The sequence below is a fragment of the Azospirillum sp. genome (assembly GCF_050789165.1).
In genome coordinates, this window is sequence record NZ_JBOZRT010000069.1 from 1 (window position 1) to 45,075 (window position 45,075).

The 45,075-nt window shown below is 69.6% G+C and carries 35 protein-coding genes and 1 pseudogene; 17 read left to right on the top strand and 19 right to left on the bottom strand.

Annotated features, from left to right (window positions below):
- Together istA and istB are read left to right on the top strand one after the other, a co-directional pair.
- The coding region (gene istA, locus ACRWK7_RS16010; RefSeq protein WP_431857266.1) for an IS21 family transposase at window positions 1-1,205 on the top strand (1,205 nt) is incomplete at its 5' end.
- Window positions 1,192-1,923, top strand: coding sequence for an IS21-like element helper ATPase IstB (gene istB, locus ACRWK7_RS16015; RefSeq protein WP_431857267.1), 732 nt, complete (start codon window positions 1,192-1,194; stop codon window positions 1,921-1,923). The genes istA and istB, both read left to right, overlap by 14 nt.
- 180 nt (window positions 1,924-2,103) lie before the next feature.
- Here the strand turns inward: istB and ACRWK7_RS16020 are convergent.
- The 3 genes and pseudogenes from ACRWK7_RS16020 to ACRWK7_RS16030 all read right to left on the bottom strand — a co-directional run.
- Window positions 2,104-2,913 (bottom strand): annotated as a pseudogene (locus ACRWK7_RS16020) (IS5 family transposase); the annotation flags it as partial.
- Window positions 2,914-3,289: 376 nt separating this feature from the next.
- Window positions 3,290-3,934 carry a hypothetical protein gene (locus ACRWK7_RS16025; RefSeq protein ID WP_431857268.1) on the bottom strand — a complete coding sequence of 215 codons (645 nt, stop codon included), beginning with the start codon at window positions 3,932-3,934 and terminating at the stop codon, window positions 3,290-3,292.
- An 11-nt stretch (window positions 3,935-3,945) separates the two neighbouring features.
- Window positions 3,946-4,764, bottom strand: coding sequence for a helix-turn-helix domain-containing protein (locus tag ACRWK7_RS16030; RefSeq protein WP_431857269.1), 819 nt, complete (start codon window positions 4,762-4,764; stop codon window positions 3,946-3,948).
- Window positions 4,765-5,596: 832 nt separating this feature from the next.
- Between ACRWK7_RS16030 and ACRWK7_RS16035 the strand changes: the two genes are divergently transcribed.
- The 4 genes from ACRWK7_RS16035 (at window position 5,597) to ACRWK7_RS16050 (ending at window position 10,485) form a co-directional block, all read left to right on the top strand.
- Window positions 5,597-6,832: a plasmid replication protein gene (locus ACRWK7_RS16035; RefSeq protein ID WP_431857270.1), complete on the top strand. Its 1,236-nt coding sequence runs from the start codon at window positions 5,597-5,599 to the stop codon at window positions 6,830-6,832.
- Between the two features lie 341 nt (window positions 6,833-7,173).
- Entirely contained in the window at window positions 7,174-8,442 is a 1,269-nt protein-coding gene (locus ACRWK7_RS16040) for a helix-turn-helix domain-containing protein (protein WP_431857271.1), read from the top strand.
- Window positions 8,443-9,249: 807 nt separating this feature from the next.
- Window positions 9,250-9,672 carry an RNA-guided endonuclease InsQ/TnpB family protein gene (locus ACRWK7_RS16045; protein ID WP_431857272.1) on the top strand — a complete coding sequence of 141 codons (423 nt, stop codon included), beginning with the start codon at window positions 9,250-9,252 and terminating at the stop codon, window positions 9,670-9,672.
- Window positions 9,673-9,816: 144 nt separating this feature from the next.
- On the top strand, window positions 9,817-10,485 hold the full coding sequence (locus ACRWK7_RS16050; RefSeq protein WP_431857299.1) for a site-specific integrase: 669 nt from the start codon (window positions 9,817-9,819) through the stop codon (window positions 10,483-10,485).
- 27 nt (window positions 10,486-10,512) lie between these two features.
- Here the strand turns inward: ACRWK7_RS16050 and ACRWK7_RS16055 are convergent.
- From ACRWK7_RS16055 to ACRWK7_RS16065, 3 genes are all read right to left on the bottom strand, one after another.
- Window positions 10,513-11,684 (bottom strand): IS3 family transposase gene (locus tag ACRWK7_RS16055; RefSeq protein ID WP_431857273.1). Its coding sequence is split into 2 segments (ribosomal slippage): window positions 10,513-11,399 and window positions 11,399-11,684, totalling 1,173 coding nucleotides; the frame shifts between segments, so codons are not numbered across the junction.
- Between the two features lie 383 nt (window positions 11,685-12,067).
- Window positions 12,068-12,949, bottom strand: a complete 882-nt coding sequence (locus tag ACRWK7_RS16060; protein WP_431857274.1) for a ParB/RepB/Spo0J family partition protein — start codon at window positions 12,947-12,949, stop codon at window positions 12,068-12,070.
- A complete protein-coding gene (locus ACRWK7_RS16065; protein WP_431857275.1) occupies window positions 12,939-13,943 on the bottom strand; it encodes an AAA family ATPase in 1,005 nt (334 codons plus the stop codon). The genes ACRWK7_RS16060 and ACRWK7_RS16065 overlap by 11 nt, the downstream gene beginning before the upstream one ends.
- A 188-nt stretch (window positions 13,944-14,131) precedes the next feature.
- Here ACRWK7_RS16065 and ACRWK7_RS16070 point away from each other — a divergent pair, with 188 nt between their 5' ends.
- Together ACRWK7_RS16070 and ACRWK7_RS16075 are read left to right on the top strand one after the other, a co-directional pair.
- Window positions 14,132-14,326, top strand: coding sequence for a hypothetical protein (locus ACRWK7_RS16070; RefSeq protein ID WP_431857276.1), 195 nt, complete (start codon window positions 14,132-14,134; stop codon window positions 14,324-14,326).
- Between the two features lie 74 nt (window positions 14,327-14,400).
- Window positions 14,401-16,062 carry an FkbM family methyltransferase gene (locus tag ACRWK7_RS16075; RefSeq protein ID WP_431857277.1) on the top strand — a complete coding sequence of 554 codons (1,662 nt, stop codon included), beginning with the start codon at window positions 14,401-14,403 and terminating at the stop codon, window positions 16,060-16,062.
- Here the strand turns inward: ACRWK7_RS16075 and ACRWK7_RS16080 are convergent.
- On the bottom strand, window positions 16,020-16,925 hold the full coding sequence (locus ACRWK7_RS16080) for a hypothetical protein (protein ID WP_431857278.1): 906 nt from the start codon (window positions 16,923-16,925) through the stop codon (window positions 16,020-16,022). The two genes, ACRWK7_RS16075 and ACRWK7_RS16080, sit on opposite strands and share 43 nt — an antisense overlap.
- Window positions 16,926-17,148: 223 nt before the next feature.
- Between ACRWK7_RS16080 and ACRWK7_RS16085 the strand changes: the two genes are divergently transcribed.
- A complete protein-coding gene (locus ACRWK7_RS16085; protein ID WP_431857300.1) occupies window positions 17,149-17,874 on the top strand; it encodes an FkbM family methyltransferase in 726 nt (241 codons plus the stop codon).
- A gap of 10 nt (window positions 17,875-17,884) precedes the next feature.
- Here the strand turns inward: ACRWK7_RS16085 and ACRWK7_RS16090 are convergent, their stop codons facing one another.
- From ACRWK7_RS16090 to ACRWK7_RS16115, 6 genes are all read right to left on the bottom strand, one after another.
- Window positions 17,885-18,616: a class I SAM-dependent methyltransferase gene (locus tag ACRWK7_RS16090; RefSeq protein ID WP_431857279.1), complete on the bottom strand. Its 732-nt coding sequence runs from the start codon at window positions 18,614-18,616 to the stop codon at window positions 17,885-17,887.
- 11 nt (window positions 18,617-18,627) lie between these two features.
- Entirely contained in the window at window positions 18,628-19,446 is an 819-nt protein-coding gene (locus tag ACRWK7_RS16095) for a class I SAM-dependent methyltransferase (RefSeq protein ID WP_431857280.1), read from the bottom strand.
- Window positions 19,443-20,651 carry a glycosyltransferase gene (locus ACRWK7_RS16100; RefSeq protein ID WP_431857281.1) on the bottom strand — a complete coding sequence of 403 codons (1,209 nt, stop codon included), beginning with the start codon at window positions 20,649-20,651 and terminating at the stop codon, window positions 19,443-19,445. Before ACRWK7_RS16100 ends, ACRWK7_RS16095 begins: the two co-directional genes overlap by 4 nt.
- 9 nt (window positions 20,652-20,660) lie before the next feature.
- Window positions 20,661-22,166: a tetratricopeptide repeat protein gene (locus ACRWK7_RS16105; protein ID WP_431857282.1), complete on the bottom strand. Its 1,506-nt coding sequence runs from the start codon at window positions 22,164-22,166 to the stop codon at window positions 20,661-20,663.
- A gap of 99 nt (window positions 22,167-22,265) precedes the next feature.
- A complete protein-coding gene (locus tag ACRWK7_RS16110) occupies window positions 22,266-23,927 on the bottom strand; it encodes a hypothetical protein (protein ID WP_431857283.1) in 1,662 nt (553 codons plus the stop codon).
- Window position 23,928: 1 nt separating this feature from the next.
- The gene (locus tag ACRWK7_RS16115; RefSeq protein ID WP_431857284.1) at window positions 23,929-24,732 is read right to left on the bottom strand and encodes a class I SAM-dependent methyltransferase; all 804 of its coding nucleotides are present in this window, start codon (window positions 24,730-24,732) and stop codon (window positions 23,929-23,931) included.
- 185 nt (window positions 24,733-24,917) lie between these two features.
- On the opposite strand from ACRWK7_RS16115, the gene ACRWK7_RS16120 reads away from it, so the two are divergent.
- The 5 genes from ACRWK7_RS16120 (at window position 24,918) to ACRWK7_RS16140 (ending at window position 31,977) form a co-directional block, all read left to right on the top strand.
- The gene (locus ACRWK7_RS16120; protein WP_431857285.1) at window positions 24,918-26,618 is read left to right on the top strand and encodes a tetratricopeptide repeat protein; all 1,701 of its coding nucleotides are present in this window, start codon (window positions 24,918-24,920) and stop codon (window positions 26,616-26,618) included.
- 120 nt (window positions 26,619-26,738) lie between these two features.
- On the top strand, window positions 26,739-27,797 hold the full coding sequence (gene gmd / locus ACRWK7_RS16125) for a GDP-mannose 4,6-dehydratase (protein ID WP_431857301.1): 1,059 nt from the start codon (window positions 26,739-26,741) through the stop codon (window positions 27,795-27,797).
- Window positions 27,794-28,783 carry a GDP-mannose 4,6-dehydratase gene (locus ACRWK7_RS16130; RefSeq protein ID WP_431857287.1) on the top strand — a complete coding sequence of 330 codons (990 nt, stop codon included), beginning with the start codon at window positions 27,794-27,796 and terminating at the stop codon, window positions 28,781-28,783. Before gmd ends, ACRWK7_RS16130 begins: the two co-directional genes overlap by 4 nt.
- 133 nt (window positions 28,784-28,916) lie before the next feature.
- Window positions 28,917-30,413 carry a tetratricopeptide repeat protein gene (locus ACRWK7_RS16135; RefSeq protein WP_431857288.1) on the top strand — a complete coding sequence of 499 codons (1,497 nt, stop codon included), beginning with the start codon at window positions 28,917-28,919 and terminating at the stop codon, window positions 30,411-30,413.
- Window positions 30,414-30,543: 130 nt separating this feature from the next.
- On the top strand, window positions 30,544-31,977 hold the full coding sequence (locus tag ACRWK7_RS16140; protein WP_431857289.1) for a tetratricopeptide repeat protein: 1,434 nt from the start codon (window positions 30,544-30,546) through the stop codon (window positions 31,975-31,977).
- 19 nt (window positions 31,978-31,996) lie between these two features.
- Here the strand turns inward: ACRWK7_RS16140 and ACRWK7_RS16145 are convergent, their stop codons facing one another.
- Complete coding sequence (locus tag ACRWK7_RS16145; protein ID WP_431857290.1) at window positions 31,997-33,589, bottom strand: tetratricopeptide repeat protein; 1,593 nt, start codon at window positions 33,587-33,589, stop codon at window positions 31,997-31,999.
- Between the two features lie 34 nt (window positions 33,590-33,623).
- Window positions 33,624-34,946, bottom strand: a complete 1,323-nt coding sequence (locus ACRWK7_RS16150) for a hypothetical protein (RefSeq protein WP_431857291.1) — start codon at window positions 34,944-34,946, stop codon at window positions 33,624-33,626.
- 210 nt (window positions 34,947-35,156) lie between these two features.
- On the opposite strand from ACRWK7_RS16150, the gene ACRWK7_RS16155 reads away from it, so the two are divergent.
- Together ACRWK7_RS16155 and ACRWK7_RS16160 are read left to right on the top strand one after the other, a co-directional pair.
- Window positions 35,157-36,092, top strand: coding sequence for a lysylphosphatidylglycerol synthase domain-containing protein (locus ACRWK7_RS16155; protein WP_431857292.1), 936 nt, complete (start codon window positions 35,157-35,159; stop codon window positions 36,090-36,092).
- Between the two features lie 145 nt (window positions 36,093-36,237).
- Window positions 36,238-37,248, top strand: a complete 1,011-nt coding sequence (locus ACRWK7_RS16160) for a glycosyltransferase family 2 protein (RefSeq protein ID WP_431857293.1) — start codon at window positions 36,238-36,240, stop codon at window positions 37,246-37,248.
- Window positions 37,249-37,272: 24 nt separating this feature from the next.
- Here the strand turns inward: ACRWK7_RS16160 and ACRWK7_RS16165 are convergent, their stop codons facing one another.
- From ACRWK7_RS16165 to ACRWK7_RS16180, 4 genes are all read right to left on the bottom strand, one after another.
- Window positions 37,273-39,105 (bottom strand): tetratricopeptide repeat protein, encoded by a 1,833-nt coding sequence (locus ACRWK7_RS16165; protein WP_431857294.1) that lies wholly within the window; start codon window positions 39,103-39,105, stop codon window positions 37,273-37,275.
- A gap of 58 nt (window positions 39,106-39,163) precedes the next feature.
- Complete coding sequence (locus ACRWK7_RS16170) at window positions 39,164-42,028, bottom strand: tetratricopeptide repeat protein (protein ID WP_431857295.1); 2,865 nt, start codon at window positions 42,026-42,028, stop codon at window positions 39,164-39,166.
- Window positions 42,029-42,058: 30 nt separating this feature from the next.
- Window positions 42,059-42,445 carry a hypothetical protein gene (locus ACRWK7_RS16175; protein WP_431857296.1) on the bottom strand — a complete coding sequence of 129 codons (387 nt, stop codon included), beginning with the start codon at window positions 42,443-42,445 and terminating at the stop codon, window positions 42,059-42,061.
- A gap of 409 nt (window positions 42,446-42,854) precedes the next feature.
- Window positions 42,855-43,337 (bottom strand): hypothetical protein, encoded by a 483-nt coding sequence (locus ACRWK7_RS16180; RefSeq protein WP_431857297.1) that lies wholly within the window; start codon window positions 43,335-43,337, stop codon window positions 42,855-42,857.
- On the opposite strand from ACRWK7_RS16180, the gene ACRWK7_RS16185 reads away from it, so the two are divergent.
- Window positions 43,297-45,075, top strand: a 1,779-nt coding sequence (locus ACRWK7_RS16185) for a beta strand repeat-containing protein (protein WP_431857298.1), incomplete at its 3' end; no start/stop codon positions are given. The genes ACRWK7_RS16180 and ACRWK7_RS16185 overlap by 41 nt on opposite strands.

Consider the following 45,075-nt stretch of genomic DNA (forward strand, 5'->3'; position numbering starts at 1 on the left):
AACGCTTCAAGCAGCGCCAGCCGCCGGGCGGACCGGTGGACGCCTACGTGCCGCTGACCTTCGCTCCCGCCGAGGCGTACCAGTTCGACTGGGCGGAGGAGTGGATCATCCTGGACGGCGTGACGACCAAGGTGCAGGTGGCCCATGCCCGTCTGTGCCACAGCCGCATGCCGTTCGTGGCGGTCTACCCGCGCCAGACCCAGGAGATGGTGTTCGACGCCCACGCCCGTGCCGCGGCGTTCTACGGCGGCCTGTGCGAGCGCGGCATCTACGACAACATGAAGACGGCGGTCGACGCCGTGTTCGTCGGCAAGGAGCGCCGCTTCAACCGCCGCTTCGCCCAAATGTGTTCGCACTACCTGGTCGAGCCGGTGGCCTGCACCCCGGCTTCGGGCTGGGAGAAGGGCCAGGTCGAGAACCAGGTCGGCACCTTGCGCCAGCGCCTCTTCACACCGCGGCTGCGCGCCAAGACGCTGGAGGAGGTGAACGACCGTCTGCGCGATGAGGTGAGCGTCTGGGCCCAGCAGACGCCGCATCCCGAGGATAGGAGCCGGACGGTGTGGGAGGTGTTCCAAGCGGAGCGGCCGGCGCTGCTCACCGTGAGCGATCCCTTCGACGGCTTCCACGAGACCACGCTCAGCGCGTCGAAGACCTGCCTGATCCAGTTCGACCGCAACCGCTACAGCGTGGCCGCGGTCGCCGCCGGCAAGCCGGTGCAGGTGCGGGCCTACGCGACGCGGATCGTGGTGTGGTTCAACGGCGCAATCATCGCCGAGCATCCGCGGGCCTTCGGGCACGGCCACACGATCTACAATCCCCTACACTACCTGCCGGTCCTCGCCCGCAAGCCGGGAGCACTGCGCAACGGGGCGCCGTTCCGGGACTGGGAGTTGCCGCCAGCCCTGGCGAAGGTGCGGACCCGCTTGGGCCGCGGCGACGACGCCGACCGGCAGTTCGTTGGCGTGCTCGCCGCCATCCTCACCGACGGCCTGGAGGCGGTGGAGGCCGCCTGCCGCGAGGCGCTGGCGAGCGGCACGCACAGCCGGGACGTGATCCTGAACATCCTCGCCCGGCGCCACGACGTCACCCCGGCGCCGGCCATGGCGGTGCCGGCGGCGCTGACGCTGTCCATCGAGCCGACCGCCGACTGCGGGCGCTACGACCGCCTGCGCGCGGTGCGGGAGGGCTGCCATGGAACGGCATGAGTTGATGGCGATGATGGCCGAGCTCAGCTTGGCCGGCATGCGCGCCGCCTACGACGAGGTGATGAGCGACGGGCTGAAGCGGCAACGCACTGTTCAGCAGATCCTGGGTGATCTGCTGGCGGCGGAGTGGGCGGAGAAGCAGGCGCGCTCGATCCGTTATCAGCTCGGCGCCGCCAAGCTGCCCCTGGCCAAGTCGCTGGCCGAGTTTGATTTCACCGCCAGCCCCCTCAACGAGGGCTTGGTGCGCGACCTGCACGACGGCGGCTTTCTGCAGACCCAGCGCAACGCCGTGTTCATCGGGGGAACCGGCACCGGCAAGACGCACGTGTGCATCGCCATCACGGCCAACTGCGTGCGCCGCGGCGCACGCGCCCGGTTCTTCAATGTCATCGACCTGGTGAACCGGCTGGAGGCCGAGGCCCGGGCCGGGCAAGCCGGCAAGCTCGCCGACCAGCTGACCCGCGTTGATCTCGTGGTGCTGGACGAACTCGGCTACCTGCCCTTTTCCCAAAGTGGCGGCCAGCTGCTGTTCCACGCGCTCAGCAAGCTGTACGCCCAGACCTCGGTGCTGATCACCACGAACTTGAGCTTTGCCGAGTGGCCGTCGGTATTCGGCGGCGATGCCAAGATGACCACCGCTCTGCTCGACCGGCTCACACATCACTGCGATATCCTGGAGACCGGCAACGAGAGCTGGCGGTTTAAGACCCGCTCCTGAGCGTTGCCCAGGGGGGCCCACAGGTCCCTCCCACGCGCGCCGCTGCGTCAGCTATGAGGGCACTCCGCGGCGCGCGCGGGACCCTCCCGTGGACTCCCTGGACAACGAGTTCTGCAACCGGAAGCGTGGCTGGAAATTGGACGCCGATGCTGGCTGGATATTGCAAGCCGATTGACAAACTCGCCGGAGTAGCAGGCTTGCCATAGCGAGCTGTATCATGCCCTTGGAGACGTCGATCCGAGCCTCGTAATCTCGAACCAGTCGTCTCCAACGGGTCATCCATCCGAAGGTCCGTTCGACCACCCACCGCCGCGGAACGACCTTGAAGCCGGGATCGCTGTCGGTGCGGCGCACCACTTCGATGGTGAAGTCGAGGAAGGCGGCCTTGTCCATCAGCTTGGTCCGGTCATAGGCGCTGTCGGCGAACAGATGCTTCATCCACGGCCAGCGCTTGCGCAGCGCGTCCAGGATCTGCTGGGCACCGGCGGAATCGGAGAGGTCGGCGGTGGTCAGGTTGACCATCAGCAGGCGGCCATCGGTATCCACCGCGATGTGCCGCTTGCGCCCGCTGATCTTCTTGCCCGCATCGTAGCCCCGCTCGCGGGCGGCGGGCGCCTTCACCGTCTGGCTGTCCACCACGCCGGCGCTCGGACTGGCCTCGCGGCCGGCCCGCTCACGGTCGATCATCAACGCCACGTCGTGGAGCGTCTGGAACAGCAGCCGCCGCACGAGCCGCCGGAACCACCAGTACACCGTCTGCCAGGGCGGGAAATCCTTCGGCAACATCCGCCAACCGCACCCCGTCCGCGCCAGATAGCGCAACGCATTCAAGACCTCCCGAAGGCTCACATCCCTCGGGCGGCCGGTGCCCGCCGTCTTCGGCATCAGCGGTTCTATCAGGGACCATTCCTCATCGGTCAGGTCTGTCGTATACCGCTTCGTCTTCTTCTCGATCCTGGCCATCCGGCCGCGCGTCGCTTCGGTCCACATACGAAGCTTGAATCATAACACGCTCTCACCGCCAACCGTTTCCAAACGGGCTCTTACTGTCCGGATCCAGAATGGTGGTGAGCAGCCGATACAGGGGCTCGGCTCCAGGCAGGCCATCCACATGGTATTCGATGACGCGGACTGTGATGCCGTTGCGATCGAGCCGGCGATTACGAGCCTTGGCGTAGAGCCGGCTGAGGTAGGACCCATCAGGGAGCACCTGCAAACACGGCAAGATCCGACCACAGCGGCTACGCCAGAGTAAACGTGCAAAGCCGAGCTGAGCGAGCTGTGCCACCCTCCAGCCACTGACCCGCTGTCGATCGCAGCGGAGTAGACCGGCGGCCTCGGCCCGCCGAAGAGCACCTACGCCCCCTCAGACACCACGCCCCGGGGCACGATCCATCCGCTGGATAGCCTCGGCCGCGATCGCTTTTATCAGCCCAACACGCGCGCGGTCCTGCTGGCCGGCCCGCAGCACCACCGCCTGCAGCCGCTCGGCCAGAGCGCGCTCCTGTCGGCAGATGTCGTCACACATCGCCCGCATCTCGGCGATGGAGGGACGCCATTTCCTGGTCCGGCGCCACTGGCGCGCCGCGGCGTCGATGGCCCAGGCCGGGTATTCGCCGAGGTCGTCGGCCCAGTCCAGCGCCACTAGGCGTTCAACGTCGGGCGTCATCCCCTTGGCAGGAAAATGACTCAGCAATGCCAGCACGCGCGCAAGAAGGTGGTCGGTGCTTGCAGGTGCCAGCGCGGTTCCGGTCAGGTCGTCGAGCGCTCGCTGCGCCAGCGCCGCGTGCTGTGATGTGACGGTGGCCGGTGGCGACCAGGTCTCTGCCAACCCTTCGAAGCCATCATCGGAGAAGCGCGGTCGGCGTTCGACACGGCCGGCAGCCAGGACCTCCTGGAGCGGCGCCGGCAGGGCGGCAACCAGCGCGGCGTGCCGGTCCGGTCCGGGCAGGCTCGGGTCGAAGGTCACCGGGGGCCGGCAGCCAGGAAACGTGGCAATGTTGGTCGACATGCTGACCTCCGTTAGGTGCGGAACGGGGTGGCTCTGCGCTGGCGCAGTTCGGCGGCAGCCGCGGCCCAGGCGCCTAGGCGCTGCTCGGCGGCGGTTTCACGGGGGCGAGCTGGCGACGCAGCGGGAACGCCGGCCAGCGGCGCGCCGCGGCTTGTCGGCGCCTTGCCAGCCGCGGCGTCCTGCGTCAGCCAGGCACGCCACGCGGCGCCGATGTCCCTGTACCGGTAGCCGTGCGCTCGGCAGCGCAGAACGAAGCCATCGACATGCTGCGCCAGGTCGACGTGGCCGAACCGGGCCTGCGCCCAGGCTAGTTCCTCGGGGTTCGGCATCCACTCCGCAGGCACTGCCTGAACCGGCATATCGAGCATCGGCTCGCACCCGCTCGAAGCGTGCGAGTCTGGAATCTGTTCGAAATGGACCTGTTCCTGAGTCAGAAGCGGACAGGGGGCGTCCACCGCCGAGTCATCCCTGTTCATCGCCGCCGCAGCGGCAGGATCGGCCCGCGGTTCCGCCGCTGCGCCGTCGTGGGTGAAGCGCAGCCGGTACAGGCAGGACAGGCGGGCACCATCGCGGCCGCGGCGGTGCTCGATGGAGACCAGGCCGAGGTCGTCGAGGCGCTGGAGGATGCGGTTGATGGTCGGCCTGGACCGCTTCAACTTCGTTGCCAGGGTGGACTGGCTGGGCCAGCACACGCCATGTTCGTCGGCGAAGGTGGCCAGCGCCGACAGCACGGCGAAACCGTCGGCGTCGAGGTCGGGGTGATCCAGCCACCAAGCCGGGATGCGCCCCCAGCGTCTGCTGTCGAAATCGGTAGCGATAGTGGTCGTCATCGTGGTGCTCCCCAATCCATTGTGCCGGTCGGGCCGGCCCTCTTACCGGGTAGGATTCCTTGGGGTGGGGGGTGCGCAAAGCCGCGCATTGCTCCCACAGTCGCGCGCGATCCTCCCATAGGTAGGAGTAGCCCGCGCTTGTGTGGGAGAAGCGCGCGTACTTCTGGAATGATCGCGCGGCTGTATGGGAGGATCGCGCGGTCATGTAGGAGCAGCGCGCGCAGGGCCTGCGAATCGGGCGCGGGACGTAACCAGACGTCGTGCGACGGTGAGCTGATGGCCTTAGGAGCCCTGGAGACAGGTGGGAGGAACGCGCGCCTGGAAACAGGCATATGGGAGGAAAGCGCGCATATCCGGAGCCTTCGGTACTGGGAAACCTGTGGGAATAACGCGCAGATGGTTACAAGCATGTGGGAGGATTGCGCGGACTGGAAATGCTGGCATGTACCCCACCCGTTTCCGCCTTTCCGCCTGTAGGAGAAACGCGCGCTGGAAGCAGGACCGTTGAAAATGCCAGGAATGGTGCCGCCCCCGACAGTGTGGGAGAAACGCGCGGGTGATTGGACGCAGGCTGTAGAGATTGCCTTGGTCAGTGCCTGACGCCACGCTCCAGTCCGGTTCCCGATTCGCGCTTTTCCTGGCGCGCTGACTATGTGGGAGGATTGCGCGACTCGGGAGGCTACCAGTCTGCCGCGCGATTCTCCCATATGTGCGCGCGCTTCTCCCACAGTATCGCGCGCTCCTCCCACACTCCAGGAGGATGGAGTCGAGTGGAATCATTGGCGGAGCCGTCGGCGCGACCTATGCTTCGTCGAGTTTGAAGGGGGCGGCGATGGTGGCGAAGCGCGCGATGAAAGATATCGAGACACGGACGGCGACACAGATGGACGCCGAGATCGCGCTGCAACTGGTTCTGTTCCCGCCCCAGGACGATCCTGCCCTTCCTGACGCCGGCCCGCGGCACCGCCGCACGAATGCCGTCGGCCTCTACGACATTGCGCCCCGCTACGTATTCCGCAAGCCAGGTAAGGAGGGTGAGGTGCAGGCCCCCTCGCTGTCCGATACGCCGGTCGAGCGCGAGTTCAAGTTCGACGGGAAGGCGTACAACCTCACCCTTAAGCCGGCCCAACTCCGCTGGCGCCCAACCGTTCACCGGCGCAAGGGCGTCCTCAAGGACTCTTCCGCCAAGGGCGCGCGCAAGGATGACAAGTGGATTTACCTGTTCCCGAGTGAGCGCGAGCAGATCGTTGAGGAAGTTGTCCGCCGTATTGCCACCAGTCAGCGCCGCCTTTCGTTGAGCCGGGACGGTGAGGTGATGGCGACGTTCAGCCTCTATGAACTCCAGCGTGAACTCGCCGAGGTAGGCCACAGCCTGAACATCAACGAGATCAAGGACGCCCTGCAGATCCTGCGGGAGTCGGTCATTGAGATCAGTATGGCAGAGGGTGGCGGAGGCACGGTGCTGAACTCCTCGGTATTTCCGGTGCTGGCTTTCCGCAGCCGGGCCGGCTCCGGCGTTACAGGAAATACCGAGACTTACGTTACCTTCAACCCGTTGGTGGCGGCCTCCATCCGGGCGATGCGGTACCGTTCGATCTCGTACACTTGGCTCATGCGCCTGCGCTCGCCGGTGAGCCGCTGGCTCTACAAGCGTCTCTCGGTAGCGTACGAGGGTTCCGACAATCCGCAACCGATGTCGCTCAGCGCGTTGGCCATCCAGCGCGACAGCGGCATGCACGAGCGCTCACGGCTGCGCGACACGCTTACGGTGGTGCGCAAGGCCGTTCTGGCCCTGGAGGCGGAGGGCATCGTTACCGTGGAGATCGAGCGCGTCGAAGAGAACCGCGCGGTCGTGGACGAAATTTACACCCTCACGCCCTCGGCCAACCTGCTACGTGAGGTCGATGCTGCCGTCCGGCTGCAGGAGGTCCGCCAACAGATCCTGGAGGCCGTGGTTGACAGCCAGTCCACGGGCGACTTCGTGATGGTTGATCGAGTAGCCGCAACATCCGCGCGGCGCCAGGTAGAGTTCCTCGAACTGCCGGCTCCGGTCATCGAAAAGCCGTAAGTAAACGGGCCGCACACAGTTGTCAGCATCCCTCCGTGGTCCTATCATCCTGCGCCCCACACTGGTTCGAGGCGATGCGGCGGGAACCGGGCGAGAGCCTCAACCCGTCATCAAGACCGAACGAATGTGATTCTTGGATCACTGGCTGCGCGCGGTTCGCTTAGGGATCTTCCAAGCGCCCTTTCGCCACGCCTCTATACCGCCGAAACCGAGGTCCGCCTTCCCACTTCGAGTGGGTTCGACCAGTCAAAACCGGAGCGGTTGGACGAGGTGGACTGACATGCGGGCGGCGGTTCGACATATAGTTCCATGTCGCACCGATGCCGTAGCTTGAATGTTCCATGATCCCGCAGCGCACTTTACCCGATCTCCTATCCGCTGAGCGTGGACTGGGGCGTTTCGATGCCCTGCTGTCTGACACAGCACGGGCACGCCGGCACGCCTGCGACGCGACGCGACGCAGCGTGCTGGCCATGGCCGCTCTCGACGGTGAGCTGGTGGGAGCGGACGATCTGCTGCTGGCTTTGATCTCTCCAGATGAGGTGGACCTTCCACGGCGAGCCAAGGCCCGAACGGCGGCACTCCTGTACGACGTGTTGCTGGCTCTGCACGGCAGGATCACGGCAACGCCGGCAACACCGGAGGACGTTCCGACCGACGGCCGGCTGAGGCCGGAAACGGTGGCGGCATGGTCGTCGATTGCCGGCGAGACCCGGCGCTTGCTCGCTGAGGCGGAAGCCGCCCTTACCGACTACGGGACCGACGAACCCACCGGCGAAGAGCCGCCCCAGGTCCACGCCTTGACCGCATGGACGCTGCCCTGGCTGGAGGAGGTCCACGCGCGCTGGTACGAGGCACGACACAGCCAGCTGCCAGCGCCCTGGACGGCAAGCGCGCGGGAGATTTCGCACGATGCCCTGCGGTTGATTGACGAGGCGCTAGTTGTCGATCCCGGCTTGGCCGGTGCTGCGCGGGCGCTGTATCGGCTGCACGGCGCGCGTGAAGAGCTGCGTCCCGCGCCGATCGTCGTCGACGAGGACGAGCCGAGCCGAGCCATTCGCCGTCACATTGCTGGCCAGACCCATGGCGGCTGGTGGGCTCATTTCGCCAGGTTGGCGGCGCCGCACCTGATAGCCCGGGCATGCCGGTTGAACAGCGCCTGCCTCCCAATGGTCGCCTGGTGGAGCCGCGATCACACCGGTTACCGTACGGCGCTCGGCGGCTCCGAGGACAATTGGATCACTTGGATGGCGGGGCTCGCCGCCGAGGCCGTCGGCGCTGAGATCGAGCGTTCGGCTCAGATCGAGGCTAGGCACGAGTCATGGGTCGCCGCCACCTCCGTGGTCCCACGGCTTCCAAAGCGGCGAAGCGACACACGAGGGCCGACGCGCCGGCAGCGCGCTGGGACCCGGCGCTCCACCGGCCGGCTGCCGCAGCTCCTTGACTTCCTGTGGGAGCAGCCGATGGTGAGCACTCGTGCGGTGGAACGGCGGCTCGGCATGACTTATCGCTCGGCGCTGGACCTAATCCAGGACCTCGAAGCGGCCGGCGTGCTGCAGCGCGCCACGGAGCGCAAGCTGGACCGCCTCTGGCGTGCGACCATAGTCTGACGAGGGCGATGGGCTTGGAGTCTTGTCGCGCCCCCACAAACCGATTGGAGGGCTGTTTGGCAGGCGCCGGAGGCACAAGCATCCCTTCATCTGAGGACGCCGTCGGCCGCCGTCCCAGCCCTCTCAAGGATTTAGCGGATGCACCATTAAGTCGGGGGTTCATTGGAATCTTGTCGCGCCCTAGCAATCCTCCAGGCCATTGGGCGGGCACTTTCCTCTGGAGTCTTGTCGCGCGAGCCCTGGAGTTTTGTCGCGCGGGACAGAATTCCTACTATTTGCGCCGAGGCATGAGGCTAGCGCCAGGAGAGCTCGCCTATAGGTGGCCAGAGCGGGTGGGGGGCGGTTCAAGAGTCCGCGAGCGATCTCCGGTGTCTTGGGGTAAGTCGAGGCCGCTTTCCTGTTGTCAAATGAGGCGAAGAGCACAATGTATGAGGATAGCATACACTCTGTATAGCTTGGTAGATTGGGGAAAACACCTACGCCAATTTCGTCCGCAAGGCAGTCGGCCTCCTCGGGCCTGCAGCGGATAAGCTGGACGTCGAAATCATGTGCTGCGGTGGCTGCGGCGATCGAAGCCGATAACCGCGAGCATAAACCCAAGTGACGCTACGAACAGACTTCATAGACGTGCGCCCGCGCGATCAACGAAATTCGCTTGTAAATTTTGATTGGCGCGACAAAACTCCAAATAGCTTCCTACCGAAACGGCGGCCAGTGCTCCAGCCAGACCTCGTAGCGGTTGGCTGGTGGTGAAGGCCGCCAGCGCGCAGAGCGCGCTCATTGCACATGGCCGTGCGAGAACATACAATGAACATTGTGCCGTCTGTCCATCGCCGCGTCACGTCCCGTCTGTATCCGAGCGTCACGCAAGCGGCGGCGCTGGAGCGGATGTGCGGTCTTCACCGGGCGCTTTACAACGCGGCCCTGGAGGAGCGCATCAGCGCGTATCGCAAGGCGGGCCTGTCGCTCTCGTTCGCCGACCAGTGCAAGAGCCTCACCCAGATCCGCCACGAGCACCTGGAGTATCTGGCGCTCAATGCGCAGTCGGCCCAGGTCACGCTCAAGCGGCTCGACAAGGCGTTTGCCGCCTTCTTCCGGCGCGTGAAGGCGGGGCAAACGCCGGGGTTCCCCCGGTTCAAGGGGCGCGACCGCTTCCCTGGCTTCGGCTTCAAAACGCACGGTGATGGTTTTTCGTTCCGTCCAGGTGATACCGGCGAGCGTTGGCGCTGACTCACTGAGGGGATTGAACGAAACCGCTGACGCGGTATAGGGCGACGGAGTCGGATCAGCTTCTGTCAGGAGGGATGCGGGCATTTCCGCCCCGTCTCACGACAGGAGCCTCCGATGGCTGAGATGAGCCCTCTGCGCCGTCGCATGATTGAGGACATGACAGTCCGTAATCTGTCGCCGGCGACCCAACGGTCCTACGTCCATGCGGTCGCCAAGTTCAGCCGCTTCTTCGGGCGGTCGCCGGAGCGGCTCGGCTTGGACGAGGTCCGCACCTTCCAAGTGCAGCTGATTTCCCAGGGCATTTCCTGGGCCAGCCTCAACCAGACGGTCGCGGCGCTGCGCTTCTTCTACGGCGTCACGCTCGGGCAGGCGGAGGTCCCGGAGCGCATCGCCTACGCCCGCGAGCCGCGGCGCTTGCCGGTGGTGCTCGGCGCCGACGAGGTCGTGCGCTTCCTGGAGGCGGTGCCCAGCTTGAAGAGCCGCGCCGCGCTGGCGACGGCCTATGGGGCCGGACTACGCGTCTCGGAGGTGATCACGCTGAAGGTCGCCGACATCGACAGCTCGCGCATGCTGATCCGTATCGAGCAGGGCAAGAGCGGCAAGGACCGTTACGCAATGCTGTCGGTGCAACTCCTCGGCATCCTGCGCGTCTACTGGCGCTTGGCCAAGCCGCGCCACTGGCTGTTCCCCGGCCGCGACGAGGATCACCACATCGACCAGACCGTGCTACACGCCGCTTGCCGTTCCGCCTGCAAAGCCGCCGGCTTGGTCAAGCACGTCACCGTCCACACGCTGCGCCACAGCTTCGCGTGAGCTTCCCCCGCGCGAGTGGACACCGGATTACGCAGCCCGCAGCTCGGCCTGCTCTGGGGTGATGTAGCCGAGGGCTGAGTGCAGCCTTTGGCGATTGTAGTAGCCTTCGATGTAGGCGAACAGGTCCCGCTTGGCGGCCTCGCGGGTGGGATACCGCTGGTGGTGGACCAACTCCGACTTGGCCGTTCCGAAGAAGCTCTCCATGGGGGCGTTGTCCCAGCAGTTCCCTTTGCGGCTCATGGATTGGACGATGCCGTGCTCCTTCAAGGCTTTGCGGTACTGCGCCGAGGCGTACTGACTGCCGCGGTCGGAGTGGTGCAGCAGGCCGGGGGCGGGGCGCTGCCGCTGGAGCGCCATGGTCAGCGCCGCCAACGGCAACTCGGTGCGCAGGTGATCGCGCATCGCCCAGCCCACCGCCTTGCGGCTGAACAGGTCCAGGATCACCGCCAGGTACAGCCACCCCTCGTCGGTCGGCACGTAGGTGATGTCGGTGAGCCAGACCTGGTTCGGCGTGGCGGGCGAGAAGTCGCGGTCCAGCAGGTTGGGGGCGACCGGCAGGGCGTGGTTGCTGTCGGTGGTGCAGACCCGGTAAGCGCGGGGACGCTGGGCTCGAATGCCATGATGGCGCATGAGGCGTTCGACCCGTCCGCGGCTGACGATCCGGCCCTGTGCCCGCAAGGCGGCATGAATGCGCGGGGCTCCATAGCGCTTGCGATGCTGGTCATGCAGGCGCTGGATGTCGGCCAGCAACTGACGGTTCGCAGCCTTGCGCGCGCTCTCCGGCCGAGACCGCCAAGCATAGTAGCCGGAAGGCGACACGCCGAGGGCATCGCAGAGCACCCGAACCGGGTATTCGTCACGACAGTCCTCAATGATCCGGAACCTCATTTCAGAGGCTCCGAGAAAATGCTCACAGTTTTTTTTAATATGTCCCGTTCCATACGCACGCGATCAAGCTCTCTCTTCAGTCGAGCGATTTCCGCCGACGGATCGCCGGCGGACAGGGGGGCCGCCGCCTGCTTGATGGGGAGCCGCGGCGGCCCCCCTGTCCCGGGAACCCGCCGCCGCCAGTTGCGCAGCATCGAGGGTTGGATCCCCAGTTCCTTCGCAACGTGCTCCAAGGGCCGGCCGCTGCTCTCCAGCAGTGCCACCGCCTCCACCTTGAACTCCTCCGTGAAGAAGCGTAGCTTCGTCGTCATCGTCCAACCTCTCCGCTCCCAGCGGGAAGCTCAGTCCGAGCGGACGCACCGCTGCGGCTGTGGCTTCGTCGCGTCACGCGATGAAGCGGCAGCCCTGGCAATGCTGACCGCCGGACTGAAGCTCAAAGGTCGGGAACCGGCCTGGGCCGCGAGGCCCGAAACTCCAGCCAGAGCCGCTTAGGCTTGGCTGGTATCGTTCATGAGGCGCTCGTAAGGAGCTAATGAACTGCGTCGATGGCACGTCGCCCTTGCCAAATTCCCGCATGCCCTGCGCGGCAGGCCAATGCCTCCGGCGTGCCTGCCGTCTTCCCGTCTGGCGGCGTATGGATCGAGAACGGGTGTGGAGCGAGCCGGTTCACGGTGAACCGGTCCAACGGTCGCGGTCAATCCTCCTGCTGCGACAACAGGGCATCCACCATGTCGCGGATCTCCCGCAGCATCTCGCGGTCGAAGTCCTTGAGATCGGGTCGGCGATCCTGCATGGCGTTTAGCGTATCGCGGGCGCGCAGCAGATTTCGCGTGACACGAATCGACAGCGCGCTGAGCCCCGCCAGCGTCTGGTCGCTGCGGTTGCCGAAGCGGTTGGAGGCCGGTTCGCGTTCGCCGCTGGTGGCCGGCGCGGTGCCGCCGGCGATCAGCCCCTTCCACGCCGTGTTCCGCTCGCTCGCGTCGGCGATGGCGGCCACCTCGTACATCCCGCGGAAGGTCGGCTTGTCGGCCGCCGCCATGTACTCCTCGTGCGCGGAGTCCGACAGGCGGAGCAGCATGAGGGTCTTGGTCACCATGCTCTTCGAGCGCCCGACCACCTTGGCCAGGGCGTCGTGCGAGTAGCCGTGGCGCTGGCGGAGGCGGTCGAAGGCGAACGCCTCCTCGAACGGGTTGAGGTCGATCCGCTGCACATTCTCGATGAGCGCGATCTCGTCGAGGTCGCCGGACACCAGGATGCCGGCGATGGTCGAGCGCTCGAGCCGCCTTATCGCGCGCAGGCGGCGCTCGCCGAACACTAGCTGCCACCGGCCGTCGGGCAGGGACTGCAGGCCGATGGGCTGCTGGAGCCCGTAGGTCCGAATGGATTCGGCCAGGCTGGCGATGTCGTCCTCGTCGAAGGACTGCCGCGGCTGGCCGGGGTTGGAGACGATCCTGTCGATCTCCGCCTCGACGATCTGCGGGCCGCCCTTGGCGAGCACGAAAAGCGCGTGGCCGTGCGCCTGCCGCGACGAATCCGGCGCCTCCGCCTTGCCCTTCGACAGTAGATTACGCGACATGGGCGGGCTCCAGACGGTTGGTGCGTTCGTGGATCAGGGCGGTGGCGATGGTGTTGTAGACCGCGGCCCCAGGCGAGTCCGGCGCGGCGTCCATCAACGCCTTGCCGATGGTGGTGGCCTGTGCGTAGACGGCGATCTTCGGGATCGGCGGGAAGACGGTGATTAGCCCGCTGTATTCCTCATGGATCTGTTGAAGCGTCTTGCGGTCGTTTACCTGCCGCGCCTGATACATCGAGGGCAGGATGCCGAGTACCGACAGGCCCGGGTTGGTGCGGCGCCGGATCTTGTCGATGTTGCTGAACAGGAACCGCATGCCGACGACCGAGAAGCGCTCCGTCTGGCAGGGGACCAGCGCCCCGTGCGACGCGGTCAGCGCGTTGATGGTCAGCTGGCCGATGTTCGGCGGGGTGTCGAGGAGGATGAAATCGTAGTCCTTCTGGACCGCCGCCAGGATCTCCTTGAGCGCGTGGGCGCCCGCCGGATCCAGCATCAGCTGCACCTCGGTCTCGGCCAGCCGGATGCACGACGGTGCGACATGGAGCCCGCTCTCCGGAATCGTGACGACGATGTCCGCCAGCGACGCGGACCCGGCGAAAGCGTAATTCAGGGTCTTGCCCATCTCCTCCAGCGCGTACGCGTCGATGCCTAGGTGCATCGTTGCGTTCGCCTGCGGGTCGCCGTCGATGAGCAGCGTCTTGTACCCCAGCCGGGCCAGCACGGTCGCCGTGTTCACCGCGGTGACCGACTTGCCGACGCCGCCCTTCTGGTTGGTGACGCAGGCGATGTAGGCCGGCCCCGCCGTCGGCTCCGGACCCGGCGCGTGCTGGCGCAGGAACGTCGCAACGGCCTGCGGTATGCGCTCGGAGTCGTTTTCCCACTTGGAGATGCGCTGCTTGTCGTAGCGCCGGCCCATCTGGTCGTTGAGCCAGTGCGCCAGATCGACCTGATTCTGCCCCCGGGCCTCGCGAAGCGCCCGCAGATCCGCGCCCTTCATTCCGTCCTCGTCACCAATTGCGCCGCCGGTCCCTCTCCTTACGGGTAGTCGCAACTTCCGTCAAGGAAGCGTCCCGTGATCGCGCGCCGGCACCGCGGCGGTGGAATGGACCCGCCTACCTCGTCTGCGCCGTCGCCGCGCCGCGCCGTCGTCGCCACGTGATCCTTTCCGGACACTGGAGGCGAACAATGACGGTGATCTACGAGACCCCCGACCGCGGCAAGACGATCTACGCCCGGCACGGCGACGATTACGCGACCCGCTGGCGGGTCGATCCGCCGCGCCAGGCGTTGCGCGGCACGGCGTCAGCGCTCACCGACGCGGCGGGGCTCTTCGGTCGGATCGAGCAGGCGGCCGCACCGCGGAGCGCGAAGGCGCCCTGACGGCGGCCAGGGTTGCCGGGCGCCGGCGCGGCGGGGTAGGGTCTGCCGCCCGCCCAGCCGACAGGACACCCGTCATGGTGACGACGAACGACGCCCTTCAGGCCGCCATCCGCCACGCCCGGGCGGGGGAGCCGCGCGAAGCGCTGGTGCTCCTCACACAGATCCTGGAGGAGCGCCCCGACGACCCGACGGTCGGCGGGCTGGTCGCCTGCGTGCGGGCGGACATGCTGGATTTCGACGGCTGCTTCGCGACCTTGCGCCGGCTGTTGGACGTGCACCCGGGGCACGGCGACCTGCTTCAGTTGCGCGCGCTCATGGCCAACTCCTGCCTGGACCGGGCCGACGCGCTGATCCGCGAGGGCCAGCCGGCGGAGGCGCTGCGTTCGGCGCTGCTGGTGCGCCGGGCGCGGCCGGAGGAGGCCGCCGTCGACGCCCGCGCCGAGGCGATGAGCCGCGCGCTGCTGCCGGCGGTGCTGGACGCCGCCTATGCCGCGCACCGCGCCGGCCGGCTGCAGGAGGCGCGGGGCCGGTATCGGCTGGTGCTCGACACGGACGACCGGCAGGACGAGGCCTTTCGCCTGCTGCACACGCTGGAGTGGCAGGAGGGGCTGGAGGCGGACGAGGCCGTCGCGCTGCCCGACACGCCCGACCGCGCGGCCTTCCTCGCCGCCGCCGCGACGGCCATGGCGCGCCATTGGGGTGCGGAGGCGGAGGCCGGCCGCCAGCACCCGGTCTTCCGCGCCTATTTCGCGACCCCGGCCCTCCTGGGCGACGTGGCCGAGGTGAACGGCTTCGGCGCGGTGACCCGCATCGCCTTCGACGAGCCCTACGTGGGCGAGGCGGCGGAGGGCATGGCCGCCAGCGGCAAGGCGCGCCTGTGCGCCGGGCGGCGCTTTCCGCAGCGCGCCTCCGAGGACTATTTCGAGTGGATCGACCTGCTGGAGAGCATCGAGGCCGCCCAGGACCGCTTCGTCATGGCCGAACTGGGCGCCGGCTACGGCCGCTGGCTGGCCAACGCCATGGCCGCCATCCGCCGCCGGCGCGACCGCAAGCCGCTCAACCCGCTGTTCATCGGGGTCGAGGCCCATCCGGTGCGGTACGGCTGGATGGTCGAGAACCTCCGCGACAACAACATGGACCCGTCCCGCCACCGGCTGCTGCACGCCGGCGTGTCCGGCACGCCGGGCGCGCTGTTCTTCCCGCTGTACCGCGACCAGTACGCCGGGGCCGCCGACAAGGACTTCGGCGCGCGCCTCTACACGCCCGAGGAGATGGGCGCCTCCGGGGAGCCGGCCGCCTCCGACCTCCTGTACACCGACGACGACGGCCGCCGCATGCTGTTCCGCCGTGTCGAGACCATCACGCTGGAGCAGGTCCTGGACGGCGTCGGCATCATCGACCTGATCGACATGGATGTGCAGGGAGCCGAGTACGAGATCGTCCGCGACGGCATCGCGCTGCTCGACGCGCGCGTCCGCAAGCTGCACGTCGGCACGCACGGCGACACCATCCACGACGGCGTCACGGAGGTCCTGCGCCGGCACGGCTGGCACAACGTGCACGATTTCCGCGGCGGCGGCGCGGTGCGCCCGACGCCCTATGGGCCGGTGCGCTTCGGCGACGGGCTGACCACCTGGATCAACCCGCGCCTGCGGCCGCTGCGCCCGCCTGACCCCGCGCACCCGGACCCGCGTCAGGCCAGGCGGAGCGTCCGCCGGTCCTCCTCCGACAGGTAGCGACCGCTGTCGTAGAGCAGCCCGTACTTGTGGTACATGGTGTTGTAGGTGCTGAAGCAGGTGAGGTGCACGACGTCGATCGCGTCGTAGGGCGGGAAGCCCACCGTCACCTTGCCCTCGGGCAGCCGGCGCTGGGGAAACCCGACGTGGCAATTGTAGTTGTGCGCCGCGCTCAGCGGGATGAAGTTCAGGTCGCGGTGCAGCAGGTAGTTCATGGTGGTCTGGTCGGAACCGCCGCGGTCGACCTCGTGGATGTAGGACTTGCCGTAGCTGCGGTCCATCTCCTGCTTCCACGCGGCCCAGAACGGGTGGTCGCGGTGGACTGCGAACATGCCCGCGCTCAGCACCGGGCGGCCGTAGTATTCGGCGGCGACCGTCTCGTCGTAGACGGACGTGTACATGCGGAACATCGCCTTGATGTTGGCGTCCTGCTTGCGGTACTCGCTCATGTAGCTGAAATCGACGCACGGCGTGACCACCACCTTGTCCGGGTGCCGGGCGCAGATGGTGATGTAGTTCATCAGGCCGGAGGCGTTCTGGATCCAGATGTCCGCGTCGATGTGGACATACACCTCGTGGCCGGGGAACAGCGTCGGGATCACCGGACGATAGAGCAGCGAGGCGTAGCGGCGGCTGTCCGGCGTGGAGGCCGGGAAGCGGAAGTGGTCGCGGTAATCGAACGGCACCGCCTTGACGCCGTGCGACGCGAGCCAGCGGAGGTCGGCCTCGCTGCACCCCGTGTCGGCCAGATAGAGCGTGATCTCGTCGTTCGGGAGCCCCAGGTCGGCGAGCGACAGCACCAAGCCTTTCAGAAGAGGAAAGTAATTGGTGTCGCACGAGAACGTGATGGCGGTGTTCGGCATGGAGCGGGTCTTTCTGGCGCCGGCACGAAGCGGATGGGCCCTCGGTCCGCGCAGGCTTAGCGGGTCGCCGCACCGGCCGTCAAGCGATGCCGGGGTCGGGACGCTCCGGCTATGCGGCGCGTCCGCATGCTGGTATCGTCCGCCCCGCATGCGACGGACCGGGAATGCCGCCCGGCCGGCCCAACAACGCCCATCTGCACCGCAACGTCAAGTGGACCGTACGATGACGATCTCCGAGGTTTCCATCACCTTCGGCGCCGAGAGCCGGCGCCTGAAATACCGCAAGGGGTCCTCCGACGAAGCGACCGTCAGCCAGGTCTTCGTCGATCGCTGCTACGATCTGTCCTGGCTCAAGCGGTTCGACGAGTTCCGCCGGCTGGCCGAGGCCAAGGCGCGCGAAGGGCGGCGCCCGCTCATCGTCGATTGCGGGGCCAACATCGGCGCGGCATCGCTGTTCTTCGCCATGAACGTCCGGGGCGCCGCGGTCGCCGCGGTGGAGCCGAGCCGGGAGAACTACGAGCTTCTCGTCGAGAACACCCAGGGCCTGGACGTGCGGACCTTCCACGCGGCCATCGCCGCGGCTCCCGGACGGATGCAGGTGCTGCCGGGCGAAGGCAGCTACGACTCCTTCCGGACCAGGGCGGCCGACGCCCTGTCCGGCCCCGCGGACACCGTGCCGGCGCTGACGGTCCCCGACATCCTGGCGGCCTATGGCGACGGCTACTTTCCCTTCATCGTCAAGGTCGACATCGAAGGCGGGGAAAAGGACCTGTTTTCGGCGAACACCGGCTGGGTGGCGGACGTGCCGATCCTGGTGATCGAACTGCACGACTGGCTGCTTCCGGCCGCCGGCACGGCTCTGCCGTTCCTGCGCTGCGTCGCAGCCCTGGACCGCGATTTTCTGGTGCGCGGCGAGAACGTCTTCTCGCTCGCCGCGCCCCGGGGCTGAGCCCGCGCCGTCAGCCGCGGCTGGCGAGCACGAACACGTAGTCGCCGCGCGACCAGGCGTTCAGTCGGAACAGGTGGTAGATGGCGTCGGCCAGCAGGCGGCGGCCCGGGCCGTAGGTGCCCTGCGTGGCCTTCACGCCGGTCGCGCGGAACAGGTCGCGGTACAGCGGCGAGAAGAACGGCCAGCCCCACTGCACCACGCGGCGCACCGTCAGCCCGGTGGCCTCGATCTTCGCCGCCAGCTCGCCGTGCTCATAGCTGCGGTAATGGCCGACCAGCGCCTCGTAGGGCCGCATGCGCCCCTGCAGCGAGGACACCAGCAGGTACTTCCCCGTCATCGCTGCCAGGTTGCGGAAGGCGGCGTTGTCGTCTTCGATGTGCTCGACCACGTCGGTGCACAGCACCAGGTCGAAGCGGCGGTCGAGGTGGCCGGCGGCGACGTCCAGCGTGGCGAACTCGGCGTGCGGCGCGCGGCGGCGCGCCACCTCCAGCGCCTTTTCCGAGAAGTCGATGCCGGCGTAGCGGGCGTTCGGCTTCAGCGGCATCAGCGTCTCGAGCAGCGAGCCCTGGCCGCAGCCGACGTCCAGCACGCTGTCATAGTCCAGGCCCTGCACCATGTCGGTGACGATGCGGCGCAGGTGGCGGCCGGTGGGGCCGTAGCGCCGCATGTCGTTCCATTTGTGCTCCCAGCTCGCGTCGTAATCGACGGCGGACGGGTCGGCGGAGACGGCGGTGCGATCCATGATGTGTTCCCTCAGCCCTGGCGGCGGAAGACCAGTTCGTTGCAGCCGGTCGGCACGCGCGGCGGCCGGGCGTCGGTCAGCGTGAAGCCCATCGGCTCGACCCGCGCCTTCACTTCCGCGATGCTCGCGTATTCGTAGGGATAGCCGCCCAGCCAGTCGATGACGTCGTACCAGAAATCCATGCCGCGCTCCTTGCGCAGCGGCGAGGACCCGGTCACCGCCCAGGTGGCCAGATAGATCAGGCCGCCGAACAGCGCGTTCGGCACCGGCCGCAGCCAGCGCGGGCACAGGTTGTAGACGACCTTGATCGCCGTCCACGCCGGCGAGGTCCAGTGCCGGTTGTAGAGCGCCAGCACGAAGGTGCCGCCCTCGTCCACGAGGCGGGCGGCGTTCTCGATGGCCGGCCACATCGCGCCGGTGTGGTGCAGCGATCCCCAGGCGTAGACCACGTCGAACCGGCCGAGCCCGCCGACGAAGCCGCGGTCGAGGGCGGAGCCCTGCTGGAAGCGGACGCGGTCCACCGCCTCCGGCGCCAGCTGCGCGAGGTTGCGCCGGGCGACGGCGATGCCGCGCGCGTTGATGTCGAAGCCGAGCACGTCTGCGGCGCCGAGCGTGGCGGCGGCGATGCTGAACAGGCCCGACCCGCATCCGACGTCGCAGACGCGCGCCCCGGCGACGCGGTCGCGCCCGACGAGGTCGCCCAGGCTGGCGGCGGCGGCCCGAAGCCGCGCGGCATCGACGAGATCGCGCGAGAAATGGTCCCAGTTCTCGCCGAAATCGAAGGCCAGCGCGTTGCCCGCGCTGCCAGCGGTGTCCTTCGGTTCGGTCACGGTCGGCGATCCTCCGCTGCTCCGGCAGCATAGGATGCCGCCCCGTCCACACGCGCGTGCGACCGGGTGCCCGGCACCAGGTCGCGGTAGGCGGCGGCCACCGCCGCCCATGAATAATGGTCCACCACCCGCCGCCGGCCAGCGGCGCCGAAGCGGCGGCACAGCTCCGGGTCGGCGGCCAGCCGCGCGATGGCGGCGGCCAGCGCCGGCACGTCGTCGGTGGCGAGCAGGACGCCGGTCTCGCCGTCGACCACCAGCTCGCGGTTGCCGGCGATGTCGGTGGCGATGACGGGAAGCCCCGAGGCCATGGCCTCCAGCACGACGTTGGGCATGCCCTCGTCGCGCGACGGGAAGACGAAGGCGTCGGCCGCGCGGTAGGCGGCCGGCAGCTCCTCGCGCGCGGCCCAGCCGACGAAGGCGACGCGGCCGGACAGGCCGAGCGCGGCGGCCTGCCGCTCCAGCTCCTCGCGCGCCCCGCCGTCGCCGACGACGCGCAGCGAGACCGGCGCGTCGAGGCGCGCCATCGCCTCCAGGATGCAGTCGACGCCCTTCTGCCGGACCAGCCGGCCGACGATCAGCAGGCGCAGGCGCCCGTCCTTGCGCTCCGCCTCCGGCGCCTCCGCCGGCCGGAAGAGGCCCGTGTCGACGCCGTTCGGCACCACCCGCACGCCGACGTCGGGGGCGAAGCGGCGGGCGAGGGCGGCGAGGCCGTCGCTGTTGGCGACGACCGCGGCGGCGCGGCGCCACAGCGCGCCGATCACCGGCGCGGCCAGACGGTGGTAGAGCGAGATGCCGTCGTACAGGAAGCCGGGCACGTCGCCGCCGCGCAGCGACACGGCGTAGGGCACGCCGCACAGCACCCTGATCAGCCAGGCGGCGGGGCCGCACGGCAGGCCGAAATAGGCGATGGTGGCGTCCGGCCGCCAGCGCCGGGCGATGGCGGGGGTGAACAGCAGCGAACTGGCGAGGAAGGCCAGCATTTCGACCACCGAGCTGCGGTCGCGGCGGCGGCGCAACGTCGGGATTCGGCGGATGACGACGCCGTCGGCGGTGGTCTCGCGCGCCGGCAGGCCGGCGAAGGCCGAGGTGACGACGCACACCGCCACACCCATCCGCGCCAGCTCGCGCGCCGTGTTGGCGGTCGCATTGGCGGCCCCGCCGCCCAACGGCGGGTATTCGTAGTTGATGAGCAGCAGGCGCGCCATGTCAGCGTGTCACCGGCCGGCGGCCGGCTTCTCCTCCGCGGCGAGGCGGGCGACCTCGTCGGTCACCCGTCCCATCACCTCGGCCCAGTCGTTGCGCCGGGCCATGCGGAACAGGCGCATGGTCGGGTACCAGGGCGTGTCCAGACGTTCCGGGCGGATCCAGCGCCAGTCGCCGAGATGCCGCAGGACAAGGAACGTGCGCAGGCCCAGGGCGCCGGACAGGTGGTTCACCGCGGTGTCGCAGCTGATCACCAGGTCCATGTTGGCCATCACCGCCGCGGTATCGACGAAGCCGTCGGGGCCGGCGTCCATCTCCGCTGTCCAGTCGACGATGCCCAGGCGGTCGCGCAGCCGCTCCAGCTGTTCCAGCCCCTTGACCTTCTGCAAGCTGTACAGGCGCACGCCGGGGATGCCGGCCATCCGCTCGAACAGCTCCAGCGGGATCGAGCGCTCGGGCCCGTTGGCCTCCCAGTTGACGCCGACCCGGAATTCGCCCAGGTCCATGCGGGCGCGCCACTTGGCGACCAGCTCGGGCTCCGGGCGGATGTAGGGGACGCCGCCGGGCACCGTCTCGGCGGTGACACCGAGCCAGCGCGGCACGCTGAACAGCGGGACGTACAGGTCGAAGTCGGGCAGCGGCTCGCCGTGGCCGACCAGCACGTCGATGCCCTCGACGCAGGACAGGACGCGCTTGAGCTGCGGCTGGCACTCGAACACCACGCGGGCGCCCATGCCCTTCAGCACCCGCATGCAGCGGGCGAGCTGGAAGCTGTCGCCCAAGCCCTGCTCGAAATGCACCAGGATGGTCTTGCCGGCGAGCGGTTCGCCGCTCCACGGCTGTTTGCCGGGGAAACTGCGCTTCCAGCGCCAGACCGGCTGCTCGTGCCGCCACTCGTACTCGCGCCAGCCCTCCGCGAACTCGCCGGCCATGAGCAGGCAGCAGCCGAGGTTCTTGTGGTACTCGGGCGAGGACGGGGCGAGGCGGATGGCGCGCCGGTAGATGCGGGCGGCGTCCTCCATCCGCAGCTGCGACATCAGCGCCGCGCCCAGGTTGTTGGTGGCGGTGGCGGAGTCCGGTTCCAGCAGCACGACCAGCCGGTAGGCGGCGGCGGCCAGCTCCGGCGTGTCCACACCCATGAACGCGTTGCCGAGCGCCAGCATGGCGCCGGGATGATCGAAGCGCTGCGCCACCAAGCGCTGCAGGTGGGGCAGGGCGTCCTGCGGCCGCCCGCCGTCGATCAGCACCTGCCCGACGCCGAGCAGCAGGTCGCGGTTGCCGCCGTCGCGCCGCAGCCCTTCGAGGAACGCGGCGTAGGCGTCGTTCAGGCGGCCGAGCATGCGCCGGATGGATCCGAGCGTGTGCCAGACCGACGGCGTGTCCGGCCGCAGCTCCGCCACACGGCGGAAGCGCTCCTCGGCCTCGGCCGGACGGCCGGCGTTGAACAGCTCGACCCCCTCGTTGTGGAGGGCGATCCAGTCATTGCCGCTGGCGTGCAGATTGGTCTGGCCTTCCACGTGCTGTGCCCGTCTTCCTGAAGTGGCTGCCCTGGCGAGGCCCCTGTTGTAGCCAACCCGGCCGGAGCCGGCAATGATCGTCGGAGCGCCGCTGTCCCCTCAAGGCGTCAGCCGGTACACCGTGACGCCCGGCAGGTCGGTGCGCTGCGCGCCCATGGCGGTGAGCGCCTCGACATAGCGGGCCGCCCAGACGCGGAAGCGCGACACCTCGGTCCCGTTCACCGCCCAGTCGAAGACGATCACCAGCGGCGGGCGGGCGGCCCGGGTGGCGGCGATGGCGCGGTCGATCCAGTCGGGGGCGGTGACCAGCAGGGAGTCGTCGACGTAGTGCTCACGCAGCAGCAGGCCGCGCCCGGTCATGAACGCGATGCCCGGGCAGTACGGCACGCAGACGATGCGGTCGCCCGGTCGCGACTGGGCCGCGGTTAGGTCGCGCAGCGGCACCAGGAACGCCGCTTCCTCCGGCGACAGGCGGACGTTCACGCCGTTGGCGGCGGTGAACGGCTCGGTGCGTCCGCGCGCCACGGCGATCGACCCGGTCCCTTCGGTGGTCAGGCCGATCCACAGATAGGCCCCGGCGTAGGCGGCCAGGAGCAGCAGCGCCGCCAGCCGCCCGATCGCGGCCGGGACCCCGCCTCCGGCCTGCGCGAGGCGGGCGGCGCACACCGCCAGCAGCACGGCGAAGCCGGGGAAGAAGTTGGCGATGTGCGCCAGATCCGGGCGGAACAGGAAGTAATGCGGGAAGCAGGCGAACGCGCCCGCCAGCACCACAAGGCCGGCGGCGATCCGACCGGGCAGCGCCGGGCGCGGCGTGCGGCGCAGCGCGGCGGCCTCGGCCAGCGCGTACACCGGCGCCACCAGCAGCGGGCCGTAAGTCAGCAGCGCCATCGCGGTCGTCGCCGGCGGTCCCAACCACAACGCCGAGAGCGGCGTGCGGGCCAGCAGCGTTCCCGCCGCCGCCTTGGCGCCGCCGTCGGCGGGCGCGCCCGCCAGGGCCAGCCGCAGCATCTCGAGGACGGTCAGCGGATAGCGCAGGTATTCGACGGCCACGAGGTCGGCATAGCCGCCCGCCGCCGCCAGGGCCAGCAGCGGCAGGTGCCCGGCGACGAGCGTGGCCAGCGCCGTGCCGGCGAGGGCCGCCAGATGGCGCAGCTGCCGGCCCGACGGGGCGGCGAGCGCCGCGTACAGGATGAGCGCCGCCAGCGGCGCGCTGAAGACGTAGCCGAAATCGGCGCGGATCTGGAAGGTGACGGCGAGCGCCAGACCCGGCGCCAGCAGGTCGGCCGGGACGAGCGTCGGCAGCCGCCGCGCCGCGCCGAGCTGCACCGTGACGTTCAGCAGGGCGCAGAAGGCGTAGAAGGACGTCGCCGGAAAGGCCGGCGCCAGCCCGGCGGCCAGCGCCGCGGCCAGCCCCAGCGCCCGGCTGTCCGTCGCCCGCACCGTCGCGGTGTAGACCAGCGCGGTCGTCGCCGTGATGACGGCGAACAGAAAGGCGCGGACGACGGTGAAGCCCGGTCCGAACACCGAGAACAGCGCCACCCCCGCCTCGTACCACAGCAGGCCGTAGCCCAGCTTCAGGTCGTGCGGGTCGGTGCCGCGCCACAGCTCGAGGACGGTCTGGGCGTAGTGGCCCTCGTCGGTGAAGTTGAAGCCGGCGCCCAGATAGGCGGCGTGGTACGCCGCCGCGGCCAGCGCCACGAGCAGCACGGGCCAGCCGTCGCCGAAACCGGCGCGCCCGCGCGCCGCGGATAGTGCGCTCATCTCAGCCCGGCTTGCGGCCGATGGCCGCCCACGACATCTCGTTGACCCATTCCAGCCGGACATTCTCCAGCCCGGCGCGGCGCATCAGCGCCTCGACCTCCGCACGCGACCAGTAATGCGCGATCTGCGGCAGCATCTGGTCGAAGACGATGGACCGCAGGTGCGCGAAGTCGAAGCCGCGGATCAGCCGCATGTACTCGGTCCGCCCCGCGCCCAGACGCAGCGCCAGCCACAGCAGCATGGTCGGCGGCAGCGACAGCGCGTGCGTCAGGCCGATGGGCAGGCGGCTGAACAGGGCCCGGCGCAGCGGGGTAAGGCCGTAGGCGATCCAGCGGTTGTTCTCCAGCCCATACACCCAGATCATCACCGAGCCGCCCGGCTTGACCGCGCGCGTCATGTTGGCGAGCGCCCGGTCCGGGTCCTCCAGGTGGTGGATGACGCCGATGGAGAAGGCGACGTCGAAGCGGTCGCGCTCGTCCAGGTCGTAGGCGCTCTGCCGGCGCACCTCGATGCCGGCGTGCGGCGCCAGCGTGCGGCGCGCGGAGGCGAGGCTGCGCTCGTCCAGGTCGATGGCGAGCCCGCCGGTGGCGCCGTAGGTCATCGGCCAGTGGCTGTTGCGCCCCATGCCGCAGCCGACGTCGACGAAGGTCCTGCCCGCCCAGTCGTCCGGCCCGAAGAACGGCGTCCAACGGCGGAACTGCTCCTCGTAGATCGGCTTGAGTTCGCTGTAGTGGCCCCATTCGTACCCGAAGCGGTCGGAAGAACCGGTCGGCGTCGTCGTGGCTACGGTGGGCACATCGTTCATGGCGGCTCGGGAGGACACGGGCGGAGATGGGACACGGTTAGCGCATTTGCCCGCGCCGCCGCAAGGCCGGCCGCCTGGGCGACCGTCGGTCGGCACCGTTGCGCCGCGGCGGTCCGGCCGCTACGGTCGGGGCATGTTCCAACCGACCGGCTCTGTCCGGCCCCTCATCCTCCGGTGACGCCGCCATGGCGACCCTCGACGAAGCCCTGCGCATCGGCGTCCAGCATCACCAGGGCGGCCGCCTGGACGCGGCGGCGGCCATCTACCGGCGCGTCCTCGCCGTGGTGCCCGACGACGGCAACGCGCTGCACCTGCTGGGGCTGGCGACCCTGCCCGGCGATCTCCGGCGCGGGCGGCGCCTGCTGGTGCGGGCGGTGCGGGCGGCGCCGGTGCTGGCGCCGGCGCAGTCGAATCTGGCGCGGCAGTTCATGCTGGCCGGCTGCTTCGCCGACGCCGACGCCGCCTGCCGGCGGGCCATCGCCGCCGCGCCGGATCTGGGCGACGCCTACGGAAACTTCGCCGCGGCGCAACTCGGGCTGGACCGGGCGGACGAGGCCTGCGCGGCGCACCGGCGGCAGCTCCGCATCAATCCGGCGGACACCGGCGGCTGGATCGGCCTCGGCAACGCCGAGCGCCGGGCGGGGCGCGACGCTGCGGCCATCGCGGCGTGGCGGCAGGCGCTGCGCCGCGATCCCGGGGTGGCCGCGCCGTACGGCAACCTGGGCATCGCACTCAAGGACATCGGGCAGGGCGACGCCGGCATCGCCTGCCACCGGCGGGCGCTGGCCCTGCATCCGGAGAATCCCGACTTCCACCTCAACCACGGCGTCGCCTTGCGCGACTTGGCCCGGCTCGAGGACGCGGAGGCCGCCTTCAACCGTGCGCTGCGCCTTCGCCCCGGCCATGCGGGGACGCTCGTCAACCGGGCGCACGGGCGGCTGGTCGGCGGCGACTTCGCGCGCGGCCTGCCGGACTATGAGGCGCGCTGGCGATTCGTCGGCGCCGCGCCGCGCCGGGTCGCCGGGGAGCCCTGGGACGGCACGCCGCTCGACGGGCGGACGATCCTCGTGCACTGCGAGCAGGGGCTGGGCGACACCCTGCTGTTCTGCCGGTACGTGCCGCTGATCGCCAAGCTCGGCGGGCGGGTGGTGCTGGAGGTGCAGGCCCCCCTCGAACGGCTGATGCGGAGCCTCGACGGGGTCGAGCGCCTCGTCGTCAAGGACCGCGATCCGCTGCCCGCCTGCGACCGGCACGCGCCCATCGCCAGCCTGCCCTGGCTGTTCCGATCCACGCTGGAGACGCTGCCGGCGGAGGTGCCGTACCTGCGTCCGCAGCCGGACGACGTGGCGCGCTGGCGGGCGCGGATCGGCGCCGGGCAGGGCGTGTGCGTCGGGTTGGTGTGGGCCGGGAACCCGGCGTTCGCCGCCGATCGCTTCCGCTCTCCCCGGCTGGAGGCCGTGCTGCCGCTGCTGCAGGTGCCGGGCGTGCGGTTCTTCGGCCTGCAGGCCGGCGACGGCCTGCGCGACCTGGAGGGCCGCGCGATGCCGGCGTCCTTCACCAGCCTCGCCGGCGAGGTCGGCGACTTCCTGGAAACCGCGGCGGCGACCGCGGCCATGGACGTGGTGGTGACCTGCTGCACCGCGCAGGCGCATCTGTCCGGGGCCTTGGGAACGCCGGTGTGGGGCATGTTCAACCTGGCGCCCGACTGGCGCTGGCTGCTCGAACGCGAGGACTGCCCCTGGTATCCGTCGATGCGGATGTTCCGGCAGACCCGCTGGGGCGACTGGACGCCGGTCATGCGGCGCATCGCCATGGAGCTGCGGCGCCTCGCCGCAGGCGACCGCTCCGGATTGGCTCCGTTTCTGTCCCGCCGACCCGCCATTTGACCCGGGGCGCCTGAATCAAACGGCTTGCTTTGCTGCCGGCCTTTGGCAATAGATGGCCCAACAAACCCCGGACGGGCCTTTTCCCGCGCCTGTGCGGGGGTACGGTCGCATGGAATAAGGATCGGGAACTTGTCCAAGGTTGCTTTGATCTCTGGCGTCACCGGACAGGACGGCGCTTATCTGGCTGAGCTGCTCCTTGCAAAGGGGTACGTGGTGCACGGCCTGAAGCGGCGGTCCTCGTCGTTCAACACGGGTCGCGTCGAGCACCTGTACCGCGATCCGCATGAGGAAGGCGTGCGCTTCTTCATGCACTACGGCGACCTGACGGATTCGACGAACCTGATCCGCCTCGTGCAGCAGATCCAGCCGACGGAGATCTACAACCTCGCCGCCCAGAGCCACGTGCAGGTGAGCTTCGAGACGCCGGAGTACACCGCCAACGCCGACGGCATCGGCACGCTGCGCTTCCTGGAGGCGATCCGCATCCTGGGCATGGAGAAGACGACCCGCTTCTACCAGGCCTCGACCTCCGAGCTGTACGGCAAGGTGCAGGAGACGCCGCAGAAGGAGACCACCCCCTTCTACCCGCGCAGTCCCTACGCCGCAGCCAAGCTGTACGCCTACTGGATCACGGTGAATTACCGCGAGGCGTACGGCATGCACGCCTCCAACGGCATCCTGTTCAACCACGAGAGCCCGATCCGTGGCGAAACCTTCGTCACGCGCAAGATCACCCGCGCCGTTGCCGCCATCGCCGCCGGCAAGCAGGACTGCCTGTATCTGGGCAACCTGGACGCCAAGCGCGACTGGGGCCATGCCCGCGACTACGTCGAGGGCATGTGGCGGATCCTCCAGCAGGACCAGCCGGACGACTACGTGCTGGCGACCGGCGAGACCCATTCGGTGCGCGAATTCGTCGAGCTGTCCTTCGCCCACATCGGCTGCACCATCGAGTGGCAGGGCCAGGGCGTCGATGAGATCGGCCGCGACGCGCGCACCGGCAAGGTGCTGGTCCGCATCGACCCGGTCTACTTCCGCCCGACCGAAGTGGACCTGCTCCTCGGCGACCCGTCGAAGGCGCACGCCAAGCTCGGCTGGCGCCACAAGACCGCGTTCCGCGACCTCGTGCGCGAGATGATGGACGCCGACATGGCGCAGTTCGCCGATAGCCACCGATGAAGGCGGCGGAGAAGACCGCGCTCATCTTCGGCATCTCGGGCCAGGACGGGTCCTGGCTCGCGCAGCTGTTGCTGGAGCGTGGCTATGCGGTGCATGGCACGTCGCGCGACCGCGAGGCGTCGAGCTTCTCCAATCTCAAGCGGCTCAGGCTGTTCGACCGGGTGCGGCTGCATTCCGCCGTGCCGGCCGATTTCCGCAGCGTCGCCCAGGTTCTGAAGGAGGTCCGGCCGTCCGAGGTCTACAACCTCTCGGCCCAGTCCTCCGTCGGCCTGTCGTTCGACCAGCCGGTCGAGACGCTGGACAGCATCATCCACGGCACCGTGCACATCCTGGAAGCCATCCGCTTCCTCGACCTCGACACCCGGTTCTACAACGCCTCGTCCAGCGAGTGCTTCGGCAACACCGCCAACGGCCCGGCCGACGAGCAGCACCCGTTCCACCCGCGCAGCCCCTATGGCGTGGCCAAGGCGGCGGCGTATTGGGCGGTGGCCAACTACCGGGAATCGTACAATCTCTTCGCCTGCTCCGGCATTCTGTTCAATCACGAATCGCCGCTGCGGCCGGCGCGCTATGTGACGCAGAAGATCGTCCGCGGCGCCGCCGACATCGCCGAACGCCGCACCGACGTGCTGCACCTGGGCCACCTGGGCGTGGCGCGCGACTGGGGTTGGGCGCCGGAGTACGCGGACGCCATGTGGCGCATGCTGAACCACGACCGTCCGGAGGACTTCGTCATCGCCACCGGCGACGTCCACACGCTCGAGGACTTCGTGGCGCGCGTCTTCGCGTGGTTCGGCCTGGACTGGCGCCGCCACGTGGAAACCGATCCCAACCTTCTGCGTCCGTCCGACATCACCTACAGCGTCGGTAACCCGGACAAGGCCAAGCGCCTGCTTGGCTGGCAGGCTGAGACGCGGATTCCCGGCCTGGTGTCCAAGCTGCTGGAATCCGAGATGGAGCGACGGCGGGGCGACGCCGGCGCCTGAGGCCGGCGAGGGAACCGGGCACACAGCGGGCATTGGCGAAGCAAGATGCTGTCTTTGGCTTTCGAGCATTTCCGGGGCGGCCGGATGGACGAGGCGGAGCAAAGCTGCCACGCTCATCTCGGCACCGCGCCGCGTGACGCCGTGGCGCTGCACATGCTGGCCGCCATCGCGACGTTGCGGGGCCGCGCTGTACGAGGCGACGCTCGCCGTGAATCCCGGTCTGGAGGGAGCCCTGTCCAACTACGGGCGCCTGCTGGCCCGCACCGGCCGATGGACCCGCGCGGTTCCGGTGCTGCGCGGCGCGCTGGCGATGGATCCCCAGTCCGGCCAACTGTTCCATTCCCTCGGCCTTGCGCTGGAGGAGACCGGAGCGCGCGAGGCGGCGGCCGCCTGCTTTGCCCGCGCCGCCGCCCTGGTGCCCGAGAACACCGACGCTCATTTGAAGGCGGCGCACAACCACTTCCATCTGGGGAGTTCGGCGGCGGCCGTGCGGCATTTCCGTGCGGTGGTGCGTCTCCGGCCCGACATGGATTTCGTGCAGCTCAACCTCGGCCTCAGCCTGCTGAACATGGGCCGTGCGACCGAAGCCGCTTCTGCGATCCTTCGCTACGACCGGATGGTGCCCGGCGATCACCGGGCGGCGTCGTCGCTCGGCCGGTGCTACGAGGCGCTCGGGGATTTCCGGGCGGCGGAGGCGTGGTACCGGAGGTCCACCGAACTGTGCCCGAGCTCCGGCGAGAACTTCACCCGGCACGCCTGCCTGCTGTTGCGCACGGCGTTCGACTGGCCGCGCTTGCCGCGCCGACACGCCGCCGACCCGAAGGTTCGGGCGTCGGTGATCGGGCTGAAGGGCCGGTTCGGGAACTCCATCCTGCAGTACGCCTTCCTGCGGGCCTACGCCGCGGAGTTCAACCTCGGCTACGAGGTGCCGGAGTGGGTCGGGCGCTACCTGTTCGATGGCAACGACCCGTGGCCATCGGCCCCCATGCCCATGCTGCGGGAGGAAGACGCGCGTCTCGAGGACTCCCTGGCCCGGCGGGAGCCTCGTCTCTATGTGAACTTCGATTTCGACGGGCATTTCTGCTACAACACGGCCTCCATGGCGCGGCACAAGGGACTGATCGGCCAGGCACTCGCCCCGCACCCGCTGATCCGCCCGCTGCTGGATCGGGCTGTCGGCCGGCTGCGCGGAATGGGGGCGACCCTGGTGGCGATGCACCTGCGGCGCGGCGACTTCGGCCAGGAACCATTCTGGATCGCGCCCGAGGCTTGGTATCAGGATTGGCTGGCGGCGCACTGGGCCGAACTCGAGCGTCCCGTCCTCTACATCGCCAGCGACGATCCGCAGATCCTCGAGGCGTTCCGGGCCTACTCCCCGGTCACGGTGCGCGACCTCGGGGAGACGATCCCGGGCGCGGATTTCTTCCTCGATTACCACGTGCTGTCGCAGGGCGACGTGGTTCTGATCTCCAACAGCACCTTCTCCTTCACCGCGACCATGATGGGCGCGGCGCAGCGCGACGTGCCCGGCCGCCGCTTCCTCCGACCCGACCGGGAGCGCCGGTGCATGGTTCCCTTCGATCCCTGGGACACCGACCCGCCGCAAGTCTTCCGTCCGCCCGGCCGCTGAACGGCGTGCCGGGCGGTGCCTTGACCCCCGGAACCAATGCCGCTAGCGTCCGCCCCGAAGGTTTCCGGTTTCCTGTCCCCACACGTCCCATGGCCACGGTCGCGATGCTTTGCTCTGGCGGCGTTCCCGCATGAAGACCTCGCGCAAGGCGCACGGCGCCACGCCGGACGCGGCGCAACGCGCGGTGAGAGCGCAGGTCGCCGGCGACCGTCCGACAGCCGTCGCGGCGTGGCGGGATGTGCTGGCGCGCCGCTCGAAGGATGCGACGGCCCATGACGCGCTGGCCCGCCTGCTCGTCGCCGACGACCTTGCCGAGGCCGCCGTCCACGCGCTGGCGGCGTGGCAGGCCGCGCCCGGCAATGGCGAGTACGCGGCGAACGCCTGGCAGCTCTTCACCCATATGGGCGAGGCGGGCGAGGTGGAGCGCTTCCGCCGTCGGGTCGCCGAGCGCAACGACTGCGTCGGCCTGATCGGGCTCGGCAACGCGCTTCGCCGGTCCGGCGAGGCGGTGCGGGCCGAGCGCACCTACCGCGAGGCGCTGGCGCGCTTTCCGGAGGTATCGTTCACGCTCAGCCGGCTTGCCTGCCTGTGCGCGGAGCAGCACCGGCTGGACGAGGCGGACGCCCTGTTCCAGGCCGCTGCGGGGCGCCATGGCGGGCGGGACGTGGTGACGCGCACCGCGCCTTCCTTCCTCGCCGCGCTGCAGGCCGGCCCGGCGGCGCCGGGGCAGACGATCCGGCTGGCCGAGGGGCCGCGCTTCGCCAGCCGGCCCATCCTGGTCTACGTGTCCTGCGACGCCGGCTACTTCCGGCTGTTCGGCCCATCGATGATCCGGTCGGTGGCCACGGATTCCGGGCTGGACGCCGGCATCTGCCTGCACGTCGTCAATCCCGACGGCGAAACCGAAGCCATGATGCGCGCCACGGCAGCCGCGCACGATATCGGGCGTTTCGCTCTGATCAGCGAGCAGGTCGACCTCGCCCCGCTCGGCGCCCAGGCGAAGACCTATTACGCCTGCAGCCGCTTCCTGCTGCTGCCCGACCTGCTGGTCCGCTACCGCCGGCCGATGCTGATGCTCGACATCGACCTGATGGCGATCCGCGATCTCGCGCCGCTGCTCGCCACGTCGGCCGGCGCCGATTTCGGCATGATGACCAACGCACTCAAGCGGCTGGACATCTGGAGCCTGCTCTACGCCGACGTGGTGCACATCAGCCCGACCCAGCGGGCGGTCGACTTCCTTGACCTCGTACGGCGCTACATCGGCCATTTCCTCAAGCCGGGCACGGCGCACTGGTTCCTCGATCAGGCGGCGCTCGCCGGCGCGTTCCTGGCCGGGCACGGCACAGAGGCGGCGCCACGGTTCGTCTGGTACCCGACGGACATCCACAGCTCGACGGTGATGGTCGATGCGGATGGCCGCTACTGGACCGACGACAGCGCCTACTTCTATTCGGTGCGCGCGACCGGCGGCGGGCAGAAGTCGCTCGACCGCCTAAAGCGGCGCGCCGGTACCATCGCCGAGCTGCGCGCGCTGCAGCCGGCACTGTTCGCCGGCGGCTGAGCCCCGCCCCGCGCGGGGCTCAGAGCGCACCGGCTTCGACCAGCAGGTCGATCAGGCGGCGGGTCGCCTGTTCCCAGGTGAAATGGCGCAGCAGGTGTTCGCGCGCCGAGCGGCGGGTCTCGACCGGCGTGCGGATGATCTGCCGCACCAGTTCGACCGCCAGGTCCTCGTCGGGCTGCCACCATTCGTACCCGGCGTAGGGACCGTGAGCCGGCACCACCGGCGACGGGATGAGGTGGGCGTTGCCGTCGTCCAGATAGGCCGTGTAGGCGCTGTGGCGCGGCGCGAGGAGGGTCAGCCCCATGGCGCCCGCCTGGGTCATCGGCAGGTCCCAGCCCTCACCGTGCGACATGCTCCAGTAATGCGTGGCCGTGGCGAAGAGGGACATCATTCCCTCGTCCGACATGGTGGCATCGACCAGGAGGATGGGGGCGGCCTGATCCGGCGAGACGCCCAGCGCGCGCGCGACGCCGCTGAACAGCTCGACGAACGCGCCGGACGTGGCGTTGCCCTTGCCGACCTTCAGGATCAGCACGGCGTCGTCGTCGCGCCGCGTCGCCCGCAGCCAGACCCTCAGCAGCCCGACCAGGTTCTTGCGCGGGTTGAAGTCCGAGACGTTCAGGAATCGGACCGTATAGCCGGTGCTCGGCCGGCCGTGCCGATCCACGAGGTGCGTGGGGGCGACCTTCGCCGGGTCGATGGGATCGACGCCTTCCGGGCAGATGGCGACGCGGTCGGCGGGGCAGCCGGCGAGGCGCCACGCGTCGGCCGAGGACTGCGTGGCGACGATGACGCGGTCGTGCCGGCGGCTGTGCTCCGCCCACTGCCGGCTGACGCGGGTCGTCTCGATGACCGAATAGTTGACGGTCTTGAGGCCGGGCAGCCGCTCCACCACCGGGGGCGTGGTGAACTGCAGGACACCCCTGGCGCGGACCGGCCGGTCGAGCGTGAACAGCACCGGGTCGAGCTGCGAGTCCGGCAGGCGATCCACCGGCTGGTACAGCAGGTCCATGAGCTGGACCGGCACCCCGGCGGCCACGAGGTGCTTGACGAACTGGCGCGTCTTGTAGGCGTAGCCGCTGCTGTCGCGGTAGACGCCGCGCACCACCAGCCCTTCCGGCAGCGAGCGGTCGCCGGCCGCCGCCAGGATGCCGCGATAGGTGGCGCAACGCTCCAGCGCCAGCGGCGTGCGCTCGTCGGCGGTGCCGTCGGCCTGCATGCGGCGGAACAGGGTCTCGGCCTCGTCGAGGGCGCCGCGTCCGACCAGCAGGTTCGCCAGCCGCGCCCGGGCGAGGGTGTAGGCGGGATCCGCCACCAGCATCTGGCGGAGATGGAACTCCGCCGCGTCCACCTGTCCGACGTCGAAATGCAGCAGGCCCAGGTTAATGTGCGGCACGCCCAGTTGCGGATTGGACCGCAGCGCGCGGCGCATCAGCGCGGCGGCGCGGTCGTGCTCGCCCCGGCGCCGCATCAGGACGCCGTACAGGTGCAGACCGTCGGCGTGGTCGGGGATATGGACCAGCAGCAGGCGGAACAGGGTTTCGGCGGAATCCAGGCGGCCGTCCTGGAGAAGCGCGATCGCCCGCGTCAAAAGGTCATTGGTGGTGATCATGGGGCGCGGATCGCTTCCCTTTCCTTGGCGCGGCTCAGGCGGCCGCAATGAGTCGGAACGCCGCCGCGTCGGAGAAATGCCGTGCCGTCGCCAGCAGCCCGCCCGGCCCGCCGTCGGCCGCCGGCACGTGGGCGAGCGCCAGCGAGTCGCCGGTGGCGATGTGGAAGGGCTCCGCCATGCCGGGCAGACGGTAGAACAGGTTGGGGCCGGCGTCCGCGGGCCGGACCGCCAGCGACCCGCCTTCGTCCAGCCCGATCCAGCGGTCTTCCGCGTTCTTCATGCCGATCACCGCGTGCGGTTCCTGCGCCCAGGACAGCACCGACAGCACCGCCGCCGCGGCCGGGTCGGCGGTGGAGACGGAGACCAGCCGGCGCCCGTCGGTTGCGTGCGCCAGGAACCGGTCCGGGCCCACCGCGACGCGGCAACGCGTCGCCAGCGCGGCGAACAGGCCGGGGAAGCGCGTCGCCGACCGCCGCATGTCGAGCTGCACCAACCGGTCCTGCTCGGCAACGACGCGGTCGGTTTCGGCGTGGTCCGGCAGTTCGCTGTCGTAGACCGGATCCGGATAGAGGACCGTCCTGTCGAAACCCAGGTGCTCGTAGGTGCTGCGGCTGAAATGGACGCCGCGGTCGCCGATGTACTTCGCGTGACAGACCTTGGTGCTCAGCCGCGCGTAGCCGAGCTTGATGCTGGCGCTCTCCTTGGCGGAGTCCTGGGCGGTGCCCCGGCCCTGGCCGTAGAGGCGGTGCAGCAGCTGCAGGATCTCGTCGTGCGGCCGGTTGCGGTAGGGCTGGCGCGCCATCAGCTGGTAGTAGGGCGCCATCAGCTCGCGCTCCTTCACCCAGTAGTCGCGCAGCATGGCCGCGCCCCAGATGTGGTTCATGGGGATCATGGCGCGCGCGTCGGCGCGCTGCGCCTCCAGCGGGGCGGTGTGGTCGCCGAAGGCCGAGACGTAGGAGATCCGGCCGTGCGCGCGGGAGCGGTCGATCAGCCGATCGACCATCGACAGGTAGTGCGGACCGAGGACGGTGTCGTCCTCCAGCATGTAGGCCGCCAGGGCGCCGCGCGCGCCGAAGATGAACTCTTCCGCCCGGTGCCATTGCAGAGCGATGCCGCGGTTGATGTCGTCGAAATGGACGTGGCCGTCCGGGAACGCCTCGCGGAACATCGCCACCGAACGGGCCGTCGCCTCGCGCGTCGTCCGCAGCTCGCCGGTCCACGGGCACGCCGCGCCGTCCTGGAACAGATGGATCTCGCGCCCGGCCATCGTCCCGCCCGCCTGCTCCTTCAGCGATTGCAGGAGCGCGTCGAAGTAATCGAGGCGGTCGAAGGCGAAGATGATGATGGGGTAGGTCATTGGACGGGCTGTCTCGGAACCGGGCCGTGGCCGCTGAACGCGCGGCACCATACAGGAACACGCCGAGCGGCGGAAAGAGAGAGTTGGCCGGCCGCGCCCCCCCGGCGGCGGCTTCGGAAATTCCCCACCCGCATCGCTCTTGCTGATAGTCTCCGCCCGCATCGCCGGGGACCCATCGGGGTCGGCACGCCGGCCGACCACGGATCGTGCATGGGACGTTTCCTCAAGCTTTTCATCAGCCTCGCCATCGCCGCGGTTCTGTTCGCTACGGTCGACGTGGGCATGGCGCTGCAGGCGCTGCTGTCGGCCGACCCGGCCTTCGCGGCGCTCGCCTCGGCGCTGTTCTTCCTGATCCACGTGGCCAACGCGGCCAAGCTGCGCGTGCTGGTGCCGGAGCGGCCGCTGGGGGTGCTGCTCGCCTTTACGCTGATCGCGCAGGCCTACGCGCTGCTCCTGCCCGGGCAGCTGGCCTCCGAGGCGGTCAAGGCGCTGCGCCTCGGCCGTTCGACCACCGACTTCAACCGCGCCGCCACGTCGGTCGCGTTCGACAAAGTGACCAGCATCGCCGGCGTGCTGATCGTGACGCTGGTGGGCATGGCCACGGATGGCGCGCGGTTTGGCCCGGGGCTGGCCTGGGCGGCCGGGCTCGGGCTGGCCGCGCTCGCCGGGGGGGCGGCGGTGCTGTCGCTGGACCTCACGCATCGGGTCCTGATGCGGCTGCTGGAGGCGGGCCGGCACCGGGCGTTCGCCGCCGTCGCCGAGCACGCGGGCCGCTTCCTCCTGACGTGGCGCCTGTACGCCGAGCAGCCGCGGCTGGTGGCGGCGTCGCTGACGTACGGGGTGCTGGCGCAGTTCCTGTCGGTCGCCGGCACGCAGGTCATGGGGCTGGGCATGGGCATCGACCTGCCGTTCTCCGCCTGGTGCGTGGTGGTCGGCGCGCTGACGGTGATCCTGCTCGCCCCGGTGACCATCGGCGGCTTCGGCCTGCGCGAGGCGTCGATCGTCGGGCTGCTGGGCGGCCTGGGCGTTCCGGACAAGGCGGCGCTGGCGCTCGCCTTCGCGATCCTGGCCTTCCAGCTGGTGATCACGGCGCTCGGGCTCGTGGTCGATCTCGCCATGGTGCGGCGGGACGGCCGCCGGGGGTGAGCGCACAACCAGGGCGAGCGGCGCCCATTTTGGCATTGCGCCACCCCGGTGCGAAGGGCATATGGTGCGCCCGGGAATCCCTCCCCAATCACGCCGGATGCCGCACCGCCAACGCGTCCGAGCCGTTCAGAGCCGAGTGTCTAGAATGGATGTCCTCACCCGCGTCGCTCCGGCCCATGACCTTGCCGAGGAAACGCCCGCCGTGTACGTCTCCGTGCTGGTCCCCGTGTACAACGAGATCGACAACATCGAACCGTTGTGCGGCGCGCTCATCCCGGCCCTGGAGCGGCTGCACAAGCCCTTCGAGATCATCTTCATCAACGACGGCTCGACCGACGGCACCGAAGGCAAGCTCGCCGCCATGGCGCGGGCGGAGCCGCGGGTCCGCGTCATCAACTTCCGTCGCAACGTCGGCCAGACGGCGGCGCTGATGGCCGGGATCGACCACTCCGTGGGGGCGGTCATCGTTCCCATGGACGGCGACCTGCAGAACGATCCGGAGGACGTCGCCCTGCTGCTCGCCAAGCTGGAGCAGGGCTACGACGTGGTTTCCGGCTGGCGGCGCGACCGGCAGGACAATTTCGTCGAGCGGACGCTGCCGAGCCGGATCGCCAACAAGCTGATCTCGAAGATCTCCGGCGTTCACCTCAACGACTATGGCTGCTCGCTGAAGGCCTACCGGCGCGAGATGCTGCAGGGCTTCCGCCTGTACGGCGAGATGCACCGCTTCGTCCCGATCTACGCGCACTGGCAGGGCGCGCGCGTGACCGAAGTGCCGATCCGCCACCATCCGCGCCGCTTCGGCCGGTCCAAGTACGGTCTGGAGCGGGTCGGCAAGGTCCTGCTCGACCTGCTGGTCGTGAAGTACCTGACGCATTACGAGACGAAGCCGATCTACGTCTTCGGCCTGTTCGGGCTGTTCTTCATGGCCACGGCGTTCCTGTCCGGGATCTACGCCGTGTACCTGAAGCTGGCGGAAGGGGTCGCGTTCATCCAGACGCCGCTGCCGCTGCTGGTGACGCTCGGCTTCATCACCGGCATCATGTGCATCCTGATGGGGCTGCTGGCGGAGCTGCTGGTGCGCGTGTATTTCGAATCCCAGGGCAAGAGCCATTACACCATCAAGTCGATGGTCAACTTCCCGTCCCCGGACTGAGCCCCACCGCTTGGCGCCGGCCGCTCAGCGCGCGGTGCGCGCCGCCTCGGCCAGCGCCTCGCGGACGCGCGCGACCACCGGGCCCCAGTCGCCCCTCCGCTCCTGGCGGAACAGCCGCATGGTCGGGTACCAGGGCGTGGTGTCGCCCTCGAGCAGCCAGCGCCAGTCGCAGTTGAACGGCAGGATCGTCCAAGTCGGACGCGCCAGCGCGCCGGCCAGGTGCGGCGGCGCCGTGCACGAGCTGATGACCAGGTCGAGGTTCATCATGATCGCCGCCGTGTCGGCGAAGTTGCCGATGCCGTCGCCGAGGTCGACGAAGTTCGCCGGCAGGCGGTCACGGTAGGTCTCCAGGTCCTGCCGGCCGGCCCCCTTCTGCAACGCAAAGAACTCCACCCCCGGCACGTCGAGCAGCGGCAGCACCGCGCCGAGCCGCGGCGAACGGTTGCGGTCGTCCTTGAACTCCGGGTTGCCCGCCCAGACCAGACCGACGCGCAGCCCTTTGCGCGGCCCCATGCGGTCGGCCCACTGCGCGGTCAGCTCCGGCTCGGCCTTGAGGTAGGGCACGTCGGCCGGGATGCTGTCCAGGGTCGTGCCTAGCTGGTGCGGCAGGCTCAGCAGCGAGACGTGCGCGTCGTGCGCGGGCAGCGGCGTGAAGCGGCCGATGACGCCGTCGATGCCGGGCATCGCCGACAGCAGGCGGACGAGTTGGGTGTTGCACTCGACGATCACGCGCGCGCCGCGGGCGCGGACCATCTGGGCGTAGCGCGCGAACTGGATGGCGTCGCCGACGCCCTGCTCGTCGTGGATCAGGATGGTCATGCCCTCGAAGCGGCGGCCGTCCCACACCGGCGTGGTGAAGCTGCGCTTTGGGGAGGGAAAGTCGGTCATGAGCGTGCGCCACTCGTAGGCGCGGAAGCCCTCCTCCAGCTCACCCTTGAGGAGCAGGCCGAAGCTCACCGACGTGTGCGCCTCGGCCAGCTGGGGATTGAAGCGCAAGGCCGTCCGGGCGGACGCGATCGACTCGTCGATGCGGTTCTCGCCGCGATACGCCAGGCTCATGTTCAGATGGGCGTCGGCGAAGTCGGGCTTCGCGGCGATGGCGTGCCGGAGGCAGGCGACCGCCTCCGGGTCGCCGTCGTCCTCCTGCAGCAGCATCGAGCCGAGATTGTTCAGCAGCCCTTCGTCGCTCGGGTTCACCAGCAGCCCGACCCGGTAGGCGTCGGCGGCCTGGGCCGTGCGGCCCAGCTTCTTCAGCGCCACGCCCAGATTGACATAGATGCCGGCGGACGCCGCCGGATCGGTGCGCTGGAAGGCCAGCAGCATGTCCGCCGCCTCCTGGTGGCGGCTGGACAGGATGAGGGCGCGGGCGAGCTGGAGGCGGTTGTCGATCCCCGCCGGGCGCAGCCGGATCAGGGTCTGCAGGGCGTCCGCCGCCTCGCCGTACATCTGCTTGTCCATCAGGACGTTCGCCAGATTGTTGTAGGCGTCCGCCAGATTGGCGTCGAGCTTGACCGCCTGCTGCCCGGCCGCGACCGCCTCGTCCAGCCGGCCCAGCCGGCGCAGCGCCATGCACAGGTTGGAGAACACGCCGGCGTTGCCCCCGCCGTTGCGGATGGCCTGCGCGAACAGCTCGACCGCCGGCGCCGGCTTGCCGACCTGCAGCGCGATGACGCCCAGCAGGTGCAGCGCGTCGGGCTGGTTCGGCAGCGCTTCCAGGATCTGCCGGTAGCAGGCCTCCGCCTCGCCCAGGCGCCCGGCGCCGTGATGGGCCTGTCCGGCGTTCAACAGGGCCTGCAACCGCTGCACGTCGACCGGCGTGGCGGTGGTGCGCGCGGTGGAAGCGGGGGTCTGGCTCATGATGGAGGCTCCGGTCGTGCGCGCGTCCGGGACGCGCTCCGAGTCTTGCTTGTTTGCGTCAGTTCCGGCGGCGCAGCCAAAGCTGGTAGAGACCGCCGAAGGTGAAAGGACGCTCGATCTCGAACAGATGCCAGAGATCAAGCCGTGTCATCGTAGGATCTTCCGGAAAGCGGCGGCGGTAGAGATGGGCCACCGCCGGGTCGTCGAACTGGAAGCCGAGGAACTCCAGCCCCAGCTCGTCGATCCACCCGGCGATCTGCGGCAGCGTCATCCGGTGTTCCTGGACGTGCAGCACGAGGTCGCGGAACGCGCTGGTGCTGTAGAAATCGACGGATTGCAGCAGCCCCCGCGCTGGATGCCCGTCAGGCAGGCCGGCGATGACGCCACGCAGACGCCGGATGCCGGAGGGCGAGGCCGTCACCCCGTGCTCCTCGGCCAGCGCCCGCGCCGCCAGCACGGCGCCGCGGGCAATCTCGCTGTATAGCCCGATCTTCATCAGCCCGTGCGGGCGCAGCAGGCCGGCGAGCCTGCGCCACGCGCCTAACGGATCGCCGGTGTGGTGCAGGACGCCGACGCTCTGGATCAGGTCGAAGCTCCGGCCCAGCTCGTGCAGACGCAGCAGGTCGGCCTGCGCGTACGTGATCCCGGCAATGCCCAGCCGGTCGGTCTGCCGACGCGCGTAGCTCAGGCTGGCGCGACTGAGGTCGACCGCCAGGATGCGCGCGCCCGCGAAATGGTTGGCCGCCCACACCGACTCACGGCCGGTGCCGCACCCGGCGATCAGGATCTCCGGAGCCGCCCAGTCCGCCGGATCCAGCGCCACGTGCGGCAGGATTGCGCCGATCACACGAGGCACCGGGCGCGCCTGCTCGATCAGTCCGGCATGGCGCCAGCGCGGATACTGGTTCTCCTCGTACTGCTGGCGGACGGCCGTGGAGACCGCGTCGTCGACGGCGGTCAGGCGGGGGATATCGCGCGCGATGGCCGCCTGGGCACGCGGTTCGGCGATCAGGGCCTCGACCAGACCGGCCATGGCGGGCGGCCAGCTCCGCTCCGCCGCCGCATCGGCACCCTCCCAGGCGGCGAGCGGCCGGTAGCAGGCGTAAACGGCGATGCGTCCGGCCGGCAGGGTCTGGCCGGCGGCGAGTGCGTCGTGCAGCGCGCGTCCCAGGCGCTCCGCCAGCTGTGCTTCGCCGGCCGTCTCCGCCCAGGCGTACTCGTTGAGGAAGCATTGCCGCGCCAGGGCCGCGGCGAAACCGTCCCACGGCGCCCGGTCGGCCAGCCCGGGTCCTTCGCCCGCGGCCTCGGCGAGCAGCGCGCGCCGCAGCACCGTCAACGCGCGTTCCAGCGCGGAGTCGGCCACCACCACCCATTCCAGCAGGGCGTGCAGCACCGGGTCGGCGGCCATCGGGTCGAGCAGCCCCTCCCGTATCAGGGCGGCCACCACCGCGTCCGGATCCTGCGTCGCGAGCGCCGCCGTGAGCCGGGCCATCGCCGGCAGGCGGTCGATCACCGCGATCGCGGCATCGAGGAGGTTGGACTTCTCGACGGCCGGATGCGCGAAGGCCGTCAGCAGGTCCGCGGCGAACAGCCCGTCGTCCGGCACCTGGCGGAGCCCGCGCAACGCTTCGCCGAACAGCGGCCAGCCGTGGCTGCCGGCGGATCCGTCGTGCAGGCAGGGGCGCAGGAAGGGCAGGGCGCCTGACCGCTCGCCGGCGCGGACGAGCAGCGACGCCGCCTGCAGGCGCACGGCCGGCGCGTCGGCCGCGGCGGCGGCCACCGCCTCACGGAACGCCGCCTCGGCCTTCGGCGTCCAACCCAGGGCCAGCAGCGCGCGGCCGAGCACGACCAGCGCGTCGACCGCCCGCGGATTCGCCTGCACGGCGGCGGCCACGACCTGTCCCGCCTCTTCGGCCTGTCCGGCGTCCAGGAGCGCCGCGGCGAGGTTCACCGCGACCTGCCCGTCCTGCGGCAGGGCAGCGGCGGCCCGGCGCAGGTGGCGCAGGGCCGGGGCCAGCCGCCCCGTGCGGTGCAGCAGGCGGCCCAGATTGTTCTCGATCTCCGGCAACGCCGGGGCTGTCGCCAGGGCCCGCCGGTAGGCGGTCTCGGCGGCCGCGGCGTCGTCCATATGGTGGAGCGCGGCCCCCAGGTTGCCGAGCAGACCGGCATGCGCCGGCCGGCGGACCAGCGCCGCTCGGCAGACGGCTGCCGACCGGGCCGTTTGGCCCAGGAGCCGCAGGGTGTCGGCCAGATTGACCGCGGCGTCGGGATGGTCCGGGTCGGTGGCAAGGACCTGCGCGAAGCAGTTTGCGGCGTCGGGCAGGCGCCCGGCGCGGCGGTGCAGCGTGGCGAGCAGATGCCGGGGCGGAGCCAGGACCGGCTTGAGTTCCAGCGCCCGCGCGGCGGCGGCGGCCGCGTCGTCGTCGCGCCCGAGGCGCGCCAGCACGGCGGCGCGGTTGGCGAACGCCTCGGCCATCGTCGGCTTGGCGGCCGTGGCGCGGGCCAGCAGGGCGTCCGCCTGCCCCAGGTCACCCTGGACCATGCGCACCAGGGCAAGCGCCGCCAGTCCTTCCGGGTAGGTTCCGTCGGCGCGCAGCGCGGCGAGCGCGAAGGTTTCCGCTTCGGCGATCCGCTGACGGCGCAGGGACGCCAGAGCCAGAACGCGCAGCGACGGAGCGTGCCCGCCGTCGATGGCAAGGGCGCCGGCCGCGGCTTCCGCGGCGTCGTCGGTCCGGTTCGCCGCGAGGCAGGCCAGGGCGAGCGCGGCCCAGGCGTCTGCCGTTGGCCGCAGGTCGCGGGCCCGGGCCGCGGCGGCCACGGCCTCCTCCGGCCGGCCCAGCTCGAGCAGGGCCTCGGCGTGGGCGGTCCACGCGGCGGGATCGGTGCAGTCTGGCGCGGGAGCGGCGTGCTGGGGGGCGCTCATGTCGGAACCTTGCCGGGCGACCGGCCCGTTTCAGTACGGCTGATAGGACTTCTCTTCGATCAGCTCTGAGCCGAGCAGGTCGTTGAGCTGACGCTTCAGCGCCGCCCGCCGGTCGTTGTTGTGGTAGACGCCGCGCGCCAGTTCCACGAACCGCGGGCCGAAATCCTTGGTGCGCTCGCAGTCGCGCACGCCGTCCTCGATGTCCCAGATCGCCTCGTTCACGCTCCGCAGATCGTCGATGAGGCGGCGAGCCCCGTCGGGGAGCGCGCCGTGCGCGGCAACCACGGCGTTGAGGGCGTCGCGCTCGCGCCGAACGTTCGCCAGCTTCGCTTCGTCGGAGATCCGTTGCTCCTTGATGTCCAGAATGGCGATCTTGTCGAGGAGTTCACCCCAGGATACGGGGACAAGGATGGGCATGTTCGCGATTCCTGCCAAATGGCCGCATGACGGGCGCAGGTAGATAGCACGGCCGTCCGGGTGATGCAGCAGTTATGGCCGAATCGCCGGGTCCCGGCCGTCGGGGCAGGTGGGAGCGCCCCGCCCGCCCCGCCAAGTGGCCAATACTGAACCTCGGCCATATGGTCTGGTGCCTTTCGCCGTGCCGCCCGGACAAAGGCGCCGCGAGGACAAAGGCGGCCGGCGTTCCAGGCTTTGGTGATGGTGGCACTTTCACAACACTCGACATCATCCGGCGGTCGGGCAGCGCCTTTTTGCGTTGCCTCGCAATACCACTTCGGATAGAGAGGAGGTTGGGCGGGGAGGGGTTCCCCGTTCGCCCACCCGTGCGCTATGCGCGTTAAGGCCTGGTTAGAAGGCGAAAGGGGATCTAACGAATGGCGTCAACTGCAGTTTCAGGTACCGCCACATACTCCGGCGTCAATGATACGCTGGTCGGCAGTGCAGGCACCGACAACATCACTCTTGCGACGACCGGGTACACGCTACTCGTCTCGTTGCTCGAGACCCTGACCGGCGCGGCCGGCACGGACAACGTCACCATCGACACGACCGGCAGCACCATGGTGGTGTCGCTGATCGAGACTCTGATCGGCGGCGCTGGCACCGATGCCATCACGCTCGGTGCGTCCGGCAGCTTTACGCTGTTCACTGACATTGAGACTCTGACCGGCTCCGCCGGTACCGATAGCGTCACCATCAGCTCGCTGGGCGCCACTACGGTCGTCTCGCTGATCGAGACTCTGACCGGCGGCGTCGGCACCGACTCCATCACGCTCGGTGCGGCGGGCGGCACCGCGGTCGTCTCTTTGGTGGAGACTCTGACCGGTAGCGCTGGCACCGACAGCATCACGCTCGGCTCGCTCGGCAACACGACGGTCGTGTCGCTGATCGAGACTCTGACCGGCGGCGTCGGCACCGACAGCATCACGCTTGGTGCGGCGGGCAGCTTCACGCTCTTCACCGGCATTGAGACTCTGACCGGCAGTGCCGGCAGCGACGTCGTTACCGTCAGCTCGCTGGGTGCCACCACAGTCGTCTCGCTGCTCGAGACGCTGACCGGCGGCGTGGGCACCGACAACATCACGATCGGCGCGGCAGGCGGCACCATGGCCGTCTCGCTGGTCGAGACGCTGACCGGCGGCGCGGGCACCGACAACATCGTCCTGGGAACCGGCACCAACACGCTGGTCGTCGCCGGCGCGATCGAGACGCTGACCGGCAACGCCGGCACCGACCTCGTCAGCCTCGGCTCGCTGGGCTCGACGATGGTGGTCTCGCTGCTCGAGTCGCTGGTTGGCGGTGTCGGCACCGACGCCATCACGCTCGCCACGGGCGGCAACACCATCTTCGTTTCGGCGCTCGAGACCCTGACCGGCAACGCCGGTTCGGACGCCGTCACCCTCGGTTCGCTCGGCAGCACCACGGTCGTTTCGCTGCTGGAGACCCTGACGGGCGGCGCCGGCACTGACGCCATCACGCTGAACAACAGCGGCGCGACCCTCCTGCTGAGCGGCGTCGAGACGCTGATCGGCGGCACCGGCTCCGAGTCGGTGGTGATCGCAGCCGGCGGCATCTCGACCTTCATCTCGGCGGTCGATAGCGTCACCGGCGGTTCGGGTCTGGACTCCGTCACCTTCGGCGGTTCGGGCAACACGGTCACCGTGTCGCTGCTCGAGACGCTGACCGGCGGCGCCGGCACCGACATCATCACGATGAGCGCTTCCGGCAACACCGTTGTCGCTCAGACGGTCGAGACGCTGCTCGGCGGCTCTGGCTCCGACGTCGTCACCATCGGCTCGCTCAGCGCCACTGCGGTGGTCTCGCTGATCGAGACGCTGACCGGCGGCGTGGGCACCGACAACATCACCATCAGCGCGTCTGGCGCGACCCTCCTGCTGAGCGGCGTCGAGACGCTGACCGGCGGTGCGGCCTCCGACATCGTCACGCTGGGCGCCGGCGGCAACTCCGTCGTGGCCAGCGCCGTCGAGGTCCTGGTCGGCGGGTCGGGCTCCGACGCGGTCACCCTGGCCGGTTCGGGCAACACCATCACCGTGCGCGATGTCGAGGTTCTGACCGGCAGCGCCGGCACGGATCTGGTGACGATCGGCAACACCGGCACCACCGTGACGATCCTGGCAATCGAGACGCTGACCGGCGGCACGGGCACCGACTCCATCGTCATCGGCTCGCTCGGCAGCACGAGCTTCGTCTCGCTGCTCGAGACCCTGACGGGCGGCGTCGGCACCGACTCCATCACGCTGTCCGGCAGCGGCAACACGATGGTCGTCGCGGCCGTCGAGACGCTGCTCGGCGGTTCGGGCCTCGACGTCGTCACCACCGGTTCGCTCGGCGCCACCTCGGTGGTCTCGCTGCTCGAGACGCTGGTCGGCAGCGCCGGCACGGATCTCATCACCCTCGGCGCCGCGGGCCAGACCGCCCTGGTGTTGGGTGTCGAGACGCTGGTCGGCGGTTCGGGCACCGACGTCGTCACCATCGGCACCGGTGGCAACACCACCTTCGTGCGCGGCCTGGAGATCCTGGTCGGCGGCGCGGGCACCGACATCGTCACGCTCGACAACACGGGCAAC

What these genes read in the sequence shown, in the direction of transcription:
- istB (WP_431857267.1), top strand. Translation starts at nt 1,192, where the DNA reads ATGGAACGGCATGAGTTGATGGCGATGATGGCCGAGCTCAGCTTGGCC.
- ACRWK7_RS16025 (WP_431857268.1), bottom strand. Translation starts at nt 3,934, where the DNA reads ATGTCGACCAACATTGCCACGTTTCCTGGCTGCCGGCCCCCGGTGACC.
- ACRWK7_RS16030 (WP_431857269.1), bottom strand. Translation starts at nt 4,764, where the DNA reads ATGACGACCACTATCGCTACCGATTTCGACAGCAGACGCTGGGGGCGC.
- ACRWK7_RS16035 (WP_431857270.1), top strand. Translation starts at nt 5,597, where the DNA reads ATGGTGGCGAAGCGCGCGATGAAAGATATCGAGACACGGACGGCGACA.
- ACRWK7_RS16040 (WP_431857271.1), top strand. Translation starts at nt 7,174, where the DNA reads ATGATCCCGCAGCGCACTTTACCCGATCTCCTATCCGCTGAGCGTGGA.
- ACRWK7_RS16045 (WP_431857272.1), top strand. Translation starts at nt 9,250, where the DNA reads ATGAACATTGTGCCGTCTGTCCATCGCCGCGTCACGTCCCGTCTGTAT.
- ACRWK7_RS16050 (WP_431857299.1), top strand. Translation starts at nt 9,817, where the DNA reads ATGATTGAGGACATGACAGTCCGTAATCTGTCGCCGGCGACCCAACGG.
- ACRWK7_RS16060 (WP_431857274.1), bottom strand. Translation starts at nt 12,949, where the DNA reads ATGTCGCGTAATCTACTGTCGAAGGGCAAGGCGGAGGCGCCGGATTCG.
- ACRWK7_RS16065 (WP_431857275.1), bottom strand. Translation starts at nt 13,943, where the DNA reads ATGAAGGGCGCGGATCTGCGGGCGCTTCGCGAGGCCCGGGGGCAGAAT.
- ACRWK7_RS16070 (WP_431857276.1), top strand. Translation starts at nt 14,132, where the DNA reads ATGACGGTGATCTACGAGACCCCCGACCGCGGCAAGACGATCTACGCC.
- ACRWK7_RS16075 (WP_431857277.1), top strand. Translation starts at nt 14,401, where the DNA reads ATGGTGACGACGAACGACGCCCTTCAGGCCGCCATCCGCCACGCCCGG.
- ACRWK7_RS16080 (WP_431857278.1), bottom strand. Translation starts at nt 16,925, where the DNA reads ATGCCGAACACCGCCATCACGTTCTCGTGCGACACCAATTACTTTCCT.
- ACRWK7_RS16085 (WP_431857300.1), top strand. Translation starts at nt 17,149, where the DNA reads ATGACGATCTCCGAGGTTTCCATCACCTTCGGCGCCGAGAGCCGGCGC.
- ACRWK7_RS16090 (WP_431857279.1), bottom strand. Translation starts at nt 18,616, where the DNA reads ATGGATCGCACCGCCGTCTCCGCCGACCCGTCCGCCGTCGATTACGAC.
- ACRWK7_RS16100 (WP_431857281.1), bottom strand. Translation starts at nt 20,651, where the DNA reads ATGGCGCGCCTGCTGCTCATCAACTACGAATACCCGCCGTTGGGCGGC.
- ACRWK7_RS16110 (WP_431857283.1), bottom strand. Translation starts at nt 23,927, where the DNA reads ATGAGCGCACTATCCGCGGCGCGCGGGCGCGCCGGTTTCGGCGACGGC.
- ACRWK7_RS16115 (WP_431857284.1), bottom strand. Translation starts at nt 24,732, where the DNA reads ATGAACGATGTGCCCACCGTAGCCACGACGACGCCGACCGGTTCTTCC.
- ACRWK7_RS16120 (WP_431857285.1), top strand. Translation starts at nt 24,918, where the DNA reads ATGGCGACCCTCGACGAAGCCCTGCGCATCGGCGTCCAGCATCACCAG.
- ACRWK7_RS16130 (WP_431857287.1), top strand. Translation starts at nt 27,794, where the DNA reads ATGAAGGCGGCGGAGAAGACCGCGCTCATCTTCGGCATCTCGGGCCAG.
- ACRWK7_RS16140 (WP_431857289.1), top strand. Translation starts at nt 30,544, where the DNA reads ATGAAGACCTCGCGCAAGGCGCACGGCGCCACGCCGGACGCGGCGCAA.
- ACRWK7_RS16145 (WP_431857290.1), bottom strand. Translation starts at nt 33,589, where the DNA reads ATGATCACCACCAATGACCTTTTGACGCGGGCGATCGCGCTTCTCCAG.
- ACRWK7_RS16150 (WP_431857291.1), bottom strand. Translation starts at nt 34,946, where the DNA reads ATGACCTACCCCATCATCATCTTCGCCTTCGACCGCCTCGATTACTTC.
- ACRWK7_RS16155 (WP_431857292.1), top strand. Translation starts at nt 35,157, where the DNA reads ATGGGACGTTTCCTCAAGCTTTTCATCAGCCTCGCCATCGCCGCGGTT.
- ACRWK7_RS16160 (WP_431857293.1), top strand. Translation starts at nt 36,238, where the DNA reads ATGGATGTCCTCACCCGCGTCGCTCCGGCCCATGACCTTGCCGAGGAA.
- ACRWK7_RS16165 (WP_431857294.1), bottom strand. Translation starts at nt 39,105, where the DNA reads ATGAGCCAGACCCCCGCTTCCACCGCGCGCACCACCGCCACGCCGGTC.
- ACRWK7_RS16170 (WP_431857295.1), bottom strand. Translation starts at nt 42,028, where the DNA reads ATGAGCGCCCCCCAGCACGCCGCTCCCGCGCCAGACTGCACCGATCCC.
- ACRWK7_RS16175 (WP_431857296.1), bottom strand. Translation starts at nt 42,445, where the DNA reads ATGCCCATCCTTGTCCCCGTATCCTGGGGTGAACTCCTCGACAAGATC.